This window comes from Neobacillus rhizosphaerae (genome assembly GCF_937468385.1).
In the GTDB taxonomy this organism is placed as follows: domain Bacteria; phylum Bacillota; class Bacilli; order Bacillales; family Cytobacillaceae; genus Neobacillus; species Neobacillus rhizosphaerae.
This window is the reverse complement of record NZ_CALBWS010000010.1, coordinates 57672-115342: the sequence shown is the minus strand read 5'-3', so window position 1 is coordinate 115342 and position 57671 is coordinate 57672. Positions and strand designations below refer to the sequence as shown.

The 57671-nt window shown below is 37.1% G+C and carries 49 protein-coding genes and 1 pseudogene (2 of these 50 cut by a window edge); 14 read left to right on the top strand and 36 right to left on the bottom strand.

From position 1 onward, the window contains the following. The 3 genes from M5A78_RS10115 to M5A78_RS10110 form a co-directional block, all read right to left on the bottom strand. Positions 1-40 carry the 5' portion of a glycosyltransferase family 2 protein gene (locus M5A78_RS10115; RefSeq protein WP_248735160.1) on the bottom strand. 1307 nt of this gene lie to the left of the window's left edge, so the window shows 40 of its 1347 coding nt (coding positions 1-40); its start codon is at positions 38-40; its stop codon lies off the left edge, out of view. Between the two features lie 490 nt (positions 41-530). After that, entirely contained in the window at positions 531-662 is a 132-nt protein-coding gene (locus tag M5A78_RS24710) for a hypothetical protein (protein WP_264760451.1), read from the bottom strand. A gap of 159 nt (positions 663-821) precedes the next feature. Beyond that, on the bottom strand, positions 822-1130 hold the full coding sequence (locus tag M5A78_RS10110) for a hypothetical protein (RefSeq protein ID WP_248735143.1): 309 nt from the start codon (positions 1128-1130) through the stop codon (positions 822-824). Positions 1131-1365: 235 nt separating this feature from the next. Here M5A78_RS10110 and M5A78_RS10105 point away from each other — a divergent pair, with 235 nt between their 5' ends. Beyond that, positions 1366-3318 carry an elongation factor G gene (locus tag M5A78_RS10105; RefSeq protein ID WP_248735142.1) on the top strand — a complete coding sequence of 651 codons (1953 nt, stop codon included), beginning with the start codon at positions 1366-1368 and terminating at the stop codon, positions 3316-3318. Between the two features lie 273 nt (positions 3319-3591). Here the strand turns inward: M5A78_RS10105 and M5A78_RS10100 are convergent, their stop codons facing one another. From M5A78_RS10100 to M5A78_RS10090, 3 genes are all read right to left on the bottom strand, one after another. After that, the gene (locus M5A78_RS10100; protein WP_248735159.1) at positions 3592-4839 is read right to left on the bottom strand and encodes an L-lactate MFS transporter; all 1248 of its coding nucleotides are present in this window, start codon (positions 4837-4839) and stop codon (positions 3592-3594) included. Positions 4840-4988: 149 nt separating this feature from the next. After that, positions 4989-5768, bottom strand: coding sequence for a LytR/AlgR family response regulator transcription factor (locus M5A78_RS10095; RefSeq protein WP_248735141.1), 780 nt, complete (start codon positions 5766-5768; stop codon positions 4989-4991). Next, entirely contained in the window at positions 5765-7426 is a 1662-nt protein-coding gene (locus tag M5A78_RS10090; RefSeq protein ID WP_248735140.1) for a sensor histidine kinase, read from the bottom strand. The genes M5A78_RS10095 and M5A78_RS10090 overlap by 4 nt, the downstream gene beginning before the upstream one ends. Positions 7427-7644: 218 nt before the next feature. Here M5A78_RS10090 and M5A78_RS10085 point away from each other — a divergent pair, with 218 nt between their 5' ends. The 3 genes from M5A78_RS10085 to M5A78_RS10075 are packed head-to-tail and all read left to right on the top strand — an operon-like array spanning position 7645 to position 11430. After that, the gene (locus M5A78_RS10085) at positions 7645-8754 is read left to right on the top strand and encodes a GerAB/ArcD/ProY family transporter (RefSeq protein ID WP_264760450.1); all 1110 of its coding nucleotides are present in this window, start codon (positions 7645-7647) and stop codon (positions 8752-8754) included. Further along, positions 8744-10264, top strand: coding sequence for a spore germination protein (locus tag M5A78_RS10080; RefSeq protein WP_248735139.1), 1521 nt, complete (start codon positions 8744-8746; stop codon positions 10262-10264). The genes M5A78_RS10085 and M5A78_RS10080 overlap by 11 nt, the downstream gene beginning before the upstream one ends. Beyond that, positions 10264-11430 carry a Ger(x)C family spore germination protein gene (locus M5A78_RS10075; protein ID WP_248735138.1) on the top strand — a complete coding sequence of 389 codons (1167 nt, stop codon included), beginning with the start codon at positions 10264-10266 and terminating at the stop codon, positions 11428-11430. Before M5A78_RS10080 ends, M5A78_RS10075 begins: the two co-directional genes overlap by 1 nt. A 312-nt stretch (positions 11431-11742) precedes the next feature. On the opposite strand, the gene M5A78_RS10070 is transcribed toward M5A78_RS10075, so the two are convergent. From M5A78_RS10070 to sstT, 9 genes are all read right to left on the bottom strand, one after another. Then, positions 11743-12126: a PaaI family thioesterase gene (locus M5A78_RS10070; protein ID WP_248735137.1), complete on the bottom strand. Its 384-nt coding sequence runs from the start codon at positions 12124-12126 to the stop codon at positions 11743-11745. Positions 12127-12162: 36 nt separating this feature from the next. Continuing rightward, positions 12163-12750: a TetR/AcrR family transcriptional regulator gene (locus M5A78_RS10065; RefSeq protein WP_248735136.1), complete on the bottom strand. Its 588-nt coding sequence runs from the start codon at positions 12748-12750 to the stop codon at positions 12163-12165. Between the two features lie 35 nt (positions 12751-12785). Further along, the gene (locus M5A78_RS10060; RefSeq protein ID WP_248735135.1) at positions 12786-13994 is read right to left on the bottom strand and encodes a M24 family metallopeptidase; all 1209 of its coding nucleotides are present in this window, start codon (positions 13992-13994) and stop codon (positions 12786-12788) included. Positions 13995-14107: 113 nt separating this feature from the next. Then, complete coding sequence (locus tag M5A78_RS10055; protein WP_248735157.1) at positions 14108-15676, bottom strand: class I adenylate-forming enzyme family protein; 1569 nt, start codon at positions 15674-15676, stop codon at positions 14108-14110. Between the two features lie 35 nt (positions 15677-15711). Further along, complete coding sequence (locus M5A78_RS10050; protein WP_248735134.1) at positions 15712-17364, bottom strand: acyl-CoA mutase large subunit family protein; 1653 nt, start codon at positions 17362-17364, stop codon at positions 15712-15714. Positions 17365-17373: 9 nt separating this feature from the next. Further along, positions 17374-17778, bottom strand: a complete 405-nt coding sequence (locus M5A78_RS10045; protein WP_248735133.1) for a cobalamin B12-binding domain-containing protein — start codon at positions 17776-17778, stop codon at positions 17374-17376. A 249-nt stretch (positions 17779-18027) separates the two neighbouring features. Further along, complete coding sequence (gene meaB, locus M5A78_RS10040; RefSeq protein WP_248735132.1) at positions 18028-18990, bottom strand: methylmalonyl Co-A mutase-associated GTPase MeaB; 963 nt, start codon at positions 18988-18990, stop codon at positions 18028-18030. Between the two features lie 88 nt (positions 18991-19078). Continuing rightward, positions 19079-20257 carry a thiolase family protein gene (locus tag M5A78_RS10035; protein ID WP_248735131.1) on the bottom strand — a complete coding sequence of 393 codons (1179 nt, stop codon included), beginning with the start codon at positions 20255-20257 and terminating at the stop codon, positions 19079-19081. Between the two features lie 406 nt (positions 20258-20663). After that, complete coding sequence (gene sstT, locus M5A78_RS10030; protein WP_248735130.1) at positions 20664-21902, bottom strand: serine/threonine transporter SstT; 1239 nt, start codon at positions 21900-21902, stop codon at positions 20664-20666. A 157-nt stretch (positions 21903-22059) separates the two neighbouring features. Here sstT and M5A78_RS10025 point away from each other — a divergent pair, with 157 nt between their 5' ends. Continuing rightward, positions 22060-22320, top strand: a complete 261-nt coding sequence (locus M5A78_RS10025; RefSeq protein WP_248735129.1) for a hypothetical protein — start codon at positions 22060-22062, stop codon at positions 22318-22320. A gap of 270 nt (positions 22321-22590) precedes the next feature. After that, the gene (locus M5A78_RS10020) at positions 22591-23208 is read left to right on the top strand and encodes a GNAT family N-acetyltransferase (protein WP_248735128.1); all 618 of its coding nucleotides are present in this window, start codon (positions 22591-22593) and stop codon (positions 23206-23208) included. Positions 23209-23721: 513 nt separating this feature from the next. On the opposite strand, the gene M5A78_RS10015 is transcribed toward M5A78_RS10020, so the two are convergent. The 3 genes from M5A78_RS10015 to M5A78_RS10005 form a co-directional block, all read right to left on the bottom strand. Beyond that, positions 23722-23937 (bottom strand): hypothetical protein, encoded by a 216-nt coding sequence (locus tag M5A78_RS10015; protein ID WP_248735127.1) that lies wholly within the window; start codon positions 23935-23937, stop codon positions 23722-23724. Between the two features lie 256 nt (positions 23938-24193). Further along, positions 24194-25297 (bottom strand): alpha/beta hydrolase, encoded by a 1104-nt coding sequence (locus M5A78_RS10010; RefSeq protein WP_248735126.1) that lies wholly within the window; start codon positions 25295-25297, stop codon positions 24194-24196. A gap of 42 nt (positions 25298-25339) precedes the next feature. Next, positions 25340-27778 carry a glycoside hydrolase family 3 C-terminal domain-containing protein gene (locus M5A78_RS10005; protein WP_248735125.1) on the bottom strand — a complete coding sequence of 813 codons (2439 nt, stop codon included), beginning with the start codon at positions 27776-27778 and terminating at the stop codon, positions 25340-25342. A gap of 155 nt (positions 27779-27933) precedes the next feature. On the opposite strand from M5A78_RS10005, the gene M5A78_RS10000 reads away from it, so the two are divergent. After that, on the top strand, positions 27934-29145 hold the full coding sequence (locus tag M5A78_RS10000; RefSeq protein ID WP_248735124.1) for a helix-turn-helix domain-containing protein: 1212 nt from the start codon (positions 27934-27936) through the stop codon (positions 29143-29145). Positions 29146-29503: 358 nt separating this feature from the next. On the opposite strand, the gene M5A78_RS09995 is transcribed toward M5A78_RS10000, so the two are convergent. The 3 genes from M5A78_RS09995 to M5A78_RS09985 form a co-directional block, all read right to left on the bottom strand. Next, positions 29504-31396: a M48 family metallopeptidase gene (locus M5A78_RS09995; RefSeq protein ID WP_248735123.1), complete on the bottom strand. Its 1893-nt coding sequence runs from the start codon at positions 31394-31396 to the stop codon at positions 29504-29506. Positions 31397-31614: 218 nt separating this feature from the next. Beyond that, positions 31615-31863 carry a hypothetical protein gene (locus tag M5A78_RS09990; RefSeq protein WP_248735122.1) on the bottom strand — a complete coding sequence of 83 codons (249 nt, stop codon included), beginning with the start codon at positions 31861-31863 and terminating at the stop codon, positions 31615-31617. A 280-nt stretch (positions 31864-32143) separates the two neighbouring features. After that, positions 32144-32941 (bottom strand): DUF2935 domain-containing protein, encoded by a 798-nt coding sequence (locus M5A78_RS09985; protein WP_248735121.1) that lies wholly within the window; start codon positions 32939-32941, stop codon positions 32144-32146. Positions 32942-33184: 243 nt separating this feature from the next. Between M5A78_RS09985 and M5A78_RS09980 the strand changes: the two genes are divergently transcribed. Both M5A78_RS09980 and M5A78_RS09975 read left to right on the top strand, forming a co-directional pair. After that, a complete protein-coding gene (locus M5A78_RS09980; RefSeq protein WP_248735120.1) occupies positions 33185-33739 on the top strand; it encodes a GNAT family N-acetyltransferase in 555 nt (184 codons plus the stop codon). A gap of 364 nt (positions 33740-34103) precedes the next feature. Then, a complete protein-coding gene (locus M5A78_RS09975; protein WP_248735119.1) occupies positions 34104-35078 on the top strand; it encodes an LCP family protein in 975 nt (324 codons plus the stop codon). Positions 35079-35148: 70 nt separating this feature from the next. Here the strand turns inward: M5A78_RS09975 and M5A78_RS24915 are convergent. The 11 genes and pseudogenes from M5A78_RS24915 to M5A78_RS09915 form a co-directional block, all read right to left on the bottom strand. Next, positions 35149-36707 (bottom strand): IS3 family transposase gene (locus M5A78_RS24915; RefSeq protein WP_406603684.1). Its coding sequence is split into 2 segments (ribosomal slippage): positions 35149-36074 and positions 36074-36707, totalling 1560 coding nucleotides; the frame shifts between segments, so codons are not numbered across the junction. 386 nt (positions 36708-37093) lie between these two features. After that, on the bottom strand, positions 37094-37480 hold the full coding sequence (locus M5A78_RS09960) for an iron chaperone (RefSeq protein WP_248735117.1): 387 nt from the start codon (positions 37478-37480) through the stop codon (positions 37094-37096). Between the two features lie 174 nt (positions 37481-37654). Further along, positions 37655-38965, bottom strand: coding sequence for an MFS transporter (locus M5A78_RS09955; RefSeq protein ID WP_248735116.1), 1311 nt, complete (start codon positions 38963-38965; stop codon positions 37655-37657). A gap of 182 nt (positions 38966-39147) precedes the next feature. Next, complete coding sequence (locus tag M5A78_RS09950) at positions 39148-39495, bottom strand: hypothetical protein (protein ID WP_248735115.1); 348 nt, start codon at positions 39493-39495, stop codon at positions 39148-39150. Positions 39496-40688: 1193 nt separating this feature from the next. Then, a complete protein-coding gene (locus tag M5A78_RS09945; RefSeq protein WP_248735114.1) occupies positions 40689-41585 on the bottom strand; it encodes a sensor histidine kinase in 897 nt (298 codons plus the stop codon). Positions 41586-41605: 20 nt separating this feature from the next. After that, positions 41606-42355 (bottom strand): ABC transporter permease, encoded by a 750-nt coding sequence (locus tag M5A78_RS09940; protein ID WP_248735113.1) that lies wholly within the window; start codon positions 42353-42355, stop codon positions 41606-41608. After that, complete coding sequence (locus M5A78_RS09935) at positions 42348-43271, bottom strand: ATP-binding cassette domain-containing protein (protein WP_248735112.1); 924 nt, start codon at positions 43269-43271, stop codon at positions 42348-42350. The genes M5A78_RS09940 and M5A78_RS09935 overlap by 8 nt, the downstream gene beginning before the upstream one ends. Before the next feature lie 80 nt (positions 43272-43351). Beyond that, positions 43352-44044 carry a response regulator transcription factor gene (locus M5A78_RS09930; protein ID WP_248735111.1) on the bottom strand — a complete coding sequence of 231 codons (693 nt, stop codon included), beginning with the start codon at positions 44042-44044 and terminating at the stop codon, positions 43352-43354. A 106-nt stretch (positions 44045-44150) separates the two neighbouring features. Beyond that, positions 44151-44222 (bottom strand): annotated as a pseudogene (locus M5A78_RS09925) (helix-turn-helix domain-containing protein); the annotation flags it as partial. 91 nt (positions 44223-44313) lie between these two features. Then, positions 44314-45432, bottom strand: coding sequence for a sensor histidine kinase (locus M5A78_RS09920; RefSeq protein ID WP_248735110.1), 1119 nt, complete (start codon positions 45430-45432; stop codon positions 44314-44316). Beyond that, entirely contained in the window at positions 45429-46115 is a 687-nt protein-coding gene (locus tag M5A78_RS09915) for a response regulator transcription factor (protein ID WP_248735109.1), read from the bottom strand. Before M5A78_RS09915 ends, M5A78_RS09920 begins: the two co-directional genes overlap by 4 nt. A gap of 364 nt (positions 46116-46479) precedes the next feature. Here M5A78_RS09915 and M5A78_RS09910 point away from each other — a divergent pair, with 364 nt between their 5' ends. The 4 genes from M5A78_RS09910 to M5A78_RS09895 all read left to right on the top strand — a co-directional run bounded on the left by M5A78_RS09910 (position 46480) and on the right by M5A78_RS09895 (position 50203). Next, the gene (locus M5A78_RS09910; protein ID WP_248735108.1) at positions 46480-46956 is read left to right on the top strand and encodes a DUF6220 domain-containing protein; all 477 of its coding nucleotides are present in this window, start codon (positions 46480-46482) and stop codon (positions 46954-46956) included. A 470-nt stretch (positions 46957-47426) separates the two neighbouring features. Continuing rightward, complete coding sequence (locus tag M5A78_RS09905; protein WP_248735107.1) at positions 47427-47681, top strand: VOC family protein; 255 nt, start codon at positions 47427-47429, stop codon at positions 47679-47681. Between the two features lie 60 nt (positions 47682-47741). After that, positions 47742-48137 carry a DUF6223 family protein gene (locus tag M5A78_RS09900; protein ID WP_248735106.1) on the top strand — a complete coding sequence of 132 codons (396 nt, stop codon included), beginning with the start codon at positions 47742-47744 and terminating at the stop codon, positions 48135-48137. Positions 48138-48742: 605 nt separating this feature from the next. Then, complete coding sequence (locus M5A78_RS09895; protein WP_248735105.1) at positions 48743-50203, top strand: serine hydrolase domain-containing protein; 1461 nt, start codon at positions 48743-48745, stop codon at positions 50201-50203. Between the two features lie 287 nt (positions 50204-50490). Here the strand turns inward: M5A78_RS09895 and M5A78_RS09890 are convergent, their stop codons facing one another. From M5A78_RS09890 to M5A78_RS09880, 3 genes are all read right to left on the bottom strand, one after another. Further along, positions 50491-54135, bottom strand: a complete 3645-nt coding sequence (locus tag M5A78_RS09890; protein WP_248735104.1) for a discoidin domain-containing protein — start codon at positions 54133-54135, stop codon at positions 50491-50493. Positions 54136-54657: 522 nt separating this feature from the next. After that, positions 54658-55653, bottom strand: coding sequence for an HNH endonuclease (locus M5A78_RS09885; RefSeq protein WP_248735103.1), 996 nt, complete (start codon positions 55651-55653; stop codon positions 54658-54660). A 39-nt stretch (positions 55654-55692) separates the two neighbouring features. After that, positions 55693-56016: a nucleoside triphosphate pyrophosphohydrolase gene (locus tag M5A78_RS09880; RefSeq protein ID WP_248735102.1), complete on the bottom strand. Its 324-nt coding sequence runs from the start codon at positions 56014-56016 to the stop codon at positions 55693-55695. 709 nt (positions 56017-56725) lie between these two features. Between M5A78_RS09880 and M5A78_RS09875 the strand changes: the two genes are divergently transcribed. Next, complete coding sequence (locus M5A78_RS09875) at positions 56726-57019, top strand: PDDEXK family nuclease (protein WP_319942273.1); 294 nt, start codon at positions 56726-56728, stop codon at positions 57017-57019. Between the two features lie 234 nt (positions 57020-57253). Here the strand turns inward: M5A78_RS09875 and M5A78_RS09870 are convergent, their stop codons facing one another. After that, positions 57254-57671, bottom strand: the end of a protein-coding gene (locus tag M5A78_RS09870; protein WP_248735154.1) for a DNA cytosine methyltransferase. It continues 1211 nt past the right edge of the window; only the last 418 of its 1629 coding nucleotides appear in the window; its start codon lies off the right edge, out of view; the stop codon is at positions 57254-57256.

Sequence of the window (57671 nt, the reverse complement as noted above, 5' to 3'; positions counted from 1 at the left end):
ACGGAAATGATGGAGGTCTTAATGGGGTTCTAGTTTCTATTTTCAAAGGAAGACAACTCTCCTTCTTATGAGATTTAGTACTACTTATTTTATATTATTTATTGGTATATTCCCTTGCATTTGGGTAATTACCAACAATAATACAAGAGAAGGAGTGTATTTCCATTCCATCGATGACCAGATTCCTTTTAGAAAAATTGATTGGCTCATTTTTCGGTGATATTGGCTCATTTTTTTATGTTAATGGCTCATATTCAATAGATATGGCTCATTTCTTCACGATATTGGCTCATTTATCTGGATTTTTGGCTTTTTTTCCAAAAAACACCAAACATATATTCAACCATAAGTGCCATTTGGGTATAAAAAAAGAGTGGAAGCATTGAAATTCATGCACCACTCTTTTCTATTTCTTGATTAATGTACCTTTTCAATTCCAGTTTTCTTCTGATTAAGGATAATCTGTTTGAATTTTCCCGAACATGTTGCATGGTTTCACTAATCTGCAAGGTGGAAAAAATGTTTCTTAGTTACTCTTTTTCATAAGCTATAACGACCACTTCTTTATGTGATTCTTCGCTTAATTTATCCTCCAGAGTTTGAATCTCACTTACTAAATGAGGCGAAAGTTCTGCCGCAACATAATCCTTTTCTTGCTCCATTTTTTTCACTCCTTTTGTCATTATTCTTGCACTATCCATTCGGAAATATCCAGAATATGCGGCTTATGACTCTTTTGGTTTAACAATCATTTTATTCTATTAAGAGAATACATGTACCGAAAAACGAATTTCTAACCCACCAAAACAATTTAAGTTGCTCTATTTTTCTCCAGTGATACTTGCCTTTTTTTGTTGGTTTTGGTTAATCCAGCCCTTCACAGAGAAAGCACAGCAAATACCAAAAAACAAGGTTCCACCGAACCACAACTTTACATTTTCAGGAACTTGTTTAATGAACGGAATCGATACATGCCAATTATTTTTAAGATAGTCCCCAATCAAATTGCTTAGGAAAAGTAACACCGATAGGATTATAACGTTAATCACAAGATCTTTCATTTTTCTTTTCTTCCCTTTATCCCATTGTAAAAGTAAAAAAAACACAATAATGGCAAAGATGTTAGCCAATGTATTTCCCCCATTAAATCTTTAGTTTATATAACCAGTTTGAAAATAAATAAATTCTAATTTATATCAATCTTACCATATTCCAAACAACGATTTATTCGGAATTTTTAAACGAATCAATTCTTGATTAGCTTATTAGCTATCCCCATTACATGCGTTCGTTTCATCATCTGAAAAAAGGTTCTTTTTGTTATAATAGGTTTATGAATAGCTTAGGACATTTAGAGGTGACAGGATGAAGAAAACGATTGGGATGTTTGCCCATGTGGATGCCGGAAAAACTACATTGGCGGAACAGCTGCTTTTCCATACAAAAGCAATTAGGCAAAGAGGCCGTGTCGATCATCAGGATACCTTTCTCGATACGCATGAAATTGAAAAACAAAGAGGCATTACGGTTTTTGCTGACCAAGCGATGTTTTCATTGAACGAATCCAATTATTACTTGATTGATACCCCAGGACATGTCGACTTTTCTCCAGAAATGGAGCGAGCGATTAGAGTAATGGATTATGCAATAGTGATTTTGAGCGCGGTGGAAGGAATCGAAGGCCATACGGAAACAGTCTGGCGTCTCCTCCAAAAGCATCACGTGCCAACCTTTTTCTTTATTAACAAAACCGATCGGGTTGGTGCTGATGCCTTAAAGGTCTTGGAAGAAATTCGCGCCAATTTAACCACTGATGTCTTTGACATGACTGAAACGTTAACCAAGGGGAAAATGAATGAAGAACTGATCGAATTTATGGCGGAACGCAATGAATCCCTTTTGGAAATATACATGGAAACTGGCTATCAACCGGATCTTTGGCTAGAAACGATGAAAAAGCTGATACAGGAAAAGCAAATTTCCCCATGTGCCAGCGGCTCCGCTTTACAGGATATAGGAATCAGTAGCTTTTTAGAAAAATTAGAGATGTTAACATCAACAAATTATCTAAGCGAAGAACCCTTTGCTGGAAGAGTCTATAAGATTCGCTATGATGAAAAAGGCACAAGAATCACGTTTATTAAAGCCTTAAGTGGTACTTTAAAAGTACGTGATGAAATAAGCTATGGCGGTGATAAAAACCTCATTTCCGAAAAAATTACACAAATTCGTATGTATAATGGTACTAAATTTAAGGCTGTCGATTTAGTTTCAGCCGGAGATATTTTTGCCGTTACAGGACTGACGTCGGCCTCCGCTGGTGACGGCATAGGAACAGTAAAAGAAAAAGCTGATTATGAAATGAAATCGGCGTTACAATCCAAAGTGATGGTTGATCCATCAATAAATGTAAAAGAGGTATTGCGGTGTTTTAAAATCCTAGATGCAGAAGACCCAGCTCTGAATGTAACCTGGGAAGAACGTACGCAAGAAATTCATATTCATATCATGGGGACGATACAACTAGAGGTGCTAAAACTTATCGTAAAGGAACGGTTTCATTTCGATGTCACCTTTGCTGAACCGGAAATTTTATATAAAGAAACAATTAGTTCTGAGGTAATTGGGTACGGCCATTTCGAACCGTTAGGGCATTATGCCGAAGTCCATCTGAAATTAGAACCTACGGCTAGAAATAGTGGCATTACTTTTGAAAGTGTCTGCCATACCGATCACTTGACAGTCGGAACTCAGAACGTAATCCGTAATCACCTGTTTGAGCGGGATCATCATGGGATACTATCAGGCTCCCCCATTACCGATGTGAAAATCACGTTACTAACAGGACGAGCCCATATTAAACACACCTCCGGGGGCGACTTTAGAGAGGCCGCTTACCGAGCATTACGGCAAGGACTGGAAAAAGCAACAAACTTATTGCTCGAACCATTTTATGATTTTAAAATCAAGATCGATTTGGATCTTATCGGTAAAGTGCTGACCGATATTCAGCAGGCACATGGCAGCTTCGACCCGCCGATAACCGACGGAAACAAAGCCATTTTAACCGGGAAAGTGCCGGTGGCAACCTTCATGAACTATGGCCCTGAATTTGCCTCTATTACCCAAGGGAAAGGCATCTTGAATTTAGTAGTTGGCGGCTATTACCCTTGTCATAATCAGACCGAGGTAATTGAAAGGAAAAGTTACAATAAAGATGCTGATCCTGAATATACTTCGTCTTCGATTTTCTGTTCAAAAGGACAAGGTTATTCCGTTTCGTGGGATCATGCGGAAGCGGAAATGCATGGTTTATAAGTATCTAAACATTTGGGATCAGACCCCAAAAAAACTATCTTGAGCCTCAACTCCCAACCCAACATGGAAATAAATTTAGAGAACAAGCAGTAGTCACCTAATAAAGGCGGTGAGAGCAGAGCTAGACTTCACATCTTTCGTTTAGTGAAATGGGTATTTCACTTTAATTGGTTAAAGTGATTCATTTTAGCAGCGCTCCGCCCCTTTTCCACAAAGAAGAAAGGCAACGACCAAAGTAAAGGGTTCGTTGCCTTTCTTCATATTCTTAATAGATTAACTTGCTCTTGTGTCCGGTGTCATGCTGCGAATTTTCTCGTGATTCTTTCTCTCCTTCGATTTAGGTTGTCGATAACCTGGCGCCTTTGTAGTCAATGCGATTAGTAATGAGACGATGCTCAAGACTGCAATAAGCTTGAATGTAGGTATGAAACCACCTAGGGCTGAAGCAATAAATGATCCGGATATGGCACCAAGTCCGAAGCCTTGATAAATGATTCCGTAGTTTTTACTCTGATTTTTCAAACCAAAGAAATCAGCTACGATGGCAGGGAATATGGTAATATTACCGCCGAAACAGAAAGCAATCCCTGCCACACAGGTGTAGAACAAGCCAAAATTCAGATGAACAAAACTTAATACAGTAACAGCTACTGCCGTTACAAGAAGTGCACCTGCTACCACTTTCAAACGGCCTACTTTATCTGATAGTGCTCCAAGAATAAGTCGGCCAGATGTATTAGAGATGGCAACGATTGCGACAGCATTACTTGCAGCTGCAATATCAAGATGTGCCAAACTAACACCAATGTCTTTGACGATCCCAATTAGGTATAAGCCCCTCATACAAGCTGTGAAAAAGATCACAAATAATAAGTAAGCTTGCTTCGTTTTCAGCATTTCTTTGATTGTAAAGTCTTTCTGTTGAATTCCATCAAGTGTTTGCGACTGATTGCTTATTTTTGCTTCCCGAACTAGGAATGATCCGCCCACAACCATGACCATGACGATGAATCCCCAGAAGAAAAAAGCTTGAGAAACGCCAACTGATTGAATAAGTGAACCGTTAATGAATTTGAATAACAAGCTTCCCGTACCATAGGCCCCAACAGAGATTCCAGAAATAAGTCCTTTTCTATTAGGAAACCACTTAATTAAATTAGATAAGGAAGTAATGTAAGCAGTACCGTCTGCTGCCCCAACCACAATACCTGCCAATATGTAGAGCATCCACAACGATGAAACCTGGGAACTGAGTATTAATCCTGCTCCCAACACAAAACCGGCACAGCGAATTAGACGGCGAAGCCCCCATTTATCCTGCAGTTTCCCGGCAAACAACGTGGATATTGCCAATGCTAAGCTAGTAATGGAAAAAGTAAAAGCAACCGAACTTAACTTCCAACCGAAGAGTTCTACTAACGGCTGGTTAAAAAGACTCCACGTATAAATAGTACCTAATCCCATTTGCACGAAAATAGTCCCCAACACAATCAGCCATCGACGATCTGTGCTTGATTTCATTTCAATCTCCTCTTTTCTTCCAGTAGATACATGATGATTTTCAATATCAGAATCCTTATTTGATTTTGTTTGTATCATCATCATACCACCGAAAAAAAAGACGAAATCGTTTTCAGAACGAGATGCATATTATTCGGAATGAACGGAGGTTATAGCCGCATGATTTGTCGAAACTCTATCACTTTGCTTCGGCTTACTGGAATTTCCACTGTAAGATCCTTTAAACGCAGCATATAGGTTTGGTTAAACCATGGAACAATTTCACGGATCTTGGTCAAGTTTACAGTATAAGAACGATGACAGCGAAAGAAAAGGTCCTGAGGCAGTAGTGAATAAAACTCCGATATGCTCATCGGCATAGTGTACTCCTCTTGCTCGGTATAAACTAACGTAACCTTTTCACTAGCTAAAGCGTAATAAATATCATTGACATCGGTCACGATAATTTTATCGTTTTTTTTCAAATTAATTCGGCTTGAAACCCTAGAACTGATTTCCTCTTCAGGCAACGGCGATACCTGGTTAGATTTTAGTTTCATCTCCTGAATCATCGATTCAGCATGATCTCGTTGATAAACTGCTTCCAGTTTGCGAAGCATTGCGGCAATCCGCTTCTCATCATAAGGTTTTAAGATATAATCAAAAGCTTCAAGTTCAAAAGCCTGTACTGCATGTTCTTTATAGGCAGTTGTAAAGATAATATAAGGTTTTTTTGTAAATTTACAGATCGTACTAGCTAACAGCATCCCATCAAGTGACGGAATGTTAATATCCAAAAAAATCGCATCTGTTTCCTGCTCTTGCAAAAATTTTAAAACATCTAAGCCGTCATCAAAGAAATTGGTAACTTCGATTTTACTGTAGGCTTCAATTAAATACTCCAGTTCCTCTCGAGCTGGAATTTCATCTTCAACAATAATCGCTTTCATATTTTCTCCTTTACAATATCGAAAGAAACTTCTGTTCCAGGTGTTAGTCGATGAATGACAAGCCCTTTTCCATAGATGAGTTTTACTCGCTGGTGAACGTTATACAAGCCGATTTGTTTGGCAGGTACATAGTCATGCTGCAAATTTTTTATCACTTCTTCGCTGATTCCAGTCCCAGTATCCTTCACACTTATTCTTATTCTGTCTTCCAAATCCTTCACTGCAATGGTGACAATTCCTGGGCCCTTTGTCTTTAATATGCCATGGATAATGGCATTCTCCACTAAAGGCTGGATGAGCAGGCTCGGAGTTCTTACATTTACTTCGTCTATTTCGTATTCTACCTTTAGACGGCTGCCGAAACGTGCCTTTTCTATTTCAACATAATCTCGGACCTGCTCCAATTCTTTGTGTATATCAATTAATTCATCACTTACCTCTAAATTGTACCGCATATAGCCAGAAAGATTGATGATTAACTCACGTGCCTTTTCTGGATTCTTTCTTGTGGTGGACGCAATTGCATTCAGTGCATTAAACAGGAAATGCGGATTTATTGTGGTTTGGAGCGCCTTCAGCTCTGCCTTATTAGCCGCTTCCTTAATCTGTTCGATACGAGATATCTCCATCAGCGTGGAAATGATTTGCGATAGTCCGATGGCCATTGTCTGCAGTGAATAAGTCATCTTATAGGCTTTGCGGTAATAGATCTTGAGTGTTCCCGTCACCTCTCCTCTCTCCTCAAAAGGCATAATGAGAAGGGAGTGGATTTGGGGTGTATTCTGATCGGCAATTTGATTCCGGATGATGATTTTCCCGCTGTGAATAGCCTCTTTTGACAAATCACTGATAATTTCCTCGCCAATCACATATCGCTCTTCGCCAAACCCAACATATGCGAGCACATTATGAGTATCCGTGATCGCTACAGCATCAGCCTTTATATCATTTTTGATAATACTGCATATCTTTCTTAATGAATCTGAATTAACAGAACGAAAATAGGGTAATGTCTTGTTGGCAATATCTAAGGCTAACTTAGCCTGTCTTGCCGCAATCCCTTCTTTTTCACCTTCAACACTCATAACAAGCAATACTATCAGGCCAATGTTGACCTCACCTGCAATCATTGGAAAGGCAATCTTTGAGACGATGTCCAAACCAAGTTCAAAAGGTTCTGCCATCACAAGAATCAGCAGCATGGTCAAGACTTCGCACAACATCCCTGCTGCTATTCCATAAATCCAACGCAACGACCGCTTCACTCTTCGATTAATATATCCCGATACAATCCCTGCTATAATGCTCGAAATTAGGCATGGTATCGAAGTAATTCCTCCAATATCAATCAAATACCGATGAACTCCCGACACTATGCCTGTAATAATTCCCACCCAGGGTCCAAACAAAATCCCCCCAGACACGATGGCGATAATCCTGACATTCACAAGTGAACCTTCCACTTTAATGCCTGAATATGTACCAAATATGGCAAATAGGCAAAACACAAGCGTAATGACAACTCGTTCTATAAGAGAATGGCGGTCTTTTTGAAGCGATTCCTTAAATCTTGGGACCCGTATCATAAAAAACAAACAAATCAAGAGCAAAGCCGCCCGTTCGAATAAATGTATTAACATTTCTAATGAAGTATTCATCTGAAAATCCTCTCTTTGATGCGTCCTTAGTTCCTGACAAAGTCGATCTATGTGTTAATCAAAATGGTGTCAGGCACCTTTTCCATTCTTTTTGATGACAGCCATGTTCTCCATATGACTAAAGCTGATCAAACCATTTTTCTTCGAATCTACAAAAATAAAATATAACAAGAATAAATAAAAGTGAAATACAAACAATAATTACCATTATTATACTTTTGGGGGGGATAGCTATAAAAAAGTCAGATTCGATTACAGTATTTCAATTAATCCTATTATCTATGACTGCGATTGGCTTAAAGAATCATGTCACTATTATTTCACCACTGATACAAACTGTAGGAAGAGATTCTTGGTTAAGTGTGATTGTTTCACTTTTTTTGGTACTTCTCTGGATTCCTCTTCTATTTTTTATTCATAAAAAAACAAAGCAAGAGCACTTGAATACATGGATGCAAAAATATACTGGAAAAGGGCTAGGCAACATTATTTTTTTCATTATTATCCTTTATCTTACCATTTTAGCAGGGGTGACATTAAGGGAGACAATTACTTGGGTCAGTATTTCTTTCCTGCCGAAGACCCCTTTTTTTTTAATGGCAGCTTGTTTTGCTTTGGTTTGTTGGATGCTGGCAGGGACGAGTCTGCGTACCTTGAGTATCGTTAATATTTGCCTTTTATTTTTTATTATTGTTCTCGGCTTTTTTGTGGCGCTTGCGAATATTCAATTCAAGAATTTTTCACTTCTTATGCCCTTTCTCGAATATGGGTTTCGGCCCGTTTTAAAAGGTACGGTATACCAATGTTCAGGGATGGTTGAATTAATGCTGCTTCTATTTCTTCAACACAAAACTGAAACACCCATTCGATTTCGTCATTTTGTAATAGCTTCAATCATTTTAACATTGTTAACAGTTGGTCCTCTTATAGGAGCTGTGATTGAATTTGGACCCGTTGAAGCATCAAAACAGCGATTTCCTCCATACGAGGAATGGGGGCTGGCCTCTCTGGGAAATTTTATTGAACACGTCGACTTTTTATCCATCTACCAATGGCTATCAGGTGCATTTATCCGAATTTCATTACTTTTGCTGTTAATAAAGGAATATCTTCCATTTAAACAAAAACAAAAATGGTATCTGTTATTTATATTAGCTGCAATTACTGCTATAACATTACTGCCAATCACTGATTTTCAATTCATGGGATTTTTAACTGCAATCATTTTACCATTTACAGTTTGGTTCTTCTTAGGCTTATCAGTCTTCCTCGGTCTATTGGTAGCGTTCTTTGAAAGAAAAAGTTGGAGGCCGAACAATGATGTTTAAGAAAAAGCACAAGAAAACCACTCTGACTATAACCAAAAGTCCTGATAAAAAGGATATTTCAACAGCCGCAAAGTCCCTTAACGAACAAACTCTTCGGGAGTTATTCAAAAAAAACGAAGATGTAAAATTTGATCCTTTTACATTTAATCAGCACAAGGTGATGCTTATTTACTGTCAAGGGTTAGTTAGAAACGATATGCTTTATCAAACGGTTCCCGAACGTCTTGATGCTTTTTTTTCGCAATTACAAATAGAACCTAGCAAGGAAAAGATTCACGAACTCCTTCGCCTCCCTTCTCTAAAATTGGTAGAAAATGAAGATGAAGCAGTTTCAGAGATTTTTTCCGGAAAATTGTTGTTGAATTTTAATATACCGGGAAGCCTTTTTCTGGTGGACATTTCAGAACGGCCACAGCGAAACCCTGAAGAAACAAAAACAGAAATAAGTATCTTAGGTCCACGTGACAATTTTATCGAAGACATTTCAATCAACATCGCATTAATTCGAAAACGACTTCGAACAACCTCGCTTGCCAGTAAATCGCTTGAAATTGGCAAGCGAACCAGAACGAAAGTTTCTGTTCTTTATATAGACGATATTACTGATAAGGAAATTTTACAAAGCATCATGGAAAAGTTGTCTGCTATTGATATTGATGGCCTATTTAGCGGTACACAATTAGAAGAATTAATAGATAAAAACCCATTTGGTTTCTTTCCGCGTCATGCCTATACGGGACGGCCGGACTTTGCCGTTCAATCTCTCCTTAATGGCAGAATCATGATTTTAATCGATGGGATTGCATATGCCTACATTACACCGGTAAACCTGTTCTTTCTGTTAAAGAGTAGCGAGGATAAAGAGCAGAACTATGCTTATAACTCCTTTGAGAGATTAATGAGACTTGTCGGAATTCTTATAGCCACTTTCCTTCCGGGTTTCTGGGTTGCACTCTCTGCTTTCCATCAGAATCAGCTTCCGCTCACGCTTTTAGCAACAATTGTAGAATCGAGAAGAGGAGTTCCTCTGCCCACTGCTCTTGAAGCCTTATTAATGTTGGTTATATTTGAATTATTTCGGGAAGCTGGCCTGCGCTTGCCAACTGCAGTAGGACAATCACTCAGCGTAATAGGCGGACTTATTATAGGAGATGCGGCAATTAGAGCAGGTTTAACAAATCCTGCCATGCTTGTTGTCATTTCAGGCTCGACTATTGCTACTTTTACACTGGTAAACCAGTGGTTAATCGGAACAGTTTCGATAATACGATTTTTTGTCATTTTTTGCGTTTCTCTTTTGGGCTTTTTTGGTTTTTTTATCTCAATGTTTATTATTTTAATTTACATTGCTAAAATTCGGATTTTTGGGGTCCCTTATTTAGGCTTAGCCACCCGAATTGATATGATGAATATCTTAAAATCTGTTTTTCGTTTACCTGATTCCAAAAAAGTCAGTAGAGAAAACTCTCTGAACCCTAACGATTCTGCCCGAAAAGAAGGGGAATCCTAATGAAGAGAAAACTGATAAAACACTTGTTTCTTACATTGATCGTGCTGGCTGGAATCCCAATCGCAGGCTGCTGGGATACAAATGAATCCGAGCGAATGGTATATGCTCAAGGGATGGGAGTGGATTATAAGGATGGTCATTATACCGTTTATTTACAAATAATAAATTTACGATTGATGGCAAAATCTGAGTCCAGCGGAGCCGGAGGACCTCAAGTAAATGTTGAAGTCGGCCATGCCTCGGCAAAAACGTTAGATAAAGCAATTTTCAACCTCTATAAAAGTTCCCAAAGACGCATTTTCTGGGGCCATCTTTCCTATGTTGTTTTCACAGAAAATGCGCTAAAGCAAGTGGGGGTCAAAGCAACGATTGATTTCTTGGATCGCTATCGGGAGACGCGCTATCGCATTTGGATTTATGCAACAAAGGAACCACTTTCAAAAGTATTCGTTACTACTCCAATTCTTGATATGTCTCCCGCCCTATCCAGGCTAAGTGATCCGGAAGCCTCATTTCATCAAAGTTCGTTTATTCGACCAATCGATATGAGAAAACTGCTTATCGCGATAGACGAGCCTGGACACGAGGTTATTATGCCTTCCATAAGCCTTTCTAAAAATTCATGGGAAACAGATAAGGGGAGACATGATGCCATTAAAATAGATGGGATTGCTGTTGCAACATCTGTTGCTCTTAAGGGAGAAATAACAAACCATCACGCAATAGGTTTTAGGTGGATGAGTAAAGATTTTGTTCGAGACGTGCTAGAGGTAAAAAGTAAAGAAGGGCCAAAAGTTAATCTAGTGATTGAAAAGTTAAAGGTAAAGATACTCCCCGTCGAAAAAAATTCGAACATTCATTTTAATGTACAGATTAAAGCTAAAGCTGTAATTTATGTCCTTGAGGAAAAAGTGAAGCTTGCTAGCTTAGCAACAGAAACAGAAAAGGAAATAAAAAAAGAAGTTATGGAAACATATTCAAAGGGACTTAACATCGACGCAGATGTGTATCGACTATCAGAGGTTCTTTATAGGAAAAACGTAAAAGCCTGGAAACAAGCAGAACATAATGGAAAAATTCCGTTATCGAAAGATTCCATTAAACTGGATATAAAAGTGAAATTGGTTAATGGAGCTAAACAACGGGAAGAGCCTACCATAGAATAACAACTGTCATTACCTTTTGATTCATGTTAATCTTCAGGGCTTTGAGCCTAGACTTAGATAGTCGATTATCCTTACCGATGAATAAAGAATATAGATTTTCACTGATGCCCTGCTCTTCCGATATCTTCCTCCTTAAATGAAAAAACCTCGCCCTTAGTCAAAATGATTGCCTAAGGACGAGGTATATCTGTGTTACCACCTTAATTCGCTATTAATTCGCATTATCAGCCTCAGGGAAATAGGTAAATAAGAACCTTCAACTGACGTTCAATAAGATGTTAAATGCACGATATTAGTTGCTGGTTCTTATGCTTATTTATTTAATGTCTTTTTTAATATCGCTGAAGATTTTGCTACAATATTGTTTTTGTCATCATATATTTTACATTCCCCATGAATAATTGTTCTCCCTATTCTTTCAGGAGAAGCTACTGCTACTAAGTACTCTCCAGTAGCAGGTTCTAGGTAAGTTATATTTATATCAAGCGTAACAACTTCTTGAATACATTCTTTATTAGTGATCGGCAATAAATTTCCAAATGCAACATCGGCTAAAGTTGCTATAATTCCACCGTGAACAACACCTAAGCTATTTAAATACAAGGGGACTATAGGCAATGTAACTTTTATTTGGTTAATATCTATTCTTGTATACTCTAAATTTAGAAAATCATCAAAAGCTTGTTTAATAAACAATAACCCACCCCCAAACTAATCATATAATTTAATTGATTATTTGATTACTGATTTAAGCAAGCTACATGAGAAAAAATCAGCGATCTCATCATTTGATTGATTATCACGAGGTTTTATCCAATAAGGCATATAATTAACTGCTCCCAAAATTAATAACCTTGCTAATTTAACATTATTTGTTTCAAAAATTCCTTTTTGAACACCCTCTTCAATAATTGATTGGAAAAGTTTTTCATACTTATCGCGTTGTTCTAGTACCGCTTTACGAGTATCAGGTGATAGCATATTGGGTCTATTAATAACACTAAACACAGCATTTTCTTCAATAATAAATAAAACTAATGATTTAATTGCATTCTTTAACTTTTTCGAAGGATGATCGTTACTTTCAACAATCACCTGAAGTTCTTCAATACACTCTGACGCTACCAAATCATGGCATTGGAATAATAAATCTTCCTTGCTACTTACATAATAATAAATAGCGCCTTTTGTCATTCTAAGCTCATTAGAAATGTCTTCAATTGTTGTTTCATGGTACCCTTTTTTGTTAAATAAATTTGCTGCTGTCCTTAATATATCTAGTTTTTTTTGAGTTGCTCTTTCCTCTCGAAATGATGCCATAATGATCACTGCCTTCTTGGAATTATGTGAGTAATTTATACCTCAAATCTGTCGCGTGAGAATTTCGTTAATATCTCATATCCTGATTCAGTAACAAGCACGGATTCTTCCATCGTTAAACCAAACTCGTTAGGAAAAATAAATTTAGGCTCGATAGCGAGTACCATACCTTGTTCAAGTATTGTATGATTAAAAGCGGAGATTAAAGGTGGCTCATCGATTTCTAAACCTATACCATGACCTACATATTTAAATCCATATTGCCCTAATCCCATAAATTCTTCTTTATATCCACTTGAAGTTGCTGTTGATTCTGCCTTCTGGTAAATATCTGAAACCATCGCTCCTGGACGTATCAGGTCAATTGTAGAATCAAGTACTTCAATTAATATCTTTTGTAAATTCTTAAGTCTATCATTAGCCTTTCCAAGCACAAAGGAACGGGCTTCATCTGCATGATAACCTTGATAAATGGTACCTTTGTCAATAACGATCAAATCACCATTTGAAATTTGGCGGTTTCCTGCTCCATAGGGCCTAATGGCACTCCTGCCTAACCCCGTCATTGTCATCCAATTACCTGAAATAATACTTGTATTTTCACCTGATACTACAACCCCAAAGCTTAATCTATTATTTGACCCTCGCTGGATCATATTACCTTCATCACCATATGAATATGTCACTTCTTCAATTAACTTTTGAAGCTGTATTTCTGTCATGCCTTTGTGTAATATTGAAAGAGCATGATCAAACCCTTTACTAGATATATCAGCTGCCATTTTAATTTGTGAAATTTCAAAATCTGACTTAATCATTCTTTGCGACCATACTAAAGGTTGAACATCAACGAATAAAGCATTTGGTATTTTTCTTTGCAAATTATGATATAAAATAATATTTATTACATCAAAAGAAAGCCCTAATACTATTTTTCTTTCTTCGTATACTTCTTTTAACGTTTCTATAATACTTCCAATCCCCATTGATGGTCTCACATCTGATATATAGCTGTCTTTCTTTCCGTGTTTTAAGTTAATTCTTACTAATAAAATTGGATCTTGATCACTTGGTACTATGAGTACACTATTTACTCCAGTACCTGAATAATAATAGATTTCTTCCTGTTGAAAAAAAATAGCGCCATCAATATTTTCATTTTGTAGCCGTCCTTGCAGCTTCTTAATTCTTTTGGTAAATTCACTATCAACATTGTCAACAGCTTCAGTCATTCTTTCAAACACTATTTTCCCTCCTGAAAAAATAAATAAAAGAGTAACATAATCACCTTATTTAGCTATATCTATAATTTTACATCTTTTTTTCTTTCAAAAGAAATAAATTTCCCTTGCCAATCTTATGATGTGGAAATTTTATTCATATTTTCTTTTAGTTTATGTTTCATTATTTTACCAGCAGCATTTCGAGGTAATTGTTCAACAAAATAGACAAATTTAGGTATTTTATATCCGCCTATCTTACCCCTGCAATAATCTCTAAGCTCTTCTTCATTAACATGACTCTTATCATTTGGAACGACGATTGCTGTAACTATTTCTCCATATAATTCATGAGGAACACCAATAATTGCTACCTCTTTTACTAATGGATGGGTAGATAATATATTTTCAATTTCAGCTGCATAAACATTTTCATCTCCAGTAAGGACCATATCTTTTTTTCTATCTACTACAAAATAATCTCCGCTTTTCAATCGAATACCCAGATCACCCGTGTAGTACCATCCATCAATAACGGCCTCGTTAGTCTTTTCAGGCTCTTGCCAATACCCCTTTAGAACAGTATCTCCTTTAACAAGTATCTCCCCAACTTGATTGTCAGGAACTTGGTTTCCATATTTATCAACAAGTTTCACTAACATCCCATATATCGGTTTACCTGCACTCATACCAGATGCTTTAATATTAGGTAATAAGTCTAATTTTTCTATTTCTCTTTCTAAAGTGCTCTGACTAATTACATTACTCATGACATGTGCGGTATTTTCTGTCATACCGTATATATTAGCTACGATAACTCCATGTCCTTTTGGGAACATTGAAAAGAATTTAGTCATCGTGGAATCTGATGAAAATCCACCACCTGTTGATACTGTTTTTAAACTAGTAAGATCATAGTTTTTAATTAGTGGATTGTTCGAAAAGATTTTCAACTGTGTAGCTGTAATATCCAAATCATTAATTTTATGTTTTTCAATTAATTCTGCTACCTCTTCTACGGAAAAGTCTGAGAAGATACAAGTCATCCCTAAAGCTATTTTATTAAGGCCCATCATTACCCCAATATGGAAAAAAGGGAATAAACACATTCCTACATAGTACCTATAACGGGGTAACTCTATTAGTTGATAACCACACATTGATGTCATATTTTTGTGTGTAATCATAGCTCCTTTTGGATTTCCCGTTGTCCCGCTTGTATAGCATAGAAAGGCTACGTCATTTTCTTCTACTTCACTTTCAACAACATCATCTTTTGCAGAATGAATGATTTCTTCAAGGTTTAAACTTAAATTATCCTTTTCTCCAATATTTATATAATTTTTAACTCCTTTTATTTCACTTTGAATAGTGGAGATTTTTTCCTTATACAAATCCTCATAGACGACTGTATTTGCTCCCGAATGAACGATAATAAACTTTAATTCTTCAGCAGAAAGTCTTGTGTTTAATGGTACAGCAATCCCGCCAAAAGCGAAAATTCCAAAATATAGTTCAAAGTATTCCGGTCGATTACTTAAGAGAATGGCTATTCGATCACCCTTGTAAGAATTTAATTGTTGTAATCCATAAGCGATTTTTCTTGATCTTTCATAAAATTGCTTATATGTCCTTTCAATACCTTTATATACTGTAGCTATCTTATCAGGGTATTCCATGACAACATTTTCAATTATGTTACTCATTAACACGAATAATCACTCCTTTAAGATCTAGGAAATCAAACAATATTCGGATGTCCAAAACCGTAACATTTTCTTAGTGTTTCAATAATTTCACCATGTGTACATCCCACACTTACGGCTAAAATTGTTTCCTCGAATATATTTAATTCGTCATTATTTGTTGCAGACACAATTCTACTTAAAGCTTCATCAACTTTGCTTTTATCTCTTCTATTTTTGAAGTTCTCTAAACGTTTTAGATGTTTTTGAACTAGTTTTTGATCTACCCTTGTAAGATTTGGTCGTTTATCTTCACTCTCATCGATTTGATATTTATTTACTCCAACAATTACTTTTTGGTTACTATCAACTTGTCGTTGATATTTTTCAGCTGATTCACCTATGACTTTTTGAACATAGCCCTTTCTTACCGCTTCTAACATCCCACCCATTTCATCAATTTTTTGAATGTAACCCCAAACTTCTTCTTCCATTTGATCTGTTAATCTTTCTAAATAATAGGAGCCTCCTATCGGATCAATTACATCGGCAATACCCGATTCCTCTGCTAAAATATTTTGTGTATTAATAGCAATTCTAGCAGCTTCCTCAATCGGTGTCCCTAGCGCTTCATCATATGAATCTGTATGAAGTGATTGCGCACCTCCAAGAATCCCTGCCATAGCTTGAATAGTTACTCGTACAATATTGTTTAATGGTTGTTGCCTTGTCAGCTCAGCGCCAGATGTTTGACCATGAAATTTAAACCGCAAAGAGCGTGGATCTTTTGCTCCAAACCGCTCCTTTAATAACTTCGCCCATATTCTTCTTCCTGCACGGAATTTTGCAATTTCTTCGAACATACTAATACTGATATCATAAAAAAATGTAAAACGAGGTGCAAAAGTATCAATTAGTAATCCCTGTTTCAATGTTTCTTCTATATAAGTAATACCTGTCGAAATCGTAAATGCTAATGCTTGGGCAGGAGTAGCTCCAGCCTGTTGCATATGTTGGCCGACAATACTCACTGGATTCCAATTTGGAACATATTTGTTTGTGTACTTTATGTGGTCTAACAAAATCTTTAAACTTCCCTCTAGAGAAATACGATAAAACATATGGTTAGCAACAAAGTGTGATATGAAATCGGATTGGTTACTTGTACCTGTTATTTTGGAATATGGAATCCCTCGACGATCTGCTATGACTAATAACATGGCCAATCCAGTAAAACCTATTGGATCATTTAGTGCAATACTGATTTTGTCTATTGGGATCTGATCAAAAGCAATTTCCATGTCCTCGATTGTATTGATCGGTGTTCCGCACGTCCCAACGAGTAAAGGATCAACTGCATCCGCATCATAACCTCGATAAAAACTGTTACAAAATATTAAACTTACAGCATTTGACCCTGCCTTTATCATTTCTCTTTGCCTTTCATTAAATCTTTCAGGAGTATCTAGTCCTATTAATTGTCTTCTACTCCACCCTCTACCTCGATACATCGTAGGGTACAACCCACGAGTATATGGATATTCCCCAGGATAGGACAGTGTTTCTTCTTTAATATCGTGAGCAGTGTAAATTGGTTTTATCGGTATTCCTGACAGGTTATACTTTAAATCTTGCTCTGCAGGAACTCCCCTCATTTTCTGATATTCTTTTGACCATTGCTGATAATTATCTTGTTTAATTTTCTTCATTCAAACACCTCATTTCATACTTGTTTTGCCCATGATATTTTCTACATATTCAACAATAGAGTCCAAGGTTTCTCCAGGATGAAAGATCTTTTTAACGCCAGCATTCAATAGCATTTCTTCATCTTCTCTTGGAATAATCCCTCCAACAAGAACTTTTTTGTCCCCTAAGCCTTCACTTTGTAGAGCTTCAATTAATTTAGGAACAATTAGATGATCATAGGCTAATGAACTAATGGCAACAATATCTACATCTTCCTGAAGAGTGATATTTACTACATCCTCTATCTTCTGCCAAGGACTAGTATAGATTACTTCCATTCCTGCATTTCGAAATGAACTGGCCACAACACGTGCACCTCTATCGTGACCATCTAATCCAATCTTTGTTACTAAAACTTTTATCTGTCTTTCCATTTTTCACTCTCCTCCAATATCTGTTTTATAAGAGTCTAGTAAATGATTTATATTTAACCTTTCTCATAGCAGGATCAAAAGTAATCGTGTTTGAGTTCGGTGAAATTCTGTCATAAATAAGGTTGTTACTCTGTAATGATATTCTGGAGAAAACGTTACCGATTCATAAATGAACAAATTAGCATTAAAATTTTTTGATAAGAGATCCCACACAAAAGAGAAAGCGCTATCAATAATTAGAATGTTAAATCAAACGTCAGCTTCCTTTTTAAGAAATCGGGTAAATAAATGGTTGGCGGCGTATTCAGGATTTATTTTCCTATCCATTACTTGTTTAAAAATGTCATTCCATTCAGCCCCATTCAATATTTCATTTTCTATATAACTCAAAAATTTCTCTTTCAAACTCTCGGTTAGCTTATACGTTGCATGTGCATTTTCAATCCTTTCTCTTTCACCTGTTTTGTTAATTTCATCCCACCTTACCTCCAATTTTTCAATGAGATCCTCTATTCCTTTATCTTCCAGTGCAGAAGTTAATAATACGGGTACCTTCTTTCTCTTTATAACTGATTCTGTATGAAGCATTTGTTGAATCTGGTTAGCAGTCATTTCAGCACTTGGTAAATCTGCTTTATTAACGACAAACAAATTGGCAATCTCCATAATCCCAGATTTCTGTGCTTGAATTTCATCCCCTAATCCTGGTGCAGTAACTACTATCGTTGTATGTGCTAAATTCATGATTTCTATTTCTGACTGCCCTGAACCAACTGTTTCGATTAAAATGCAGTCATACCCAAAGACATCCATAAGTGTAGTTATGTTTCCAACTGATTTGGACAATCCACCAACTTGCCCTCTAGATGCTATGCTTCTAACAAAAATATCAGGGTTTTTCTGAGAATTAGACATTCGTATTCTATCACCTAAAATTGCACCATTAGAAAACGGACTACTAGGATCAATTGCTATTATGGCAATTGATTTTCCGTCCATGTGTAATTTGGAAGCAACTCTGTCTACCAATGTACTTTTCCCTGTGCCAGGTGAGCCCGTTATTCCAATAATGTGTGCTTTACCTGAACTCAAATATATTTTTGAAACCAATTCCAAATAATTTTCTTCATTGTTTTCTACGATTGTTATTGCTCTTGCAAGTGCTCTTTTATTACCAGATTTAATACCTTCGATAATTCCTAAAAATTCCAAATGATTGAAACCTCCCTTACTCATATAAATTGAAATGATATCGATTAAGTATTCATATGCAAAAAACGATCTACGCTTTCAACATGGATCACTCAATTCCTATTAATGTTGCAATTGCTGGTCCTCCTCCAGCACATAAAGTGGCGATTCCTAACTTTTTATTTTTGATACGTAACTCAGTCATCAGGGTACCTACTAATCTTGCTCCAGTATTCCCTGGTGGATGACCAAGAGCAATTGCACCACCATTCACATTGACCTTTTCGATAGGAATTTTAATTTCTTTTATACAAGCAAGAGCCTGAGCCCCAAAAGCTTCATTAATTTCTAATAAGTCAATATCATCAATCGTTAAATTATTTCTTTTTAATAATTTGTTAATAGCTGGAACTGGTCCATAACCCATAATTTCTGGAGCAACTCCGATAGAGACCGTATCAATAATAGAACCTTGGATTTGATACCCGTTTTCTATTGCATAACACTTTTCCATTAGTATAAGTGCTGAAGCACCGTCACTTAATGGTGGGGAATTTCCTGCTGTTGATATCCCGTTAATTTCAAAAGCAGGTTTCAATTTTTGTAAATCATTATATGTAGTACTAGGACGAGGACATTCGTCTTTTTCAACAACTATCTCACCAATCTTAGTGTTTAATTTAATCGGAATAATTTCTTCTACAAACCTTCCTTTTTGTATAGCCTTGGAAGCTTTTTGCTGACTTTCTAAAGCAAATGCATCGACTTCCTCCCTTGTCAGATCCGCATTTCTCCCTACAGTCTCAGCAGTAGTCCCCATATGAGTTCCAAAAAATGCATCGTCTAAACCATCATAATAAAGCCCGTCTTCTAAACTCTTACTACCACGTCTGTACCCCCATCGGCCATTCATATCAATATAGGGAACATTACTCATACTTTCAAAACCACCTGCAATCACAACTTTAGACTTACCTAACTTAATTTGATCAGCAGCCATATCAATTGCACGAATCCCTGAAGAACATTGCTGATTAATGGTTATTGCAGATGCTTGCTCACTAATACCTGCTCGAATTGCAGCCTGTCTTGCTGGATTTGCTTTTTGTCCGGCTTGCCAGACAACTCCCATGATAACTTCATCAATATCATTAGGGCTTACTTTTGATCTCTCTAATACTCCTGAAATGGCAATTGTACCCAAAGTAACTGCAGAAATGTCTTTTAAAACACCACCAAACCTACCTATAGGTGTTCTTGCATAAGAAACAATGACAGCTTCTTTCACTTTCCAGGCCTCCCTATATTAAAAATTCAAACAGTGAGTATTTTTTTGAATCTCTGTTTAAAAAATATAACATTTTCTAGATATTGTCAATGTGTTTTTTTGAATTTTCTGTTAACAAAATACAAAATCTCTTTAGTTTTTATATTTATGATTTCAAATCAGTGCCTATTAGTCCATATTTGGTCTTTTGTTTGTTTTGTTTTAAAATTATCAAAATAAAAAACGGCTTGGAGTAAAACTCTGAGCCGTTTTTTATGTGAACTATGGTATGATTTCCACTGTCAATATAATGAGATATAAGTTGTTATTTCACTTGTGAATGACTGTTTTGCACCTTACAAGTAAACCCTTTATTCTAATGATTCCGGGGTTCGTTTTCCTTCCCTCTCGAACAAAGGCAGCTTCTTTATGCTGCTTTTTTGATCTCTATTTTTTTACCTTCCTTACGCCACTTCTTATATTCAGCTGTTGCTGTGAACAGGACGTCTGTGGAAGAGTTAAGAGCCGTTTCAAAGGAGTCTTGTAAAACACCGATGATAAAGCCTACTCCAACTACCTGCATCGCAACATCATTCGGGATTCCGAATAAGCTACAAGCTAGAGGAATCAGCAATAAGGAACCTCCGGCAACACCTGAAGCACCACAGGCACATACAGCTGACAGGACGCTGAGTATGATTGCTGTAGGTATGTCCACATGAATGTTTAGTGTATGAACAGCCGCAAGTGTCAATACAGAAATCGTAACAGCGGCACCAGCCATATTGATGGTTGCACCTAATGGAATGGATACAGAATAAGTATCCTTATCCAAACCAAGTTTTTCGCATAATTTCATATTTACAGGAATGTTAGCAGCTGAACTGCGTGTAAAGAATGCAGTAATACCGCTTTCCTTGATGCACTTAAATACCACTGGGTAAGGGTTTTGACGAATAGCCGTGAACACAATGATTGGATTGACTACAAATGCCACAAACAGCATGCAACCAATCAATACGGCAAGTAATTTTCCATAGCTTAGTAATGATTCGATTCCATTTGTCGTAATAGAGTCAATAACTAAACCCATGATTCCCAATGGCGCAAACTTGATCACCCATGTAACCATTTTGGAAACGGCATCTGAAAAATTAGAAATCATCGTTTTGGTTGAATCTGGAGCATTTCTCAAAGCAATACCTAGGACGACCGCCCAAGCTAAAATACCGATATAGTTGGCATTATAAATCGCTTTTACCGGGTTATCCACAACGTTCAACAGTAATGCTTTGAGGACCTCAGTAACACCGCCCGGAGCAGCCAAATCCTCAACTCCCTTTGCAAGCGTTAAACTTACAGGGAAGACAAAGCTTACGATAACTGCGATTAATCCAGCTAAAAAAGTTCCTAACAAATAAAGTCCAATAATCGATTTCATATTCGTTTCGTGACCACTTTTGTGTTGTGCGATGGCTGACATAACTAAGAATAATACCAATACGGGTGCAATGGCTTTTAATGCACCTACAAATAAAGAGCCTAAAATGACAACAGGTTTTGCAACATCTGGGATCGTTACAGCTAGAATAATACCAATAATCAATCCTACAATGATTTGTTTTACCAGACTCACTTCATTCCACTTTTTCAATAGATTTTTCATAGATGTTTCCCCCTCTAGATACTTCGACTAGTACTATTAAACTATCAAACTAATAATATTATAGTGAATATTTAGATATATTACAATAGTAGTTAAGAACTGGTGCATTTTCCCTTTGTATCAATAGTTTATCAAGATGGTGTAGATTACTGAGAAATTGTATTTTGTTACAATGTCTACAAGTCATGACCAGGAAACCCAAAATCAAGCTTTATCACAAGATGATTTCACCTTAACCGCCAAGCAGATAGAATACGCCCTCTCCTTAATCGAAAAAGTAAAAAATGAATTCGAATTGACCATCAATCCTACCAAATTAACCATTAAAGATTTGAATAGATTGATTGAGTACAATCGTTATAAGAATAAAGGGACTCTTATTAACCTTGTAAAAAAAGGGGTATTTAGAAAAAGATAGACCCGCATATGCTGATAAAATGAACTGGAAGAATAAATGGGCTCCATGAGATTAGAACAATATGAAAGCATAAGAAGGGTGCTAAAAATTATTAATAAAGTAATAATTTTTAAAAAACAGCTAATTTTAAAATATTTGTGAATAGTTGCAGTAATTCTTGCGGCATCTCTATTAGGAATGTTACGATCAATTTAATAGATAGAAAATCATAATAATTATATTAATAAACTATATTCAAAGTTTTGTATAAAACTTGAAAGAGGTCGCGTTATGAAAAATAATATGAGACAAATTGAATCGTGCGCAAAACTTATGGTTAAAAGGTTTAGAAATGACCCATTAGTAACGATTCAAACAAAAGATATTGAGAACCCCGAACAACTCCTATATTGGTCCTTTCTTGGGCAAATTGAAGCATACAATGAGATTGATGCTGTGACCTTTTACCAAGGTGATAAAGGGGTACTCGTTGGTTATTCGACTGCACGAGTACCCGAAGAAAAGTTGTTTGCTACTCTTCAAAACGCAGCAAAATACTTACTCGAAAATGCAAGTTCAGAAGAAATTACGCAACTCTCTAAATATGCGATAGACGCAAATGAAGTCAATGATGAGGGTTGGTATAAACGTTACTGGCAAGGAGAAGTATATAATCTTCAAATAATTACTATTGATAAGAACTTAAAAGGAACAGGTGTATTTAGAGAACTACTATCTCCTATTCTCAAATCGTGTGAGGAAAAAGGAATTCCAATAGTAGCACAAACAAACAATCCTGATAATGTTTCACTCTATGAGCATTTTGGTTTTAAGGTGATCGAGAAACGGACTTCGGAGAAAATACCTCTTACTTGCTACTCTATAGCGAGAGAGATAACCGGCCGTTGAGAATATAGACATTACTAATTGTCATCAAAAAAGACTAGCTAGGATAATTTTCTATTGCTAATTTTTTTGTGTTGGTTTGATTTCATTTCCCTTTGGAGGTAGTATGACTGATTTTGCAGAACAACCTATGACAACCTTATTAGCTCAACTAACTTATAGCCCTTTATATATACTTAATGTAATTATTGCTCTTGGAGTACTTATATTCTTAAGAAGTGAGAAGGGCTGCTTAATGTTATTGTTTAGAATTTGTGCTGTAGTTTATATCATTATTTACTTATTAGCTATATACTTTTATCTCACTAACCCGAATTAATGCACAGTTTGTATCAAATACAACATAAAAGAGTCATTTCTCATATTGAACCTGCTCGTAAGTGAAAAAGCGTTCCCCCATTAAATAGCACATTCACACTGGATAAACGCTTTATTTTGAAGAGGATGTTACGATTATATAATTTCTTTTACTGCCTCAATATCTTGTCGGCAAAATTGATATTTCCAAAGTAACACTTACTGCAGTTTCCGGAAAATAAACACTTGCACAATACAAATGATAATTCCAAGAAACGTAAAGAGCATAAACAATAAAGTTAGTAACGAAGCACTCTTTGACAATGGATCAATGTTTGTATGAACAGCGAAATAATTTGCAGCCATCCTGGTACTCACAACTATTACAACGACCATTACAAGATTAGCCATAATCCTATATACTAATTTCAACATTTCACCTCTTTAATAATTAAATGAAATCGTTTTCAATTTTACTATATTTTAACATACTGAAGCTTTTACGGTTGAATTATATTGTGAATACTTATTTAACTAAAGCACTCCCTCCCTTATATAACAAAAAAAACCGTTCCCCAAAAGAACGGTAAATAAAGGTTAGCTTGTTATTTGAACTACAACTCCCCCACTTGGACTTAGGGGTTTCTCGAGCTCTCCAATTTCATGGATTTTCTTTAGTATCCCTGTCCATTTACTTTGAATTTTCTAAAATAAATTTACCCATTTCAATTGCACAATCCTCACTTTGAGGATAGACTCCTACATTATCAGCATACGCATGTCCAAAACCTTTATATAAAACCGTTTTCGTTTCTACCCCTGCCTTAGCCAACTTTACTGCATAGGCTAGGCTTTCTACCTTGAGATAATCATGTTCACCTACTGTAATAAAGGTTGGCGGTAAGCCCTTAGGATTTCTCTTATATGGCGTTAAATATTCATTATCTATTTCTGTAGTCCCTAATATATTCCCTAATGATTCTAGTGAGCCAAACATGTCTAACATCGTTTTAATACCTGATCTATGTTTAGGCGACATCTCATATTCATCAATGCTCCATTTGTAATACTTATCTTCAATTCCAGCCATGTTTACTGTCGGATAAAGTAACAGTTGTCCCTTTACCATTCCTAATCCATCTTCCATATCCCTGGTTGTACAATATTGTGTTAAATTACCTCCTGCACTATCCCCTGCAACAAAAATATTACCCCTATCCCCACCTAAACTTTCTGCATTATTATAAATCCATTGTAAAGTAGAATAACAATCTATATGACCTGCTGGGTATGGATTCTCTGGCGCAAGCCTATAATCAACTGACACTGCAAGGATATCTGTATTCTCTACTATTAACTTAACAAACTCCTCTACTACATCAGGAGAACCTCCAAAGAATCCTCCACCATGGATGAAATATAAAACCGGGGCATTTTTTCTCATTGTTTCTGATGTATAAATTCTTATCGGAATCTGATTCCCGTCTTCTCCTGTCACATGTCTATGTTCTATTTCAATATTCTTTTGAACGATAGGATTACTTTTTATCCCATTAAACATTTTCCGAAGCCTTTTAATTCCTTTTGGTGAAATGTCCATCTTCATTAAAAATTTCGGCATATATTTCATTAATAAAAGCTGATTTTTCATATCTTTATACAGACGTGGATCCATTGCGCCTTTTTCATCACTGTCTGGCAAGTTTTTAACTAGAACCTTTACACCCTTCAGCATAATGGTTTCTTCACGTTCAACAAGCTTATCTAATAATTCTTTTGGGTACCTTCTTTCCATAACTATACACCCTTTTCAAGTCAAGTTTTGACGCTTTTTCACCTATTTTTTCATCAATCCACGGATTCCCTTTAGAATATGTCCATTCATTATATCTATGAGTCCCTCAATCCTTTTAACTGATAACGCACCTTGTGACAACATACCCAGCTGACGCAGGGGCATATCTACTGCCATTTCCTGTATCATCTTCACAATGTCACCTGAATCACCCTCGTCCCCTGCGAACACTTTCATTGTCGACTTTTCTATTTGCTTATTCATCATACGTCCAATCCAGTGAACTCTGATATCTCCTAGCGTAGAATTGGGCGTAAAGGGTCTTAGGATACGCTCTTTCGGTACTTTTCTTCCTAAAACTTCCTCAAATTGTTCCATTGGGACATCATAAGTTCCTGGTTGTAAAAGATTGTAATAACCCGGTGCTGCTGTACGATAATCAGGTATCGCTCCCTCTTGACTGCTATCAACAGTAACCGTATCATTCAATCGTATATCTCTTGACGATGCACCAATTTCAATCTTATAATCGCCGCTTTCCACAAACCAGTCTTTCACATTAATATTATAGTAAGCAAATGCACGTCTTTCCAAAGTAAATGTAACCGCTTTACTTTCATTCATCTGCAAATCCACTTTTGCAAAATCTCTAAGTTCACGCATAGGTTTATATATAGTACTTTCGGGTGCTGAAATATACAACTGAACAATTTCCTTTCCAGCCTGCTTTCCGGTATTGGTAACGACCACCTCTACTTGAAGTGTATCTCTGTCTCCAATCTTCTTTGCACTAAGCTTTAATCCCGAATAGGTAAATGTTGTATAGGAAAGTCCGTGTCCAAACGGATACATCACCTGTTTTTGCGCTTTATCATAGTAACGATAGCCCACATAGATACTTTCCCGGTATTCAATATTGCCTCCTGTGCCAAAATGAGCAATACTAGGGGTTTCAGTAAGTGTTAACGGATAGGTTTCTGCTAGTTTTCCACATGGAGAATAATCTCCAAAAAGCAAATCATATGCGGCGTAACCACTGTTTTGTCCCGAAAGATTCATCAAGAGTATTGAATCAACTTTGTCACGCCACGGAATATTTACAACTCCCCCTGCACTAATGACAGCCACTATCTTTTTTCCGGTAGCAACCAGTTCATCTATCAATCTAGTGTGTGCTTTTGGCATATTTAAATGAGTACGGTCAAATCCCTCGCTTTCATAGCTATCCGGTAATCCAACAAAAGCAAATATCACATCCGCTTCTTTTGCTACTCCAATTGCTTCGGTAATCAAAGCTTCATTCGGTTCATCACTTGTGGCCGAATAACCTGGTGCAAAAGAATAGTTTATATTTTCCACATCAAAGGCATCAGTTACGGAAGTAATCCGGGTTGGAGATATCTTTGAGCTTCCTGCCCCCTGATAACGGGGAACCTTGGCAAATTCACCTATTAAAGCAATCGTCTTATTTTTATCTACCGGCAGTACATTTCCTAACTTCAACAACACTGCACTTTCACGTGCAACACGTCGTGCCAATTCATTATGTGCTTCTGCATCATAAGGTGTTGCCTGTGTTTTCTCTGCCTGTAGTGCGATAGCCGTCATTCGCACAGCACTAAGATCAACAAGTTTTTCGTCCAATTTCCCTGCTCGAACCGCATCAACAATCAATCGGTCCGAAGCTCCATCAAAAGCCGGCATCTCCAAATCAAGTCCCGCCTGGATACCTTCAACCCTGTCATTCATAGCTCCCCAGTCCGTTACTATGGCTCCCTCAAATCCCCATTCACCGCGAGGAATGTCTGTCATAAGAAGTTTGTGTCCAGAAGCATAAATGTCGTTTATCTTATTATATGAACACATCAATGTCCAAGGTTGCGCTTTCTTTATCGCTATTTCAAATCCGGTAAGATATATTTCTCTCAATGCCCGCTCATCAATTACCGAATTTGAGATAAGACGCGCTTTTTCCTGATTGTTCGCAAGATAATGCTTCAGGCTGGTACCTATGTTTTTACTCTGTATCCCACCAATGAGTGCCGCAGCCATTTCTCCAGTCAGAAGCGGATCTTCTGAAAAGTATTCAAAGTTACGGCCACAAAGCGGACTGCGCTTTATATTGGCTCCCGGTCCCAGAATCACAGCAACCTCCTCTTGTACACATTCCTCTCCAAGTGCAATACCCATTTCATATAATAAATCACGGTCAAAGCTGCAGGCTGTTGCTACAGCCGTAGGGAAACAAGTAGCTGATACCGAATTATTAATACCCAAGTGATCGGAATCTCCTGCCTGTTTACGTAAACCGTGGGGACCATCCGTTACCATCATTGATTTTATTCCAAGACGTTCTATTTCTTTTGTATTCCAGAAATTCTTTCCCGAACAAAGACTGGCTTTTTCCTCAAGAGACATCTTCTTCACAAGTTCCTTTGCTCTTGGGAAAACACTTTTTAACGTATGATTGACTTTTTCCATGCTAACTCACTTCTTTCTGCGCTTTTGGTTAAACATTATTACAGTGATATATTTTTTGAATAATTAAATTTTATCTGATAAAGTAATACTTGTATTTCAAATTTGTTTTAAAAATTATATAAAAGGCACGCCCCTTTAGAAAGTGGGTAATATACATGAATTTAAATGAATTAAGATATTTAAGTAAAGCACTTGCCAAATCCACAAGTGCTTCTGTCAGACTTTACCAAAGAGAAAATCAAGTCTACTACTACTCGATATATCCCATGAATCCAGATCCTTTTCTGCTTTATGAGAAAAACATGCTACAGTCTGAGCATATTGCCGGTATCATTACTACCGATTTGTTTCAATTTTATGGTTATGTTTCATTGGATGATGATTATCGAATTGTGATAGGTCCATCTTCCATTTTAACGAAAGACAAAAATAAATTAGATAACCTTTTATTTTTATTGGATGTAAAAGAAAAATATCATGAAGAATATATTGGAAAACTGAAGTGCGCCCCCTCTATTTCTGCCGAACGTATAGGATGGCTCCTTTCCTTTATTGCTTCCACTATCAATAAGAATCCTCTTTTTGTAGAAGACGTATTTGTAGAAACAAAATCAGAAAATCATCAAGATGATATTATGAATAGCAGTATGCAGAATACATTATTTTTTTCTGGTGAAAAAGAATCCAGTACTCTTTTTATCGATAACTATCAAAATGAAAAAATGCTATTGTTCTATATAAAAAATGGTCAGCCTGAAGCTTTAAAAGAATTATTCAGTGCCTTTCCAAAAATAAAGGCCGGAACAATGGCCAATGATACCTTGCGCCAACTTAAGAACATGGGAATTTCTTGTGCTACCGTAGCTTCTCGGGCCGCAATCGAAGGGGGATTAAATGTCCAGACTGCATTTCATTTATCTGATTTGTATATTCAAAAGTTGGAAATGCTTCGCAATGCTGCATCCATATACCCATTAATCAAGCAAATGTTATTAGATTTTGCCGAACGTACAAAACAGGTAAAATATAATTGCAATAGCTCTTCTAAATTATTTTTAAAATGTGCAAATTATGTTTCCATAAATTTGTTTAACAATATCAAGATTGAAGAAATAGCTGCAGAATTCGGAATATCACGCTCCCGTTTGAGTAATCAGTTTCACAAGCAAACCGGTAATACCTTAACACAATATATTTTGCAAGAAAAAATTTTAGAATCTCAGCGCTTACTGCAGTTTACTAACAAAAGTAATGCTGAAATTGCATTACATCTGGCTTTTTCCTCACAAAGTCATTTTCAAACAGTATTTAAAAAATATACCGGCATAACCCCAAACAGATTTAAAAACGCCAAATCAGATTTATAATTTGCTTTGTATCTCTATTATTTATAATCATTATATAGAATGGGGTTTTCATAGAGCCTTGGAAACAGACCGCTTTTGCAGATGCTTTGAAATCTCTTTAAGGAACATCCGTAGCAATTCTTCATAAATCAGACAATTAAAAAAAGAGGGATTAAGATTTTTCATCCCAATGCCTCTTTTTTTCCCTTATTTAATTCTGTAATAAACGGTATGTTCCTAATCTACTTATGTAATATTAGACCAACAATAGTTGCTACTTGAATGAGTGTTAATACACCTGAAGGTATTATAGAGAGCATTGTAAAGAAGTCAGGCACCCTCCAAAGTGTGAATGGAACCTGTCTTCTATTATGCGATACTACACACCCGGTGTAACAAGTTTCTTTGGATGGTCGGTTTGACTAAATACGAACGAACCTGCTACAGATTTAATCCCTTCCTCTAACTCCTCAAAACCATTAAGAATGTTAAAATAGGTGTCGTCGAACGTATATAACTCATTTGAATATTTTTCCACCAATTGGTTAATATATTCCTCTTGGTCCATATCATCTGGTATATGGACCTTTAAACCTAAGACATAAACGTTTCTCTCAGGAATTACTTCTATCTCTTTTCTAACTAGATAGGCTCCGACAATTTCACTGTGAGAGCGAATGACCTCAATAGCCGTTGCTAATTCCTCAGCAGATTTATCGTGTGGAACGAAATGATCGTCTTCATTAATTATTCTGCTTTCTTCTTCAAACTGTTTTAAGATCATCTCCCAAGCTTCGAGCTTAGCTCTTGTTTCTTCAAAAGCCTCCAATTGACCAGTGAAATAGAAGTATTCACAAAGAGTGTTTAAAGCTTCTTCTTTACACTCCCAGTTTAATTCCATCGACTTGCGGATTAGCTCTTCCCCTCTATGGGCTGTTGCTTCTTTACGCAAATAGATATCTCCAAGTGCAAGATAGGCTGGCGCAATTCTTTCTGCAGGATATTGGTCAATGATGGTTTCTAACAATGCTGAAGCTGGCTCTGACCCTACTAGGTCTCTCGTTAAGATGGCTTTTTCATAATGACCATGAAGATCAAGAACTTCACTATTTTCTAATTCTACTAATCTTTGTTTGGCCTCTTGAAAGGAATCCTGCTGTTCATTCCATCGTTCTTCATTATTCTCTAGCCACACTTGATTAAAGAACTGGAAGATGGAATTCGGATTCGCAAAGAAGTATTCAATGGCAGATTCCTGGTACTTCGGAATAACAGGTTCCATTCCTATGGCTTTTAACCGATCCAGTAAACATGGATGGGTATCGGTTACATTGCTTTTCCTTTCTAGTTCTTCGGTAAAAAAATCTACAGCAATAGATTGATCCAGTTCTTGTGCCTTATTGAAAAAACTTGAATAAGGTTTTGGCAACTCATTGGTTTTGGAACATTCCTCAAAAAGATCCCCCATGTAATTTCGAAAATAGTAAGGACTACTGACAGACATAGCACAAAGAGTATCTCGGACAGCTTCTGGAGATGTTACTCTAGCAGCCGCCGCATCTGCTGCATATTCTTCCTGGCGAGCCATGACGAAGGTATACGCTGAATAGCGTGGATAATACCATTTTAAAAATTTACGAAATAAAAACGTTCCAAACTGTTCATTTTGTTCCAGTGAGGTCATGAGCTGTGCCCACGTCATTCGAACACGATAGATGATCGAACTAAGCTCTGTGTCTGAATGAGAAATATGTGCAAGCTCATGAGCTAAAACAGAGGTGAACTGTTCACGAGTCAAACTTGAAATAAGCGGGATACCAATGAGCAAAATATTTTGCTTTGGACCAAACAAACCAAATTTTGAGATCTGAGCAACAGAAGCATTAAAATCATCGTCTAATACGATGGAATGAATTTTCGGCGTTTTTAGCTTTCTACTCAATTCCTTGATTGTTTTCTCCAACTCAGGAGCTTCATTTTCTTTCAAATAATATCCTTTCGGCATATCCATCTTAACAATTAGTGCTTTACCTACAAAATAGGATAATGCACCAGTTATCATCAATGCCTTTAAACTACCAAACGTAAAATTGCCTTCAACCAAATAAAGCACGGATATAGTCAGTAAAAATAAAAACAACGCAAGAAAAAATAAAATATATCCATAGCCAAGCCCAGTGAAAAGCAGCACTTTGAACCGATAGAACCCTGGATTCTGCTCAGACTTTGATTCCAGCTTTCTTACTAAGGTTTCAAATTCCTCATTGGTCATGTTTATTCCCCTATCTCTCATTTTTCCAAATCTATCCGGATTATAATCTAGCTTTCATTAGAAAGGACAGACCTATTTTTCGACAAATTTTGATAACTTCTTTTTTACCGAGGGCACTGAATAAAACAACTTCTTCATCTTCCGAATTAACAATGACTTTTGATTTCAAAAATAACCACTACTTGTCCGGTTCTCACAAAAACTTCATAATTACAATATCAAAGTACTAAAAAGTATTGAATTTGATTGTTTGAGATGGGTGTAATGGCCATGATGTGATACCCAATACTTAGTAATTGCGATAAAGTTTCTGCACAATTGTGCCGTGGAGGCTCAATCGGTGCATGAAAACTTTTATAAAGATTAATCACTTGATTATTGTTTGTACAGTAGAGCAAGACAACATGTTTTCCTGTCCATGCTTGACCGATTGTAGGTAGAGATTGTATTTCCCTAATGTTTCTCAAATTGAACACCCTCACTAAATTGATACAATAGATTATGAGTGAGTCCTAGTCCATTGTTCTTAAAAAACTAACTGATATAGGCAAGGGCTGGTTCCAAAAGTATAAAATCATTAGGGTTATCCTTAATTGGTATCTAATTTGCATTCATTTTGATTCTCTAGCAAGTAAAAAAGGGATAGTTTCTAATAAACTCCCCCTCTTCTTTAATTGACGTTCATTTTCTAAATTAATGAATATCCATTTTTCTGCTTATTGAATTAAGCTACTAAATTAATCTTTTTCATTCCTTCATTCTTGGTTTAGCAGGATCACAGTTTGGTGGATCAAGATTCGCAGATTCTGCTAGCTTTATTAGATAGTAACATTCTTCACGTGACATATGATCCGCCATTAACGGTGCAAATGTTCCTAATGCTTGATGACTTAGTTCCAGTTCTTCTAGTTCATGTAAGAAATTTTGAAATAGCTTCATTTCTAACTGGGTGTCTACATTCATTTTTGACAAAGCAGGAAATGTAGTCAAATTGGTTCGTAAATATCCCGCTAGTTCGACTGCTTTTAAGTAAAAATCTTCAAAATTCTTCTTAAATGCATTACTTTTTTCTCTTAATTTCGTTTCAACACCGTCTAAATTGGAAGAAATCGCTTCTGAGTGAAAGGCAGCATCTAATAACCATAAAAGATGATGATGAAGCTCATGATAAATAGGTGGAACCTGCTTCGCCTTTAAGTGGTTTATTATTCGTACATATTCTTCTAATTCATTTACCATATGATTAAGAAATGTGGGTGACAGATGAATTTTGATTTTGCCAATAAGGTGTTTTCTTAGTAATGCAAATTTAAATTCCCGTAATTTTATTACCTCTGTTTCAGCTTGGGCAGTTAGCTGCATCAAATCGCTGGATTTTGCCTGTTCAAGGAGTGTATCAAAAGCTTGAATAAAAGTGGAGGCCAGTTCAATCTCCACTGTTTGAACTGGTGATAGTGCTTCATAAATAAACCTAGAATGATCGCCTAAAATTTGAAGCCAAAAGCGATGTTCAAATCTTGCTGTCCGCTCAAAGACATCATTCATGCTTGGACCCCCCAGTTAAAATTTTCCATACTAGTTGAATGTATATTCGGCTTATTTATTTCTTATGAACGGGGGAATAAATTTCACTTAAACTGTGGGATTATAAGAAATAAAACATTAAATTGATAGTTTCACAAAACACAACCATTAATTGTCGTGATCTTTAAATAGCTTCATACTAAATGGCATATCAGTTCGCTTTTTGTTAAAGCATTGGAAATAGATAGTTGGAGGTATTAAACAGTGGATGTAATAACGAAGGATCATTGGGATGAAGCTTTATGGCAGAAAGCCGTGATTATCTATATAGAGGCATTTGGTGAGCACGGCAGCAAGCCTGTGGAAATAATCCGAAATATGTTTGAAAAACAACTTTGTGCGCTCCACGTTGCCATGATAGGAAATGAAGTGGTGGCGATGGCGCTGACTGGTGCAATTCAAGACTCACGAATTTTACTAATCGACTATCTCGCCGTTCGAAAAAATGTTCGTGGACAAAGGGTCGGTCAAGATTTTGTCCATAAAATAACAGAGTGGGCTCTTGCAAAGGATGCGTACAATTTTGTCTTGCTGGAAGCGGAATGTGAACATACTCCTGAAAATCTGGGCCGCATCCACTTCTGGGAAACGTGCGGTTTTAAACTATTGACTGATAATATTCATCATTATATTTGGGTTCCCGAACCATATATGGCAATGGTCCTTGAGCTGCAAACCGGCATCACCATCCCTGAATCCGGAAAAATATGCTTCAAGTACATCGAGAAATTTCATAAAAAAGCCTTCCGACAGAATTAAGGTCTTTTTGATTATTTTTGTTTAAGAGACAGTTCTGGAACAATTAGAATAGTTCGAAGATTAGAACCCCATTATTACAGCTTCTTTAATAGTAACCTCATTACAAACTTTGCAAAGTTTCGATACTTATGGAGGATTTCATTCTTAATCTATAAATTTAAGATAAATGACAGCATTTTAAGACAATGTAATCAGAAATTAAGAAAAATGTAACCTAATATTAAAAAAGATGAAAACTAATTATGGGATAATCACTACTTCAAGGGATTGTTAAAAGATTGAAAACAAACGCTGGTTTATTTTTTACTTTATCTGAAATTAATAATATAATAGTTACCTTCAACATGATTATTCAGCCTAGGTGGTGCAAAATTTGATACGGTCGAAAAAGAATAGAATAAGAGTAAGATGGAGGAGAGTGGTTGGCTCCCTACTTCTAATAGGTATCTTTATGATTGGTCTTGTTCAATTATTTCAGTACATAGAAGGTACAATGAATACCCTCAACCAACCACTCAAAAAAACGGAAGGAAAACAAACCTTTCAAGGAGAGAAAAATAAACTAGGTACCATCAATGTTCTATTATTAGGTAGTGACTCACGGGGAGAAAAACAAGCTCGAACGGATACGATCATGGTTGCCCATTATGATCCAAAAACCCATAAAATAAAACTTATCTCTCTTATGCGTGATATGATGGTCTCTGTACCAGAGCATGGACAGCAAAAATTAAATGCAGCTTATTCGTTTGGAGGTCCTGAATTACTAAGGGAAACGATTAAAGAAAATTTCGGTCTGGATATTCAATATTATGCGATTGTAGACTTTAAAGGATTCGAAAAAGCGATCGATCTGCTCGTGCCAAATGGAATTGAAGTAGACGTACCCAATGAGATGTCTCATGGGATAGACATGACGATAGAAAAAGGGAAACAACAACTACATGGGAAAGAGTTGTTAGGATATGTCCGTTTTCGTCATGATCGTTTAAGTGACTTCGGACGCGTTCAAAGACAGCAAGAAGTAATCTCAAAATTAATGAAAGAAGCTGTAAGTCTTAATAGTGTGGTAAAACTTCCTAAGCTAGTAGGTCTTATAAACAAATACATTGATACAAATATTGATACCTCCACCCTTTTGACAATTGGAACAGACATTTTAACAAAGAAAAGTAGCAATATAGAAACATTCCGCATCCCTGAAGATGGCAGTTTTCAAAATAAACGGGATGAAGAGCTTGGTGAAGTATTAGAAGTGGACTTCGACCAAAACATAGAAGCTATTCATCATTTTTTAGAAGAAAAAAGTGTGGCTCAAAAGGAAGAACAAAAAGAATAAATTTATAAAAATAACGCTAGGATTTTGAACTGCACCCTGTCAAGTAGACAGTGGAAATAATAAAAATAGTCTAAGCGGCTTTAGCTCTATATTCCATGGGGCTAAGGCCGTTTAGTCGTTTTTGATATCTATCATAATTATAAAAATGAATGTATTCATTTATCGCTCTGGAAAGCTCTTCAAATGTCTCGTACTTATTTAAATAATACTTCTCACATTTGAGTGTTCCCCAAAAAGATTCCATTGGCCCATTATCAATACATCTTCCCACCCGTGACATACTTTGTGTCATCTCTACTTTATCTATTCTGCGTTTGAAGCCATGAGAAGTGTATTGAAACCCACGATCACTATGAATAAGTGGATGATCTCCATCTAAGAGCTGTGTGGCTTGGTCAAGCGTCTTGAACACAAGGTTATTATTATTTGAATGTCCTAAAACATAGCTAACAATTGAACCATCATACAGGTCAAGAATAGCGCTTAAATAAGCTTTCTTTGATGAACCATATTTTAATTCGGTGACATCCGTTACCCATTTTTCATTCAGTTTTTCCGCCGTGAATTCACGATTCAACACATTTTCTGCAATATGTTGAGGGGTAGACCGCTTATACAATTTTTTCTTTTTTCGAATCACACACTGTATATCTGCTATTTTCATCAGTCTATAGATACGTTTGTGATTGAAGTTCTGTTCAAACTTTCGGTTTATATTCAACGTCATTCGACGATATCCGTAGATGCCATCCACTTTCTCATGAAGGGCTTGCATCTCTTTTATGATTTCTTCATTCTGAAGTTCTTGTGAGGAAGGTGTACGTTTCAGCCACTTATAGTAAGCAGCTCGAGAAATACCAGAGATTTCACAAAGTAAGAGAATACTTAAATCCTCTTTCTCGTGAAGCTCCTGGATTGCGACATACTTATCTTCAAATCGGATTTTGCTTACTTTCGCCTCCTTTCGATCTCCTCTAACTTTTTTAAGAATGCATTCTCTGCACGTAACCGTTCATTTTCTCTTTCTAACTTTTTCATCTGAAGCTTGATTTCCTCTTCTGGAGTTAATTCTGCTTCTTCTTTCTTCCTTCCCCGTTTATCTTTAAGCGCTTCATCTCCACCATTTTCAAACTTTTTAACCCACAAATACACTTGTTGGTAAGAGACTTCATAAATCTCGGCTGTTTTTTGATAATCTTTTCCGTTCTCCAGGCAATCAAGTACAATTTGTATCCGTTCATCCCAAGTAGTTTTTCTCCCTTTAGTCATAGAGCTCGTCCTTCCTTTTGACGTATCCTTTATTTCTCTATGACTATTATACTTTTTAATCCACCCCCGGAGGACAGAGTCATTTGATATTTCATACTTTCTGGCAACCTCACGTAATGAGTAGTTACCAGATAGATAATCACTTATGGCGCATTGTTTTAGTTCCCTAGTGTATGGTTTCCAAGTTGAGGACTCTTTCAGACCTTCTGTACCATATTTATCGAATTGATATTTCCATTCTCTAATTGTGGATTCAAACACCTTATACATTTTTACAATTTCAGCTAATGAATAATTACCATTTTCCCAAGCTTTCAAGACTTCAATCTTAAATTCTGGAGTAAAAGCTCTTTTAGACACAAAAACACTCCCCTTATAGTAGTCAGATTTATATTTTTTAATCTGTCTACCAAAAGGGGAGCATATCATTTGTTGATCCTAGCGTTATTATATAGAGCGGAAAGAATTCCGGTTAAATAATTTATTCTATCATTGGATGATAGAAATTATTTTTTCTAAAATTAGATGTGTGGCTTGGTCCATAGCTTTGTTAGGTCGACATATCCAAAATGTTTGATTAAATGACAGTATGGCTACTATTAGACTAGCAAAGCCAATCGCAAACATTAATGCTTGTAAAACTGAATTAACAAAACCAATTTACTTTTGATCGTTCCTGTTTTTTTCCCCTAGTTCCTTAATTAATTCATTCTTATCTATTTTTAACAGCATTTACCTTGAAATTATTATTTCTTTTCCATTTTCTCTTCTACCTTCCTACTATTTTCAGCAACTCTAAATTTCACTATTTGAGTAATAAGTTCATAAGGAAGCGGCTTATCTAATGGAAATTGAACGGCCCCTTTTGAAGTCTTATACTCTGATAATTCATTGCTGAAAGCTGCAATGCCACTTGAAGTTGGATAAAAGCCTATATGATTTTTATAGGCAGCGAAATGTACTAAATTCCTATGTAAATAAAACGTTGGCATTTGATAGCTAATCTTTTCTGTTGCATCCGGTGCTGCTTCTTTGATTACTTTCCTGAGCGTACTAAGGATTTCCTGAATGGGAACAGGAAAATGGGAAATGTATTCATCAATTGATTCAAACTTCACCTTGTTTACTTCCATATTTGTATCTCCTCCTTTTAATAGAATCCTTTTAAAAACCTATATTTATTAATGCAATCCTTCATAAAATCATGGCACAAACCAACAAAATAATCCATAGCTCTTACATCTAATAACCAGGATCATGTTCATATTCGCATTTCATCGTATTCACGATACGATGAATCTCTCCTTTCAGACTTGACTCGATTTTTGATGAGACCAGACAACAACTGGGATAAGTAATAGTGCAAGCGTACATCCAATTAATGAGAGTGTTGCATAACTTGTATGAGCAACAACCATCCCCGAAAGTGCTCCCCCAGCAGCACCTGCTAATGCGATCAAAACATCTACTGTTCCTTGTGTTTTTGCCCGCATTGAAGGTTGGGTTGCATCTACGATGAGGGCTGTTCCGCAAATCAGACCGATGTTCCACCCCAGCCCAAGCAAAGCGAGGGCGATGATGAGGAGTAGCATGGAATCAGCAGGAGCGATAGCAGCAAAAACCCCGGCTGCTAGTAGAGTAGCACAAGAAGCGATTGCCATTTTCATTCTACCAATCTTATCAACCAGAATACCTGTGACGAAGGATGGCAGGAACATGAAGGCCACATGAATACTAATGATCATACCAACTTCACTCAAACCATGTCCATGATGCCTCATGTGGACAGGTGTCATCGTCATTATGCCAACCATGACCAGCTGTGTTAAAATCATAAGTGTTGATCCCACTACAATCCCACGTCGATCTAACCGTTCCATTCCAGTTGAATTCCCAATCGAAACATGTTCCTCTTCCTTTCTTTTTACTGCCGCAATAGCGTCAGCTACTACAAGAGGATCAGGACGAAGGAAAACTAATAGCACCAAACCAGCAAGAATAAAGGCTGTCGCAGCCAAAATGAAAGGACCAGCTAAAGCAGGGACACCGATTGACGTAGCAAATCTTCCCATAACCTCAATCAGGTTTGGACCTGCAACAGCACCAACTGTGGTCGAAACCATTGCAAAACTAATGGCTGTTGCCCTCTGCTTCGTAGTGGCCATGTCGGTCCCTGCATAGCGTGCTTGCAGATTTGTTGCTGTTCCGGCGCCATAGATAAATAGAGAGGCAAAAAGGAATAGAATATTATTCATTAATGCTGCAAAGACAACTCCGATAGCACCAATACCACCTGTCAAAAATCCTGCTGCTAATCCTAATCGTCGACCAAAATGTTGCGATACCCGCCCTATAAGATACGCGGCCAGAGCTGACCCCAAGGTAAACAATGCTGTAGGAACTCCAGCAAATTGGTCTGTCCCAAGCATATCTTGTGCAATTAAGGCACCAACTGAAATTCCCGCTGCAAGTCCTGCACCACCAAAAATTTGTGAGATGACAACAATCATCAATGAACGTTTATATAAATGTTTTTGTTTTTCTGGAGAATCTATGTAACTTTGGAGCCAATCTGGTTGACTTCCCAAAGCTTTGGAATCATCTGAGTACTGGGACATCCTTCAGTCCGCCTTTCTTTTTAAACCATTATCTTCAAAAAACTAATAACTAGTTTTTTGTTTACATAATATTATTATTGATTTATTTTTTCTTTGATCATCTTTTGTGTTGAAAAAACCTTACTCAATTTAAGATGACTATCTACTATTATTAATCATAGCAAAGAATGATCTCTAGTCCCTTAATTTTCTAGTAATTGAATGAGATTCTTTAATGTGTATAGTCTAGCTGTAAATAGGAATAGGTCGTCGTAGTGATTGGTTACGTATTCATCGATTATACTGATTCCCTTTTTAAATTGTTCAACTAGATAATACGTGTACTTTTCATCCCAGGAATATTGATTAATTCTAAGGAGTTCATCTGCAATGATATGAAACTTATATTCCTCGATCCAAAGCTTTATTTGATAAATTTGATCTTTGTTGGCATAAAGACTGTTTATTGTTTTATTATTTTTTCGAACATAATCAATAAAGTCATGTATATGTTCAGCCAGCATATTTGCCTTTTGCATCTCGAAGTTCATATCCCCATCTCCTCCATATTTGAAATATTATTCCTATTTCAGAAATTAGTATGTTAGTAGATGTTATTCTAATACTATCAAAAAATTCCATAAGAGGTATATTGATATTTGGACTTATTTAAGAAAGATACTCATAAGTTATTTACAGGTAAACCCACTTTAAATATGGAAAATATCCCCCTTTACCTTTGAAAGGAATTCGTTGCCCAGACTGATCTTCCATCAGGCCGGTATATTACCACGTTACCATCGTTTTGAACGACAATCCTGCTACCCAGGTGTGTCCACACGATTCGGATGACCATCTAGCAATGGCAATGGAGTTACATGAAAATGCTCTCTATAAGGTTGAGGGAGTTATTCAATATCCAAGTGTCTTTTGTTAAGTGTACTAACTTATTATTAGAAAACACGAAATAGGAGTGATTTCGTTATGGAATGGAAACCAGATAGGCTAATACGTCTTATTCTTCTTTATGTTATGCTTAGCGGGTTAACATACTGGTTGCCTATAATAAGAGGCTTATTCGATGGACCATCTTATTCGTGGTCAGGATGGATGGGAATAGGTGGAACTGGAATAGGCGGACAGTATTGGCTGTTATTGATTCTAGGTTCCTTACTAACCTCGGTAGTTTTTTTGGGGTGGAGAGGAGCTCGCAAACCATTTCATTGGCTATTGCTAACATGGTTTATACTTTTAGTCATTGAGTCAGGTTCTTGGTTCTTCTCTACAGAAACCATCCATTTTAAAGGGGATACCCTTGGAGTTGATTTTTCCTTAAAAAAAATCATTTTTCCCTTCGATGTACTCTTTTTGGTACTTGTTTGCTTATGGATTATTCGTAATTTGAGGTCAGCATCTTCCCTTCCCTCACCCACATGGAAGAGATTAAACCGTAATCTATTGATATTATTTTTCTGCCTTTTTCCACTTCAATTAATACTTCTTAGATTTTTGGATCATGACAAGATATTTGATCAAATTGGGGTCATTCTAACCATATTTCAATGGCTATTACTAAATTTATCATTCTATCCATGGCAAAGTCATAAATATTAGGAAAGGTAGTGCATTTGTTTCAATGATTCCATCCATCTTCGGTATATCTAATATGGAAAAATCAAAATACAGCTTTTTTTTATGTCTTTAGGTTTTCAGCTGGATTGAGTTCTATAGTACAAGAAAAGAACTACTTTTCCCATTCACAGATCATGGATAACTCATTATCTTTTAATTCAGCAGTGAGTTTGCCATGCATTTTTAACATAAGGCTTTTAGCAATCGATAATCCCAACCCTGTACCTTTTTCAGATCTTGTTTTGTCTGCTTTATAAAATCGATCAAAAAGAAAAATAATATCATTTTCACTTAACTGACTAACCTCATTGCTGATGATCAGTTTTATGGAGGAGTGCAATTTTTCAAGGCGAATTGTTACATTTCCACTTGAATGTTTAATTGCATTGAGTACTAAGTTTTCAATCACTCGTTTTACTGCAGATGGGTCAGCTATGATACTTATCTCTTCTTCTGGAATATGAAGGACCGGCTCAAGGTTTTGTTGATTAAATTGTTCATAAAAAACTACCAAAACTTCTAAAAGCAAATGGTGCAATTTGATCTTTTCCATCTTTAAAGGATAATCTTCAGATTCTATTAGAGATAATTCAAAAAAATCTTCTAATAAAACCTTTAATCTTAGTGCTCCACTTTTAATTATGGTAATATATTCTGTTCTTTTCTCTGAAGATAACTCGTCCGATTCTAAAAATTGAATATACCCTAAAATAGAGGTCATCGGTGTACGAATATCATGTGATATATTGGCAACAGCTTGTTTCAATTCGTTTTCTTTACGCCGTTTTTCTGCGTATGCCTGTAAAGTGAAATCAATTTGATCATTGATTTCACGAGCAAGCTTTTCGAAATCTTTGTCAAAATAAGCAATATCGATTTTCTTTTCGGTCTTTTTGCTGTTTAACTCGTTTAATTGCTTAGTTGCTCTTTTTATTTCTTTTTTTAACAAATAAAAGCGAGTGAGAAAAAATACAGCTACCACTATAGAAATTAAAGCAATATATACCATGATTCTCACCCACTCTCTTATTACTGAATTTCCTTTCTCTGAAACACGAAACTGCCTATAAGTCCAAAAATAATAAAGGTTATTATTGGTACGAGCAATAATTTAAGAAGTGCTCCATTACCTAAGTTAAATTTGCTAATGTCTAAAAATAGCCTAAATGCAGAATAATTATAGATTGTTTCAATTAAAGTAAATCTTTGACTTAAAGTGTATAAGATAGTATCAAAAAGAGAAAAAAATAGGATTAAAAAACCAATCGTCTTGCCACTATCTGTGAGTATGATGGCAGCTAAAGCCATAATCGATGCAAATGCTAATGCATAAAGGATGGTTAAACCGACAGTCTGAACAATATAGTCTAGTCCAGGCATATCATTGAAACCATAAAAAATGGTTCCAACCGCCGCCATGACAATAGGAAATGTTAATGAAATAATAACAGCACCAAATGAAAAAACCATTAATTTAGCAAAATAAATACGGATTCTGCTATTACCAGAGGCACCAATACTTTTCATTGTACCGATGGAATATTCGCTAGAAATAAAGAAACCTGCAAGAATACAAGGTACAAACTTAACAATATAACTATTTACTCCTTCCAGAGCCACTGATGCGTATAACTCTTTTACAGAAACGGATTGAACCTTCAATACGAAAAAAACCAGTAGGGGATAAGACACAGCTGCCACAATTAATACAATGACCAATGTCCAAAAAATTCGATCTTTTCTCAATTTAAATAACTCTGACTTCACTAAGCTACTCATGTTTACCACCCCCGATACGATTGGTAAAATACGTTTCCAAGTTTTCCCCCATCGGCATGAATTGTTCGATAATCAATCCCTCATTCGATAGTGTTTTGGAAACTTTACCCGGAGCATCAAGATACCTAAAAAGCTTTATTGTTCCGTCAGGCAAAACTTCATAATGAGTAGTACCGAGCTGAGTTTCAATAATGGCTGTGGCTTTATCCGGTTTATCCACTTTAACGTGGATGTACTGTTGGCATTTCTCATTCAGTTCATTTACAGTTAATTGCTCTAACAATTCCCCTTTATGAATAATTCCGTAGTGGGTAGCCAGTAAATAGAGTTCACTTAAAATATGACTCGAGATTAAAATGGTAATTCCATATTCATGATTCATTTTCTTCAATAACTCTCTAATTTCAACTACACCCATTGGATCGAGCCCATTGATCGGCTCATCGAGAATTAAGAATTCAGGATCTCCTAGTAGTGCAATACCAAGACCAAGCCGTTGTTTCATCCCTAAGGAAAAATTTTTTGCCTTCTTTTTTCCTGTATTCTGGAGCCCAACAAGAGAAAGTGTTTTTTCAATGCATTTTTTCCCAGGGATACCCTTTAAAAGCCTGTGTGCTTCTAAATTTTCAGCTGCACTCATATGGGGATACAGTGCAGGACCCTCAATAATCGACCCAATTCGCTTTCTAGCCTGAATAAGTTCTTGTTCAGTGCTGTGACCAAATAATTCGAGCTTCCCTTTAGTCGGTAAAGCAAGACCTGTTACTACCCTAATTAATGTTGATTTACCCGCACCGTTTTGCCCAATAAATCCATAAATAGAGCCTTTTTTTATAGAAAGATCCACATTATTTAGAGCCAATTGATCTTTATATTGCTTTGATAAACTACTTGTTCTTAAAACATAATCGCCCATTTATTTTACCTCCCTCATATAATACTTTTAGTATAGAAAGGAAAACATAAGAAAGGCTTAAGATAATTCTTAAGAGAACCTTAAGTTTTTAATCGATATCCCATCCCCCAGATCGTTTCTATATACTCTTCGTTTGGATTAGCATTGGATAGTTTGCTTCTGATATTACTCATGTGAACATTTATCGTATTGTCATCCCCATGAAAATCTTCATTCCATACACTTTCAAACAAGTTAGCTTTCGTAAAGACCTTTTTAGGAGAAGATATAAGAACAACCAAAATGGCGTATTCCCTTGCTGTAAAAATTAGTTCTGTTCCATTTACACTTACTGTTTTTGAATCTGTATCAACACAAATATCTTTATGACGAAACTCTTTGGTATTTGAAGGCTGACTCGTGAGCCTGTATCTACGTAGTAGGGAATCAATTCTGGCAGAAACCTCTTCAATATCAAAAGGTTTGGTTATATAATCATCTGCACCTGTTCGTAAAGCATCAATTTTCGTCTGTTGCTCCACCTTTGCTGAAATAATCATAACAGGAACAGGACTTTGCTCACTTATTTTTGCAAGAATCTTTTCTCCAGTCATTCCGGGAAGCATTAGATCGAGCAGTACCATATCCCACTTTTGCTTTTCCAAATAGATCATTGCTTCAGTTCCAGAAAAAGCAGATTGAGGAATATAACCACTATTTCTTATGATGTTACATAATAATAGATTTATATCATTATCATCTTCAACTACTAAGATCTTTATTTGCTGCCTCATTTTATCTACACCTTTTTATTGGATTCACACATTACTAGTTTAAACTGAGTGGGTTATATAACTCAAAATATTTATGGTTCTTAAAAACTTGGCAAACGAATAAAGGTTACTTATTCTCTTGTGCCAATTTTCTATAAAGCGAAGCTCTAGACACTTTTGTAATCTCACAAATTTGATTTACAGACTCAAGGGCTCAGATTAATGCAAAATGCTCATTTAAAAACACATATTTGAAGCAACAATATTTTAGATAAGAGCCTTTGTTAATATCATTTACCCAAAGGTAAATAAACGGTAAATGTCGTACCTTGATCAGGCTCACTCACGACACGGATGAAGCCGCCGTGGGCTCTGACTAAATGATGAGCGATCGATAATCCGAGCCCCGTTCCGCCTGTATGCCGCGAACGGGCCTTTTCCACGCGATAAAAACGATCGAATAGGTGGGCAAGCTCTTCGGATGGAATACCGATGCCGGTGTCTATCACTGAGACACATGTATAGACTGCATTCCGATCCAGGACCTTGTCTTCAATTACAACCGAAATCTTTCCTCCTTTCGGCGTATACCGGATTGCATTAGTCAACAAATTGATGAACACCTGCGTGATCCGTCTCGCGTCGGCCATCACCGTTACCGGCCTCGTGTTCGAATAGAAGCGCATTTCCAGTCCGTTCTCCTCAGCCTCCATTTTCACATCATCAACGACTTGTTCAAGTCTTGCCGACAGATCGAGCGGTTTGCAGTCCAATGCCAACCGGCCCGCCTCAGCCAACGACAAGACATGAAGATCTTCCACAAGCAGGCCTAAGCGGATCACTTCGTCATGGAGTCTAAGCAGCATTTCCGGAGGAACGTATTGACCGGTCTGTTGAGCATTTTCTAATTTTAGCTGCATGATAGACAGCGGAGTTCGAAGCTCATGAGCGACATCAGCTACCAACCGCCTGCGGCCATCCTCAGCTTCCCGGAGACGAAGCGTCATATCGTTGAATGTCTGGATTACTTTCCCATATTCGTCTTTTGATTGGACAGGAACGTTCACGTCCAGATCCCCCTCTGCAACGCGTTTAATAGCGGCAACGAGCTTTCTAAGCGGAATCGTCAGCACCCCCGAAATCCATAAACTGAAGAGCAGCCCGGTTGCTATGAAAAACACCCAATTTCCAAGCCAAAATTTCTGCATCTTACCTGAAACGTAAGTCTTCAAGATCTCGATTTGTTCCCAGGGCAGTGCGTTTAAATAAGATGCATCGATTTCTTCCTTACGAAATTGATCGAACAAAGACTCCATGTAAGCCTGTTTGGTTACTGCATGAGCGCCGCCAATAATAAGAACGAGCAGTCCCATGGAGACAAATATTTTTTGGCGCACCGTCAACGTCATGATTGTTCACCGAATCGGTAACCGAAACCGTATACCGTTTGAATATATCGAGGATTGGACGGATCGTCTCCCAGTTTGCGGCGAAGATTCCGGATATGGGAATCCATCGTTCTTTCGTATCCCATATATTCGTCCGCGAGTGCGGTTTTTAATAATTGCAGTCGGCTGAAAACCATTCCAGGACGCGCAGCCAACGTGTACAAAATTTTGAATTCCGTTGGTGTCAGTTGGATCTCCTGGCCGTCCTTGAATACCTGACATTTGGCCTCGGAAATGGTCAGGTTGTCTCTTTCCAAGAATGTCGACATATCTTCAGGTCCGCGCAAGCGGCGAAGTAAAGCTCGGATACGCGAAGCGAGCTCGCGTAAGCTGAACGGCTTCGTCAAATAATCATCCGCACCAATTTCCAGACCAACGATTTTATCCGATTCATCCGATCGGGCCGTGACCATAATAATACCGCAATGCGAGGTTTGCCTTATTTCGCGGCATACCTCGATGCCGCTTTTCTCGGGGAGCATCCAATCAAGCACGACGATATCAGGCCGTTCAGTCCGGGCAATCGTGAGCGCTTCCTTGCCGGTACAGGCGGTCAACACCCGAAACCCTTCACGTTGCAGATAGGTGTGCATTTCCTCAAGCATGCCCGGTTCGTCCTCCACCAGCAACAATTTCGCTTCCATTTCAATCACTTCTTTCCGGTTTATTCTGCTTCCAGTGCTGGAATACACCACTTACCGAAAATTATACCGTGATTTACCAAGTTCTTGAAGATATCCACACAAAAAGAGGAAGATCTGCATAGGTTCTCGACATTTATTGTTTAAACTGACGGTGAAACGAGAGAAATAGCCGCGAAGAACAAGAAAGGCTAACTGAACGGGAGGATTGATTTCATGGAAAATGACAAGATCTTTTCCTAGCAAAACGGCTTGAGGAGTTACGGTGCCTTTTTTACGACAAAGATTCTAAAGTCGAGCTAGCGATTGAACAATCTTATATGGAAAACCCGACCAATCTTATTTTAATTGAAAGCGAGGTAAAAAGATGAGTAAACTTTCCGTAAACCGCAGTGAACCTGAAATCGGGGATCACGCTGTAGAAATAACCAATCCTTCACCACTCGTGATTAGAGCGCGTCTGGCGTTTAAGGCAATGCTAAGAATATTTGCGATAGGTATTTTGATCCAGGTGTTTCTTGCCGGTCTCGCACTGTTTTGGGATTCGGCCCAATGGGTCAGCCATATAGGCTTTGCCAGATTGCTGATCATTGTTTCGATCCTGATATTCGTGATTTCTTTCATCGCTCGGCTACCGCTTTCTTTTCGACTGCGTAGTGCGGGGTTAATCGGCATTATCATTTTGATAGCGGTTAGCGCTAAATTACCGCATGAAATTGGATATTTATCTGCTCTTCATCCGGTACTTGCTTTGATGTTGTTTTTCGGAACTGTATCCCTCGCACGGCGGACCGATGCCCTCAAAAAAGAAAAAAAGCAAGAATCTGCGGAGCAAAGCGTTTGAATTGAGTTTTAATCACAATCTTCAACATGGATGGAGTGGAAAGATGTCACCCTAATCTATCCGATTATCTTTTGGTCTTTCTATTCATTATCGCGTCTGGAGTATCACTGCATCTGGTTGCGCATGATTATGAGAATAGAACACATTGGTTTCGAATCATTGTAATTGTTCTATATGGAATGTCCGGTATCCTTGTTCTTTTTTTTACCCTTCCAAGACAATGACTTAAGACAACAAAGAACTTTTGAATTAGCTGAGTTCTACACAGTTATTGCTTAAGGATGAGTGTTCGGATAGTTGGAACGTCTACGCTAGAAAAGCGAATTAAGGAGGAGAAAGAATGGCACATATCAATGTACGTTACATTGTCGACGATGTAGATGCGACAATAGCATTCTACACACAACAACCTTGACTTCATGGTCAAAATGCATCCAGCACCCAGTTTTGCCATTTTGTAGCGAGGTGACTTGAATCTTCTTGTTAACGCTAAAAATGGACCAGGTGGTGCCACACAAGCCATGCCGGATGGGCGAAAACCGGAACCCGGCGGCTGGAATCGGATTCAAATCAAGTTCGATGATCTGAACGGCTTTGTCGAGACCTTGCGTAAAGCAGACCTACGCTTCCGCAATGAAATTGTCACAGGTTTTGGTGGTAAGCAGATCTTACTAGATGACCCAGCAGGTAATCCCATCGAACTCTTCGAGCGTTCAAGCAAATGATGTAAAGAACATTAGTATAAGTTACAGTTTGCAAAAACAACAAAGAGGAGGAATTAACAAATGAAAATGAAGCTAGTTTCATTCGTAATACTTTGTGCATTTCTACTTGTGCCAACTATTGCTTTTGCTGCCAACGGTAATTACGTATATGGATTCACCCCCGGGCGAAGCTGGGCCACGATAGATATGGTGGTAGGGCTGATCACCGCGGTCATGGCTGGACTGTCTCTGAGACGCTCCACCCGTGGTATCGGCAACGGTGGGCGAAACGGGGCAATCGTAGCCATGGTCGTGGGGCTCATCGTCATAGCCTACGCCTTTGTACATGTGACCATATTCCCTGGTGGTCCCGGCACCGGTGATGGGCGAGTCGGGGCCATCGTTGCCATCGTGATGGGGCTGACCAGCATGGCTCTTGCTGGGATAACTCTGATCCGCTCCCGCCGCAAAAGCTGACCCGACCATGGTGCCCTGTGTTGTGGTTCCTGTCCTTCATGGGCGTGTTCCGGTGGGCGTCGGAAATCGGATTTTTCTCGGCCCTTCATCCGGTAATCGCCATGATCATGTGTCAGGATTTCTATAAGGAACTTGAACAATATTATAGAAATGAAAGCAGCAAAATATTGATTCCTTTCGTGATTTTGACATGGATTTACTTAAAAACTGGAGAGCTCAGGGGAAAATCAGAGAAGATATCGACGAGGATCTTTTGCCCGTATTCTTTGATTCGTTGGTCTACATTGATACTCATAAAGATGAAATTGGCATTCAACATTTCCCCCAAAATTATTCAATATTTAGCGGAATTTATTATGCAAGGCCTAACAAATCATCATAGATGATTCAAATTGGTCTTTTTTTAACTCCGAATGAATGAAATTAATAATATTCATTCATTGGAATATGCACTACCGATCAGATAAAGCGAATCGGAACAATCTTTGGATAGTTTACAGAAAATAACTTGGGATGGAATTAAAATGAAAATGAGAATAATAGCAATAATCTTGTGTGGTCTGGTCATCTTCCCCCTATTCAGTTCAGCGCGAAGTGGTGGAAGCATGCAAGCAGAGCGATCTGGAACTTCAGTCTTCTCCGAAGTGGATACGTATATTGCTCGTGAAATGAAACGACAACGTCTTCCGGGGCTGGCTCTCGGGATTGTACAGGGGGATCGCCTTCTTTACCTTAAGGGATATGGTCAAGCCGATTCATCAGGTCGTCCTGTAACGCCTGAAACACCTTTCGGATTAGGTTCGATCGGCAAGTCGATTACTGCTATGGCCGTTCTCCAACTTGCCGAAACAGGAAAAATTGACTTAGACGCGCCTATACAGCGCTATATCCCCACCAAGTATAAAGGTGCAGAGTTCATTACTGTACGTCAGTTACTTAACCAAACAAGCGGGTTCTCCCAAATCTCAACTTTTAGCAACACGCTGGCAAGTGTCAACGGTCAATATCAAGATGCTATAGAGAAAAACGCCTTGTCTTATGCGGAAAAGTTTTTAAAGCAAACCAAGCAAACCGAACATCCCTTCACGTATTCGAACGCAAATTATGTACTTCTTGGTTATATTGTGCAACTAGTATCCGGCCAGTCCTATGGCGACTATGTGAAGGAACATATTTTCAGCCCTTTGTCTATGCATGACAGCTACGTTACGCTCGATGAAGCGGCTGCACACGGACTGGCTACGCCCTACCGTCGGATATTTGGATACAACGTTGCCTACGATGGCCCCTTTGTTTATATTGCAGGGGATGCGCCAGCGGGCTACATGTATACCAGTGCGAAGGACATGAGCCATTACTTGATTGCCCAGATGAACGGCGGCCGATTTGAAGATGATTCCGTGCTCACTTCGGAAAGCATACGTCTAATGCAGACCGAACCTGTTCCGGGAACGTACGCCATGGGTTGGTCGTCAGATTACATTAACGGTTTACGGGTTATCGGTTCGCCGGGTGGCTCATTAGGCTTCCAAGCCCAAACTTTTATGGTTCCAGAACAACAACTAGGAGTTATTGTGTTCGCTAACGTCCTTGACGCAATCGATGCCGCTTGGCCCGATACACACGTTATTACGACTACCCACATTGCCTCCGGGGTCATAAATTTGCTGAATGAACAGCCGATTGGAGAATCAGGTCTAAGCATTTCGCAGAAATACATGCTTGTAAATGGATTACTATTCATACTCAGCGTATGGTTATTATATACGACCGCTCGAACTGCGAAGCGCTGCTTTGGTCCGTGGAGTCCTGACAATTCTGGCCGTATTGAACTATCTATCAAAGTTATAGCAAGAATTGTACTGAATTTTGCAGGTCTGTTTATGATCCTGTTGTTGAGTATGACTCAAGTTGTACCGATATGGCATATGGCAACCATCTTTCAGCCGGACGTATTCCTTTGGCTGAAAATAGTAACTGTCCTTATGGCACTGAAGGGAAGCATGGAAATTATTCGGTTGGTTCGGTCGATTAGGCATGAAAAAACATCAAAGTTGAAGTATTAGGAATAAGTGGGAAAACAAGAGGGAATTTCACTTTATAATAGGAGTCCCGCCAAATCAGTTACAACGTGCAAGTGCCCTAAATATAATTATTAATGACATCGGTATTTGGAATACGGTGTATCATTCACTGGCAATTGAACATAAGAAAATTTATTTTAAATCTACAATTACAAGGAAAATGAAAGAATTGTATGAAAAACACAAAATAAAATAACCAAGCAAATCAAAAATCCCCGATTCCACTAATGGATCCGGGGATTGAACGTATTGAGGGACTGACACTTCAACTATAGTCTATTTTTGTAACTATCCATTCTCGTTTCAAGTGTTCTAATCAAAACATGGAACGTGAATCCGTCAAACTCTTTATCGCTTCCTAAATACGACTCCAGTTCATTCTTTGCAGCAATCAGCTCCATTCTTTCTTTATTTGCTTTTGCACCTTTTGTTGTCTCATTGAGCAGTTTTTCTGCCTCTTCCAATAATTTCTCCGCTCCAGCAAGGTCCGTTTTACCGTATGCTTCTAACTCATATAAACTATAGCCGTACTTAGTGCCATTTACCGTTTTTCTCTCCGTCATGACTACTTTTAAATATTTTGCATTTACATCTTTTAAATGGATTGTATCAATATCACCAGCGCTAACACCACTTGTAGCTGGATACGAATACACTTCCTCGAAAGTAATTCCATCCTTTGAAGCAAGTAATGTATATTTTTCCGCTCTTGCTCGTTCCCAAAAAAGCTTCACTGTATCTATGCTGCGAGAATCACCTAGTTCTACCATAATCCATTGATTATCAGCCTCAGCAGCTGAAATATTGTACTGGGAGCCCCATCTAGTTAATAAATCTCCATCCGTTATATTTGCTGCACGTTGAGACTGATTGTATTCCGAAGAGGTGGTTACTTTTTGTTGGTAAGCAACATTTCTTTGACCAGGATCGTAAGATAAAATATTTTTAATGTTATTGCTTGATAGAGCTTTATTCATTACCGTAATGTTGTCGATTTTTCCTTTGATTCCTTGCCCGATTTTTTCCAAAGGCAGGACAAAGGTCGAGGAGTCATTGACCCGGCCGCCCAGCTTATTCGTTTGCTGAGAAGTAGAAACTTGTTTTCCATTAATAAATAAAGTCGTTTTCTTTTTATCGCCAACAAGAACAACATTCTGCCATTCGTTTTCTTTTAGTGAGTAATTGTGGCTAAACGTATAGTTTTCAAATTTTGATAAGCTTCCATCAGACGTTTTCTCATTTCTTTGATAACCCAGCTTACCTGTTTGGTTTAAGTTCAAATAAAAATCTCCATCTTTCCCAGAAAACAAGGTAGCATCGTTAAGAGACCCTTCATCTAGTTTAATATCGAACGAAACCGAATATGGATATCCTATCCCTGACAAAGGAAGTTCAATGAAATTATCCCCATCCAACTGTAGGGATTTTCCATCATAACCATCAACAAGGTTCGGACGGCCTTTGATTTTTGAATCATATTCATTACCTGATAAGTCTTTAACTTTGTTATTCTTCATCGATTCAAAATCAAATTTAAGGACTACATTTGTTTTGGACTCAACGAATCTCGAAGGGTTAGATGTTGGGATTCTATTTTGAACCTTGTTTACCCGCTCCATAAACTGCTCAGAGGTCTGCCCTGCTGTTTTTTCCCCGTACCAAGTTTTTTCGGAAACTAATACAACTGCATCCTTCATTCGATTAAAAATATCATAACTTGATAAACCGCCTGAAAAGGAAGTCATATCATTCCATACCGCAAATTCTGCACCTTTTGTTTGCGGATGGGCAAATGGCATGGTTGCCCCGCCATTTCCTCTACCGTTGTTATTCAAATCATTTACTTCCCATGAATCATATCTATTTTTTATATCCAAATAATCCGGATACCCTGCATTTCCAACAGGAACAATATACAGATCTCCTCCGCACGTATTGATAATGTCATACCCTAAACTATACATTTCCTGTACATCGGACCAGTACGGAGCCCAAATATTCATCGTTGCCTTATTGCTTACCGGGGTATTTCCATTGAAGCCATTTTTTCCAATTGATCCCCAAAGTCTTGTTTCATACCCCTTATTATTAATATAATTAATAAAATGGTCCGTATAGGCTCTCATTTGCTCTGAATATTTCTTATCATACTCATCCGTACCCATATGGAATTTACTACTTTGAATGACCCTATTTTCATCAGTTGGACTATCCCCAAGAAACTCATCAAAAAGGGATTCAATAAATGGATAAACCAATTTTTGTTTTTCCGGGGTGGTAATGTCTAAAGCCCCTTTGGAAAGCATCATGTCCGGATTCACAGCCCTAAAGCTTTCAGCATGGTATGGAGTATCAATTTCAGTTACAACATCTATTCCAACCTTTTTCATATTCTTTTGAAAAGCAATGTACTCTTCCTGTGTATAATACCCATCCTTTGCATTAATTTCTGGATATTTTTTACTTTCTACCCGAAAAGCTTGATAATTTGCTGCGCCCCAATAATCATTAATGTGCAATTGAAGTTCATTTAACTTAAACCATGCCATATATTCTGTCATTTCTTGAACATAGTCTAACGGAATATACATCCTACCAACATCCAGCATTCCTGAGCGTACTTCATATTTTGGATAGTCTCTTGCTATTCCTTTAGGAATGCTATTTTTATTGTCTGATTGATATAAGATTTGCGTAAGGGAAATCCCTCCATAAAGAATCCCTTTTGTTTTTGGAGCACTCACTATAATTTTATCGGTGATATCAAGAGTGTACCCTTCCTCACCTAAATGATGTTTCGTATTGTCGATTGTTAAAAAAATATCCCCAACTCTTGCCTTCGAGCCTTTATGAACATTAATCTCTTTTCCTACCATATTTTTAAAATAGGATTGAATACCTCGAGCAGTTTCCATTAAAGTATCCGGGGCAGACGAATCTACCACTAAACTAGCTCCTTTTTCAAGTTCAAAATTACCAGTATAACCCTTCCATTCTCTCAGACCAGGTATAACGTTCGGAACCGGGTTATCACCTTCTTCATGTTGATATTTTCCTTCGACATTAATTGGAATATCATTGGAAGAAACGGCAAAATCTTTACTGTCACTTTTATTCGTTACTTTGTATAAAATGTTTACCTTACTATCACTAATTGGTTGATAGTAATTCAGATTCATATCGATAATCTGTTTATTATCGGATCCAAATAAAGAAACTTCATATCTTGGGTCTGGAGAATCTGGTAATACAATTTTTTTACCATCATTTGAAAGTGCAGGCTTCATGTCACTCATATAGTTAACAACGTCTTGGGCTTTGTTAAACTGAATATGTTCAAAAACCTCCAGTTCCCAGATGGAGACATTTAGAAATTGAGTGACCCCTGCAGCAGGTGTGTTTCGCGATTTGTTTGCTTTCACTCGTACATATCTTGCCGTTTCAGATTGAGGTAAATGAATGACTTTTTCTAAGTTTGCTTCTGAAGCATCCGTGTAATGACCGATTGTTTTCCAATCTACTTCTTTAGCTGTATTACTAACTTGAACCTCATAGTCTGGAGAATATGCTTTTTCCCACAATACTTTTATTTGTCTAATCGTCTGTTCTGTTCCTAAGTCTACATAAATCCATTGAGGCGCATTAGGATTAGAGATGCTTCTTTTATTAGAAGACCATCTCGCATCCGATATTCCATTCTTTGATTTTCCTGAGCGGAGTCCATCTACAGCGAAATCTGCTGCTAATCTCCCGTCATTCACTTCCAATCCAGAAACTTGAACAGGCTTGTCTAGTGCAAAATTAGGGTTCTGAACCTCTGCTGATGCATTTGCTGCAGGCAGCAAATAAGCCATTAACATACTTACAATGCATAGAAAACTGAAATAGAAATTCTTCTTTTTGCCTAACCTCAATTTCATCCCACCTCGAATAATAGTTTTAAAGAGTTACCATTCTTCTGCGATATTGAATAGGAAGACTACAAAAGGACCTTTTTCTTCGACATACCTCCCTTCTATGGAATGCAAAGCTAAACGGTGATTGATTTTGATTGGTCTAAAGTAGTTAAGAAAACCCCAATAATCTAAATAGAACATTTACCAATAAAAAATAACGCAAAAAAGGCACAGCGGTCTCAAACTAAAAGAATCGAAATTCTTTCAATTGAACCACTCTGCCTGATCAAATCAGTAACATGTGATAAATATGGAATATCATGTATAGTATAGCACCTATTGTAAACGCATTCAATATGTTCCTTTTGTGTTTGTAAATAATAAATAGGATTTTTTTTAACTGGTTTTCGTACTTCAATTCGCTAAATTGTTTTTAAAACTTTTCGAAGTTTACCAAACAATGACTCAACATTTCTTAATTGAGTTTTACTGCACTGAAAGTCCCATACCAATATGAATCCCGATTAATCTTTTTCTTAATCACACTATCATTTTCTTTGGTACCCAAAAATCTGTAAATCCATTTTCAACAGAATAATGATATAGATCTTTTAATTTTTGGCTAGTGTAGACTTTCATGTCGTCCCTTTTTCTTAGATCTGGGTTAGAAATTAAGGTTTCATTTCGTGTAATCACTGTATCTAAAAATATTTCCTTTGCTAATTTATCACTTTTGGATAAATTGCAAGTGCTGCAAGCAATAACTAGATTCCACAGTTGATCCGCTTGGACAAAACTCCATGGAATAAAGTGATCGACATGAGCGTTATCTTTCTTAATGGTTTTCCCACAATAAAAACACTTACCATTATAAAATGACGAGAGTACCTGATAAAACTGATCCAGCGAGGATCTCTTAGAGACATTTTCTACTTTTAAAAGCAAGTTAGTGGTATCTCCCTTATCATTAAATTTTTCTAAAAATAAAGCTAGGTGATAATTCGATAAATAAGTTAAAACCCGCTGGAATCGCTGCATGAAAGAGTAAAAAGTACTATTAAGTCTTAGCTGTTCCTTCCCATTATCAAAATCATAAATGGTGCAGCCAGTATCTCCGTAAATAGCACCCATGACATTGATCTTGCATCTCTTCTTTACTTTGGTAATGATCTCAACCTGTAATTCATGAGACAGCTTATCAAAAACAAGTGTCTTTGGGATTTGATACTTTGCCTGAACATCTAGGAGGATCTTTTGTACCTCGGCATTCTTATCTGTCATATTAATTTGGTTTAGGTTATGATGGATAACCAGGTTCCAGTATATTTTTGCAAAGCTCGAAAATAAGGTGGAGTATGATAATTCCAGCTTATCATTCACATTGTATAAGTTTTCTAGAATCGATTTAATCAAGACAAACTTGTATGTAGTTGAATTTTTTGATTTTGAAGAGAAGATGAAATTAAAATGTGCCCATATTTCTTTGTCTGTTAAATAGGCTGCTTTCATTTCTCCCACTTGTAATTTATGGCTCATTGACCCTTCCCCCGCTATGCTTAGATGCTAGAATCTTTTTCAATCTTCAACCTCAATTAAATAAATTCTATCCTTAAAACCGCCTCGCATCTCCAGCTTTCTTTTCCGTACCTCTTCAATTTCTTCAATTGGAACCCCATGATACTCCGCAAAAGCATGGATGATTTCCAACATATCCGCAAGTTCCTCAATTGCATCATGGTTATTGTTGCTTTTAATATACTCCTCAAGCTCCTCGAAACTTTTTTTCTGAATTGCTGTGATATATTCATCATTATTTAATGTTTTAATGGTGCATTCCTTGCCGGTACTTTTAATGATTTTTGGTATTTTATCGCGAACTAGTTTATTGTATATAGGCATTTTATCTTTACCCCCATATTTAGCCTTTCCATGGAAAATATTGTACATGATATTTATTATACAATACTTGTTGAGTACACGGTAATGGTTCTAATAAATTACTAACAACCACAAAAATTATATTATCATGCTTTTTATGTTCAAGCAGATTTGTATAAGTGTACAATGTACTCTAAATCCATTACGGATTAATTAACGAATAATAAAGTAAAATCCGCACTAGTGCATAGTGCGGATTTGAACAGTTTCTATTAAAATTCACTATACTGCATTGGATTCATATCAAACAAACCCGATAAAAAGTCTCAAGCAGTTTTGAAGTTAGTGAGAAGTATTATTTCTAGTTATTATTATTTACCATTAGTTATTGAGAATCCTTGATTTTAAAGGAATCACAGGCAATTTAATATTATTCAGTTCTTTCTAATTATCTGTAGTTATTTTTAGTACGTGACCAAAATGTGACCAGCGAACAGAGGTAAACATTCATAATAACTGCACTTTCCACCTTAATATTTTTTATTTATAGTTACCGACATTAACTGCAATTCCTCCTCAGGGTTTGCAGTTTTAGTAATTCTTTAAATGGTTTTTATTTTCATTTTTTAATTTTATTTAAGCAAATAACAAAATTTGTCTATACCAATTAATTCAAATAATTATAGACTACAACTATAAATAAAAAAAAAGGAAAAAGTGAGGAGTTTTTATGGCTGATAATAAAAACAAGGATCAGCGAAGGAAAAATATGCTGGCCATACGTTCTCAGTCTAAATTGGAAAATATAGTATCACGAGAACTATGGAAGGGAGGGTTCCGCTTTAGAAAAAATAATAAATCACTTATTGGTAAACCTGATATCTCGATTAAAAAGTACAATATAGTGTATTTATTGATTCCTGTTTCTGGCACGGTTACCCTTTTCAATTTAATATGCCAAAAAGTAATCAAGACTTTTGGCAAAAAGAGTTTGAACGTAATAAAAGATGGGACCAAGCGGTAAATAAATTCTATAAAGAACAAGGATGGAATATTTTCCGAATATGGGAACATGATTTAAAAAAAGATTTTAAAAGTACAATCCAAAAGACTATAGAATTTTTGCAAAAGTCTATTAATAAATATCCTTTAAGAATAGTTAGTCAATAGCAAAAAACACCCTAGAAAAGATTCAGAGGGTGCTTTTTTTCCTATAAATGAGCAATTGCATTTTCTTTGATATGATCAAAACAAACCACTAAAATGTTTTTGCAACTTCCTTGATATCAATAGTAAGATCGCAGGAATCAAGGATTTCAGCTACTTTGCTGGCAATTGCCTTTGCCATAATTGGCGGTACTGCATTCCCTACTTGCTGATACTGTGAATCCTTTGTACCCTCAAAAATAAAGGAATCAGGAAAAGTTTGAAGTCTTGCAGCTTCACGTATACTGAGTGCGCGATCAATAGTAGGGTGAATCCACATAGATTTTCGAACGTTTGTAACAGTACCGCAAGTTTTTTTATAATCAAGCCTCAAATAAATGGAATTTTGTGTCCTTTCAGGCTTACTATAAGTATTTTGTATTAATCCCTTATCAAGATCATGAAAATTCTGTCCTGGTTTTAGAGCTGCGAAACGTTGTCGGGCAGTTTCGCGTGTTTGTGTAGCAATA

Coding starts and splice junctions, on each gene's coding strand:
- M5A78_RS09885 (WP_248735103.1), bottom strand. CDS start 55,653: ATGAGCCATAAATTACAAGTGGGAGAAATGAAAGCAGCCTATTTAACA.
- M5A78_RS10000 (WP_248735124.1), top strand. CDS start 27,934: ATGAATTTAAATGAATTAAGATATTTAAGTAAAGCACTTGCCAAATCC.
- M5A78_RS09960 (WP_248735117.1), bottom strand. CDS start 37,480: ATGGAAGTAAACAAGGTGAAGTTTGAATCAATTGATGAATACATTTCC.
- M5A78_RS10015 (WP_248735127.1), bottom strand. CDS start 23,937: ATGTTGAAATTAGTATATAGGATTATGGCTAATCTTGTAATGGTCGTT.
- M5A78_RS10105 (WP_248735142.1), top strand. CDS start 1,366: ATGAAGAAAACGATTGGGATGTTTGCCCATGTGGATGCCGGAAAAACT.
- M5A78_RS24710 (WP_264760451.1), bottom strand. CDS start 662: ATGGAGCAAGAAAAGGATTATGTTGCGGCAGAACTTTCGCCTCATTTA.
- M5A78_RS09875 (WP_319942273.1), top strand. CDS start 56,726: ATGGCTGATAATAAAAACAAGGATCAGCGAAGGAAAAATATGCTGGCC.
- M5A78_RS10075 (WP_248735138.1), top strand. CDS start 10,264: ATGAAGAGAAAACTGATAAAACACTTGTTTCTTACATTGATCGTGCTG.
- M5A78_RS10050 (WP_248735134.1), bottom strand. CDS start 17,364: ATGAAGAAAATTAAACAAGATAATTATCAGCAATGGTCAAAAGAATAT.
- M5A78_RS09950 (WP_248735115.1), bottom strand. CDS start 39,495: ATGAACTTCGAGATGCAAAAGGCAAATATGCTGGCTGAACATATACAT.
- M5A78_RS10080 (WP_248735139.1), top strand. CDS start 8,744: ATGATGTTTAAGAAAAAGCACAAGAAAACCACTCTGACTATAACCAAA.
- M5A78_RS10065 (WP_248735136.1), bottom strand. CDS start 12,750: ATGGCATCATTTCGAGAGGAAAGAGCAACTCAAAAAAAACTAGATATA.
- M5A78_RS10010 (WP_248735126.1), bottom strand. CDS start 25,297: ATGGAAAGAAGGTACCCAAAAGAATTATTAGATAAGCTTGTTGAACGT.
- M5A78_RS10055 (WP_248735157.1), bottom strand. CDS start 15,676: ATGAGTAACATAATTGAAAATGTTGTCATGGAATACCCTGATAAGATA.
- M5A78_RS09940 (WP_248735113.1), bottom strand. CDS start 42,355: ATGAGTAGCTTAGTGAAGTCAGAGTTATTTAAATTGAGAAAAGATCGA.
- M5A78_RS09900 (WP_248735106.1), top strand. CDS start 47,742: ATGAAAATGAAGCTAGTTTCATTCGTAATACTTTGTGCATTTCTACTT.
- M5A78_RS09930 (WP_248735111.1), bottom strand. CDS start 44,044: ATGAGGCAGCAAATAAAGATCTTAGTAGTTGAAGATGATAATGATATA.
- M5A78_RS10090 (WP_248735140.1), bottom strand. CDS start 7,426: ATGAATACTTCATTAGAAATGTTAATACATTTATTCGAACGGGCGGCT.
- M5A78_RS09935 (WP_248735112.1), bottom strand. CDS start 43,271: ATGGGCGATTATGTTTTAAGAACAAGTAGTTTATCAAAGCAATATAAA.
- M5A78_RS09945 (WP_248735114.1), bottom strand. CDS start 41,585: ATGGTATATATTGCTTTAATTTCTATAGTGGTAGCTGTATTTTTTCTC.
- M5A78_RS09895 (WP_248735105.1), top strand. CDS start 48,743: ATGCAAGCAGAGCGATCTGGAACTTCAGTCTTCTCCGAAGTGGATACG.
- M5A78_RS10100 (WP_248735159.1), bottom strand. CDS start 4,839: ATGAAATCAAGCACAGATCGTCGATGGCTGATTGTGTTGGGGACTATT.
- M5A78_RS10045 (WP_248735133.1), bottom strand. CDS start 17,778: ATGGAAAGACAGATAAAAGTTTTAGTAACAAAGATTGGATTAGATGGT.
- M5A78_RS09915 (WP_248735109.1), bottom strand. CDS start 46,115: ATGGAAGCGAAATTGTTGCTGGTGGAGGACGAACCGGGCATGCTTGAG.
- M5A78_RS10020 (WP_248735128.1), top strand. CDS start 22,591: ATGAAAAATAATATGAGACAAATTGAATCGTGCGCAAAACTTATGGTT.
- M5A78_RS09995 (WP_248735123.1), bottom strand. CDS start 31,396: ATGACCAATGAGGAATTTGAAACCTTAGTAAGAAAGCTGGAATCAAAG.
- M5A78_RS09910 (WP_248735108.1), top strand. CDS start 46,480: ATGAGTAAACTTTCCGTAAACCGCAGTGAACCTGAAATCGGGGATCAC.
- M5A78_RS09955 (WP_248735116.1), bottom strand. CDS start 38,965: ATGTCCCAGTACTCAGATGATTCCAAAGCTTTGGGAAGTCAACCAGAT.
- M5A78_RS10095 (WP_248735141.1), bottom strand. CDS start 5,768: ATGAAAGCGATTATTGTTGAAGATGAAATTCCAGCTCGAGAGGAACTG.
- M5A78_RS09985 (WP_248735121.1), bottom strand. CDS start 32,941: ATGAATGATGTCTTTGAGCGGACAGCAAGATTTGAACATCGCTTTTGG.
- M5A78_RS09920 (WP_248735110.1), bottom strand. CDS start 45,432: ATGACGTTGACGGTGCGCCAAAAAATATTTGTCTCCATGGGACTGCTC.
- sstT (WP_248735130.1), bottom strand. CDS start 21,902: ATGAAAAATCTATTGAAAAAGTGGAATGAAGTGAGTCTGGTAAAACAA.
- M5A78_RS09880 (WP_248735102.1), bottom strand. CDS start 56,016: ATGCCTATATACAATAAACTAGTTCGCGATAAAATACCAAAAATCATT.
- M5A78_RS10005 (WP_248735125.1), bottom strand. CDS start 27,778: ATGGAAAAAGTCAATCATACGTTAAAAAGTGTTTTCCCAAGAGCAAAG.